The organism is Kitasatospora aureofaciens, assembly GCF_001188955.3.
In the GTDB taxonomy this organism is placed as follows: domain Bacteria; phylum Actinomycetota; class Actinomycetes; order Streptomycetales; family Streptomycetaceae; genus Kitasatospora; species Kitasatospora aureofaciens.
The window spans coordinates 1-56,393 of the sequence record NZ_JPRF03000042.1 but is presented as its reverse complement, the minus strand read 5'-3'; the positions used below and the strand labels follow the sequence as shown (position 1 = coordinate 56,393).

The following is a 56,393-nucleotide window of genomic DNA, read 5'->3' as shown; positions in this document are numbered from 1 at the left end:
TCGATGAGGTCCGGGACCGCCTTCATCCAGTCGACCGCGCGGACGTTGCGGCGGGTGGCGTCGAGGGCGCGGCGCAGCGTCTCGGCGTACTGGACGGTGCGGTACCGGGCCTGTTCGGCGGCCAGTTGGGCATCGGCCAGGCGGCCGCGGCGGATCAGCACCTCCAGCTTGACCTCGGCGGCGATCTGGGCCGAGGTGACGTCGGTGTCGAGCGCGCCGACCAGGACGTTGACCGCCTCGTCGGTGGTGCGCAGGTAGACGCCGCCGTCGGGGCCGGGGACCTCCTCGATCAGCTTGAAGTCGTAGTCGCGGCGGACGTACTCGCCGTCCGGCCCGAAGGTGCCGTAGACCGCGCGGAAGCCGCGGTCCACGCTGCCGACGTTGATCAGCGACTCCAGCACCCAGCGGGCGACCCGCTCGTGCTCGAGGGCGTGCCGGTGCGGGGCCTGGGCGGCGACCCTGGGCAGCATCCGGGCGAGCACCGTCTCGCGGTCGGCCCCGGTGTCGAAGTCCATGTTCAGGGTGACCAGGTCGATCGCGGCGAGGCCGACCTCGGCCATCGCGTAGCCGCCGTACTCGCCGGCCAGGTTGACCTTGCGGTTGTCCAGGTCGTGCAGCGGGGCGGTGCAGGCCAGCGCCTTGAGCCGGCGGGCGAGGCCCTCGTCGGCGGCGGGGCCGGGCGCGGGCCGCGGTGCGGGCACGGCGGCGCCGGCGGCCGGCCGGCGGCCGGTCTCGGTGGGCGGGTCAGCGATGGCGGTCACGGTGGACAAGATTAGAGGTTCGCACCGACATCGACCGAAACGGACCTTGCGGGTGGAGCGAGCCGCAGGCCGGGGGGCGTGTCCGGTGCGGATTCGGAACGCGGTTTCGACGGGATTCCGCCATTCCCGAACCGGTATTCGACAAAACCGTGAGGGCCGCGGGACGGTTCGGTGATGATCGACGCATGATCACCCGACTGGCCGCAGCGTCCCTCGGCGCCGCCCTGTCCATGACCCTCCTCACCACCGGCGCCGCGGTGGCCGCGCCGGCCGGCACGCCGTCGACCTCCGCCCAGCACGTGACCGTGTCGCAGAGCGGGAACTACCCCGGCGGCTTCTTCACCTCCGGCAACATGGCCGCGAGCTGGGTCTCCTCCGGCACCTCGGACCTCACCGGCCCGACCCACTTCACCGTCGACCTGCCGCCCGGCGTCACCACCGACGGCGCGATGTTCTACTCCACGCCGTACGACTACACCTTCACCGAGACCCTCTCCCCCGACGGCCGCCACCTGGAGGCCGTGCTCACCGGCACCCGGGTCGTCGGGAAGAGCGAGTTCATGAAGCTGAGCCTGCGCACCACTCCCGGGGTGCCGGTCGCGGGCGTGATCACGGTGACGGCCGCCAACCCGAACGACACCGACCCGACCGGGCACGTCTCCCGCTACGACCTCGGCAGCGGCAGCCAACTGCCCGCGACCGTCCAGGCCGCCCCGGCCGTCACCGGCCTGGGCACCACCACCGGCCCGGGCGCGGGCGGCACCCCGGTGACCGTCAGCGGCAGCAACCTGGCCCACGGCATGGTGCTGGTCGGCGGCGTCCCGGCGGCGGGCACCTGCACCGACACCGCCTGCACGGTGACCACGCCGGGCGGCTCGGGCAGCGCCCCGGTCAGCGTGGTGACCCCGGGCGGCACGGCCACCGCGCCGGCCGGCTTCGACTACACCGGCGCCGCACCGCCGGCGCCGCCCGCGCCGGTGGTCAGCAGCCTGACCACCACCAGCGGGCCGGTGACCGGCGGGACCGGCGTGTACGTCCAGGGCGCCAACCTGACGTACGGCTCGATCGCCTTCGGCGGGGTTCCGGCCGCGCACGTCTCCTGCGGGCCGTCCTTCTGTTCGGCCACCGCTCCGGCGGGTGCCGCGCCCGGCCTGGTTGACGTGACGGTCACCACGGCGGGCGGCACCAGCGCGCCGGTGACGTACACGTACACGGCGTAACACCTGCGCCCTCGGTGCCCGGGTGCCGCTCCGGCGCCCGGGCACCGGTGCGTCCGGGGGCGGTGCGTCCGCCATGGCACCGGTGGCGTCCGGGGTCGCCCAGGGGTGCGTTGAACATGTTCAAAAGCTGGGTCTAGAGTCGGTTCCGCGCAGGTGGGACAAGGCTCCGCCTGCACCTCGGCGTGCCCCCGCCAGGAGGCCGCTCGACATGGAGGTGTGCGAGATGGACGGCGACCCTGCGGTCATCCTGCGGCGGGTCCGGCGGTGGCTCCGGTTCTTCCTGGTCTGCCTGGTGCTGAGCGGCCTGACCGCCTTCCCCCTGGAGACCGAGACCGGCTGGCTGGTCGACTTCGCCTCCGGCCCGGCGGCGCCGCTGGCCGACCACTTCCCGGCCGCGCTCGCCTGGTTCGAACGGGTGCACACCGGCATCGTCGAGACCAACGACCGCTTCCCGTTCCTGGCGTACGGCACCGACTGGCTGGCCTTCGCCCACCTGGTGATCGGCGCCGCCTTCTGGGGGCCGCTCAAGGATCCGGTCCGCAACATCTGGGTGATCCGCTGGGCGGTGCTCGCCTGCGGCGCGGTGATCCCGCTGGCACTGGTCTGCGGACCGCTGCGGGGAATCCCGCTGGCATGGCGATTCATCGACATGTCGTTCGGTGTCTTCGGCGTCATCCCTCTGCTGATCGTGCTGCGGGCGCTGCGTCCGCTGGAACGTTCCTTCCAGCAACGCACGGCCACGCACTGAGTCGAGGGCCCTCGGCGCCGCCCCGGGGCGCGTGCACAATGGCCGCGCGCCGGAGGGCGCTGCGGGCGTCCGGGTCACGGTCACCGGGCTCCATCCCCAGGCCCTACCATCTGGCTCAACAGCTGCTGGGAGGCGGACGGGCGTGGCCGATGCGGTGATCGATCTCAATGCGGACCTCGGCGAGGGGTTCGGACGCTGGAGCCTGACCGACGACGAGGCGCTGCTGTCCGTCGTGACCAGCGCCAACGTCGCCTGCGGCTACCACGCCGGGGACCCGTCGACGATGCGCCGGGTCTGCGCGCTCGCGGCCGAACGCGGCGTCCGGATCGGCGCCCAGGTCTCCTACCACGACCTGGCCGGCTTCGGGCGCCGCGCGATGGACGTCCCGCCGGAGGAACTGGCCGACGAGATCGCCTACCAGATCGGCGCCCTCCAGGTCTTCGCCCGCGCCGCCGGCTCCCGGGTGTCCTACGTCAAACCGCACGGCGCCCTCTACAACCGGGTGGTCGGCGACTCCGAGCAGGCCGAGGCCGTGGTGGCCGGGGTGCTCCGCGCCGGAGCGGTCTGCGACGGGCCGCTGCCCGTCCTCGGACTGCCCGGCTCCCGGCTGCTCACGGTCGCCGAGGGGGTCGGGCTGCCGGTCGTCACCGAAGCCTTCGCCGACCGCGCCTACACCTGGGCCGGCACCCTCGTCCCGCGCCGCGAACCCGATGCGGTGGTGCACGACCCCGAATCGGTGATCACCCGCGCGGTCGGCATCGCCCGGGACAGCACGGTGGAGGCCGTCGGCGGCGAGCCCATCGCCGTCGAGGCCCGCTCGCTGTGCGTCCACGGCGACACCCCGGGCGCCGCCCAGCTCGCCTGGCGGATCCGCGGCGCCCTCGCCTCGGCGGGGGTCCGGGTCGAGGCGTTCACCTGACGGCGGACGGGCGGAGCCGGGGGCACCGATGCGGGGTACCCGGCGAGCCTCCGTGGCGGTCCCGTTCAGCCTAGGGCGGCGTTCGGCCCAGTACGGCGTCCGGCCCAGTACGGGCCGGTGCGGGTTCAGCCGACGCCCAGCGCCTTCGCGGCCGCGGCCGCGAAGGCGTCCGGGTTGTCGAGCATGATGTTGTGGCCGCAGTCCGGCACCTCCACCACCCGCACCCCCGCAGCGCGCAGTTCGTCGGCGCCCGCCGGCTCCTCGGCCTCCGGGTGGAGGAAGGTGCGCGGGAGGTCGAGCCCGAGCAGCAGCTCGCGCATGGTCGGTTCGCTCCCCCGCGCGAGGTGCACGGCGCTGCGGTACAGGCCCTCGGGCCCGGCCAGTCGCATGGTGGACCACCAGAACGCTCCGACCCGGTCGGCGACTTCCGCCCGTCCGCCGGCCAGGAACTCCGCCTCGGTGTAGCTCGCGATCCCGCTGCTGCCGATCCGCCGGCGGCCGGACTCGATCGGGTCCAGGTTGGCGTCCACCAGGAGCAGTCGCGACACCAGCCCGGGGTGCCGGTGCGCCAGGACGATCGCGATCGCTCCGCCCATGCTGTGGCCGACCACCTCGACCTGGCGCAGCCCGGCGGCCGCGACCGCCGCCGCGACCGCGTCGGCGTGCGCCTCCAGGGTGTAGGAGAAGTCGGTGGGCCGGTCACTGATCCCGAAGCCGAGCAGGTCCAGCAGCAGTGAGCGGCGCCCGGTGAGCAGCGGGTGGGCGACGGCCGCCGCGAAGTAGACCGGCGAGCTGGCGCCGAGCCCGTGCAGGTAGAGCCGCGCGGGCCCGGCGCCGGGCAGCTCGACCCAGCGGATCCGGTCGCCGTTCGCGGTGACGGGGGCTTCGCGCATGCGCACACACTCCTGTGTCGGTCGGTAGCTGCGGAGACCATACATCGAAGCCGAGGTATCGCGTAAGCGATATACCTGCGCTCCGAGACACGGATCTGAGAGAGTGGGCCCCATGCTGAAGCTCGCCATCCTCGGGTTCCTGTACGACCGGCCGCTGCACGGCTACGAGCTGCGCCGCCACCTCGCCGCGCTCACCGGCCACGTCCGCCCGATCAGCGACGGCTCGCTCTACCCGGCGATCAAGCGCCTGGAGGCCGACGGCCTGCTGGTCCGCGAGACCGAGCCCGGCAGCGCCGCCGCGCCCCGGCACACCCTGCACCTGACCGGGGCCGGCCGCACCGCGCTGCTCGACCGGCTGCGCGCACCCGAGCCGCTCGACATCAGCGACGGGAACCGCTGGACCGCCCTGGTCTCCTTCCTGCGCCACCTCGACGACCCGGCCGCCCAGGCCGCCGTGCTGCGCCGCCGGATCGCCTTTCTGTCCGAACCGGCCAGCTTCTTCTACGAGGGCGACCGCCCGCGCGCCGCAGAGGAGTTCACCGACCCGTTCCGGCGCGGCCTGCTGCTGACCGCCCGGGCCACCACCGAGGCCGAACTCTCCTGGCTGCGCGCCGCCGTCGACGAACTGTCGAGCTGACAGGCCGACAAGGCGAATCGCCCGCGTTGACCGAAAGCCGCCGAACCGCCCTTCCCTCCCCGTCCCACCCGTGTTCCGATGGCACCCATGGGCAACGACACGCATCTGCGCAACAAGCGACGCGAAGGCTACGACGGCACGGGCGCCGGCGCGATCACCCCGGACGGCTGCGCGGTCGAGGTGTGGACCCGCCTCCCGGTGGGCGACGCCCCGGACGTGATCGAGGCCGCGGTGCCGCCCGGCGCCCGGATCCTCGAACTGGGCTGCGGCGTCGGCCGGATGACCCACCCGCTGGTCGAACGCGGCTTCGCCGTCACGGCCGTGGACGAGTCCGCCGAGATGCTGGCCCGGGTGCGCGAGGGCGTCCGCACGGTGCGCAGCCCGATCGAGCGGCTGGACCTCGGCGAGCGGTTCGACGTCGTCGTGCTGGCCTCCTTCCTGGTGCACGCCGGCGATCCGGCCGTCCGCCAGGGCCTGTTGGAGACCTGCCGCCGCCACGTCGCCGAGGACGGCTGCGTGCTGGTGCAGCGCGAGGGCGAGGACTGGCACCGCAACGTGCCGCGGGAGAGCCGGATCGCCGGAACGGACGGGGTGGCCCGGATCGTCTCGGCGACACCGGTCGGTTCCGGGGTGAACTCCGTCCACGCCGAGTACGTCTTCCCGGACGGCACCTGGACGCAGACCTTCCTGTCCCGTCCGCTCAGCACGGAGGCCTTCGAGCAGGCCCTGGCGGACGCCGGCCTGCGGGTCGAGACGTACCTGACGGAGGACCGCACCTGGGTCCGGGCACGGCCCGCGGGCTAGTCCGAACCCGGCCAGGTGCGCAAAGTCCGGTCAAGGGGTGAACGAAGAATTGTCACTTTCACCCCGCGCCATCGGCCGCTCCGGGCCCGTGCGCGGCCCGGGCCGCGCGGGTCACGGTCGTCCGCATGCCGCTCCGGCCCGCGAGGACCCACCGTGCCGCAACCAGCGCCCCGCCCGCCCGATCCCACCGGCGCAAGTAGAACGGCGTTCCACGACGGCGCCCGAAAAACCAGTGGCCGGGACACCCTCGTGGTGTCCCGGCCACTGAACGTTGAGCCTCGGCCCGAAGCGGAGCCGCCAGGGCAGGCCCTCAGCGCCCGAACTCCCGGGCGGCGGTCAACCGGCCGCGTACGGCGGCGTGGACCTCGGCCTCCTCGGCCGGGTCGGCGGCGAGCCTTCGCAGCCGCTCCAGCACACGCGCGTCGCCCGTGGTGGCGACGTGGCGCGCGGCGAGCTCGCGCGTGGACTCCTCGCAGTCCCAGAGGCACTCGACGGCGGGCCCCTCGGGGAAGTGCACATCGGTCACGGCGAGCGCCCGGGCGGCGCGACCGCGCAGTTCGGAGGAGGCGGCCTCCCCGTAGATGTGGCGCAGGACCGGGACGGCGTCGGCGGCGGCCAGCCGCCCCGCACCGTCGACCAGCGATCCCAGGCCGGTACCGCTGACCCCGCGCACGGAGATCCAGCGGCGCAGTCCGGCGACCACCAGCGGCGCGTCGGCCGGTTCCCCGGCATCGGCGAGCAGGCGGACGGCCGTCTCCCCGAGCGCGCTGTCGGCTCCCCCGCTGGCCGGGTCGGCCCAGCGGCGGGCCTGGGCCAGCACCTCGGGACCGCGCATCCGCCCCAACAGCTCCAGAGCTGCCCGGACGATCCGGTCGTCCACGTCAGCTGCGGCGGCCTCGATCAGTTCGAGGGCGGCCGGATCGCGCTGGTCGACCAGGTAGCGCAGGGCGGCCCGCCGGGCGCCGGGCAGGCCGTCCCTGGCGGCCTCCAGCAGGACGGGACGGTCCTCGGGCCGGACGACGGCGGTCAGACAGCGGGCGGCCGCGGCGGCGCGGCGGTCCACGGCATCGGGGCCGGACGGGTCCTCGTCGACGCGCACCGGCTCGGGACGGCCCAGGAAGGCGTCGGCGCCGAGGTTGCCCAGGTGCCCCTGGTCGGCCCAGGCCAGGACGTCCGCGGTGGACCAGCCCGGGGTGACCCCGCTGCGGTTGATCTGGCGCTGCCAGAGGTCGAAGGGTGACTGCTCGCTGGCCGCGGCCACTCTGGGGTGGTAGGCCGCCCAGAGCCGCCAGGGCCTGGGCTCGTAGGCGTTGCGGATGAACTCGCGCAGCTCGGCGTCGCCCTCGGGGCCCGGCGGGAAGCGGTCCAGCACGGCGGTGCCGAGCAGCAGCAGGCCCCGGTCGTCGTCGCGCAGGGCGAGTTCGTCCAGGGCCCAGGCCCAGTTGGCGCCGGTGGCGGCGTACTCGCGCAGCATCAGCAGCGCGTCGCGCCGGCCGTACGCGGCGAGGTGGCCCAGGACGGAGAGGGCGAGGCCGGTGCGGCTCTCGTCGTCGCTGACGAGGTCCTCGGCGGAGTGGAGGTGGTCCTCGATCCCGTCGAGGGAGGCCTCCAGCTCCATGTAGAGGCGGGCGTAGTAGAGGGAGCGGCTCTCGACCTGCCAGTCGGCCCGCGGATCCCTGGTGACGCACTCCTCCAGCGCGGCGATGGCCTCGGCACGGTCGGCGGCCAGCGCGTGGAGCTGCCCGTCACCACGGCCTCGCTGAAGGAGGCCTAGGAGGCTGGCACTAGGTGCTATCACTGGCTCGAACATGAGGTCAGCATCCGTTGCGGCGGTCGTAGTGGCAACGGGATTTCCGTCGCCGGGGGTCTCTGGTCGGTACTGCGGTGGGCGCCCGGGCGCCGGAATCACCGAAGGTTACCGCCTCGGACCCCCTTCCGCACACAGGGCGACGAGGGCCGCTGCCACAGTGGCATATGCCAGGGGAATTTTGCCTGCGTTCTGTCCAAATCGCCCACACCGGCGTGGACGCTGTGCGACAGTCTTCTCACCACCCGACGACCCGCACGGGAGCCGCACCCAGCGATGGATCCGTCATGAACATGCCCTTTTGTGCCGCCCGCCCACCGGACACCGCCACGGTGGACGGCGCCCCGGCGGGCGATCCGGACGGCAAAGCCGAGGACGACTCCGACGGCAGGTCGGACAGCGGAACGGAGGGCGGAGTGGACGGCACGACGCAGGGGCCCTCCGGCCCCTCCCTCGACAGCGACGGCCACCCCGGCCCCCGCGACCGCAAGCCGGTCATCGGCTCGGCGGAGTGGGACCTGCTGACCGACGGCGTCCGCTGGAACGCGGAGACCTACCTCCTCCTCGGCTGCGATCCGGGCCACGGCCCGCTCAGCCTCGACCGGCTGCCCGACCGCCTCCCCGAGGCGGACCGGCCGCTGCTGCGCCGGATGATGACCGACGCCCTGGTGCACGGCCGTCCGGCCGCCGGCACCCTGCGGATCCGCCGCCCCGGCGGACGGCACCACAGCGTCGAGTGCGCGGGCGAACCCGTGCTCGGCGCGGACGGCACCGTCACCGCGCTGCGCATGCTGCTCCGGCCGGCCCCGGCCGCCTGAGCCGACGACCGATCCCGGCCCACACCCCGGCCCGAAGCCCCGCTCGGTGCCCGACCGGCATCCCGCCGGCCGCCCGTCTCACGACGGCCGCGGCCGGTTCTTGGCATCCGCCGCCCGCAGCTCCCGGCCGAGCTCCGCCCGCAGCTCGTCCACCACCGGCAGCCCCCGGTACCGCGCGGTCAGCCGGTACATCTCGCGCAGCCGGTCCCAGGTCCGGTGCGAGGAGTTCTGGCCGATCAGGTTCATCACCATCTTGGCCTGGAACGCCGCCGCGTCCGGCTCCCCGGTGATCCACTGCACCGAGGCCAGGGTGATCCGGTCGAACAGCGCCGAGCGCAGCTGCCCGGTGCCCTCCCGCAGGGCGATCACCCGCTCCGCGTGCCGCCGGGCCCGGGGGGCGGCCGCCTCGTCGTGCTCGGCCAGGGTGCGCAGCACCAGCCCCTGCATGCCGCGCAGTTCGGCCTCGTCGAAGACCTGCATCCAGGACGGCGCCGGCTCCGGCGACTCCTCGGCGAACAGGTCCTCCGCCTCGCCGAGCAGCCGGTAGGTGTCCTGGGAGTGCCCGATCGATGCGTGCGCCCAGGCCTCGACGGTGTTGAACATCGCACGGGTCCTGGGCAGCAGCAGACCGCCGCCCGCCTTGGCCGCCGACATCAGGTCGATCGCGTCGTCGGCCCGGCCCAGGTGGACCATCTGCCGGGCGGCCCGGGAGATCGCCTCACCGGCCCGCGGCCGGTCGCCGGCCTCCTTGGCCGCCTCGGCCGCGATCATGAAGTACCGCTGGGCGGTGGGCTCCAGACCCACGTCGTGCGACATCCAGCCCGCCAGCACCGCCAGATTGGCCGCGACCAGCCACAACCGCTGCTCCACCGCCGGTGCGTGGCGGTGGGTCAACAGGCCGCCGACCTCGTTCAGTTGACCGACCACCGCCTTGCGCTGGAGCCCGCCGCCCCGAGCGGCGTCCCAGGCCCGGAACACCTGCACCGAGCGCTCCAGCGACTCCACCTCGTCGAGCCCGACCGGGCCAGCGTCGTACACGTCCACCACCGGGCGCGGGCCGCCCCCGGTTACCACCTGGCGGGGCCCGGGCACGGAGGCCGCGTAGGCCACCGCGTCCCCGCCCAGCCAGCCCTTCAGCGAGTCGGCGATGACCGCCCCGGTCGTGAGCGCGGCTCCGGCGCCCACCAATCCACGTCGGTTCAGCATGAGGTCCATTCCCGTGAACTCGGTGAGGACCGCGGCTGTTCGATCCGGCGACCACGGCGCTGCTGCGGAGGGCTCCGCTCCGGACCTGGTGGGCCGGTGTCGTTCCAGACCGAGGTCCTCAGTGGTGACGACACGGCCGAGCCGCTCCGTGAACACGGCTGCCAGCACCCTCGGCACCGGATCGCGCGGGATCTCCCCCTGCTCGATCCACCGTCGTACCCTCGACGTGTCGGTGGACAGCTGCTGCTGCCCCAGCGCGGCACCCCGACGGTTGACCAGCCGTGCCAACTCGCCCTTGGACCATCCGGTCAGGACGAACAGATCGGCGAGTCGGGTGTTGGGTTCCCTGCTCAATGAAGCCCCCAGGTTCCTCGGCACCTCGAGGCTAGAGGCTCCGGCAAGTGCCAGGCGAGCATTCGCCACCGTTCGCCAGGGCCCGCCAGACTACTAAGCCAGTGCCTGACGGGTGTGTTGTAGGGGTGCGCCACCTCGGCCCTCGGGTCGGGCGGCGTCCCACCAGGGCCGGGGCAGTCCCCCGACCGTGGCACGGGGCGCTCCCGGTCCTCACCCGAGGGGGTGGCGCGGCCGGGTGGCGCGGGGGCGCCGGGCACGGCCACGGCAGTCCGGCCGACCGCATTCCCCAGGGTGCGGACGGCCGGAGCACTGCCGAACAGGGGTTCCCGACCCCGCGTCCGTGCCCGGCGCCCGCGCTCCACCCACCGACCGCAGCAGGGCCGCCGCCGTGCCAGGAAGCACCCGGCGACGGCCCTCCCCGCCCCGCGGGGCACACCCGCCGACGGACCGGAAGGGACCACCCTCAGCCCATGTACTCCTCAGCGACGACCCCCACGCCGACCGCGACCCGCACCACGCTGCGCCCCCCCACCGCAGCCACCGGCCGTCCGGGGCCCAAGCAGGTGCCCCCGGCGAGCCGTCCGGTCGCTCCGCGCGGCACCGAGGGCCGGTCCACGGACGCCCGGGTCCCGGCCGGCCGTACGGCGCTGGGGCTGCGCACCCCCGAGACCGCTCCGCCGGTCGGCCACCGCCTCCCGCTGGCCCGTCAGGCCGACGGCCAGGTGCTGCGCGCCCGGCGGCCCGGCCAGCCGCTCGGGCCGGAGCGGATCGATCCGTCCGCTCTGCAGACCCCGGCGGTGCGGGCCGCGCTGGGCAGTGTCGCGCGGATATGTCCCGCGTTCACCCCGCGCCAGGTCCTGCGCGAGGGCAGCCGCCACATCCTGGTGGCGGGCACCATCGGGCGGGCTCCGGTGGTCGCCAAGTGCCTGGCGCCGCAGGCGGTGCGGAGTGAGTACTTCGAGCAGCTGGTGGCCGACTTCCACCACGAGGTCGCGGTCTACCGGGCGTTCGTCCGGCACCGCCCGCCGGTGCGGCTGCCCCGGCTGGTCGCGGCCGATCACGACCGGTGCGTGCTCGTCATGGAGCGCGTTCCCGGGCGGCCGGCCGCCCGGGAACGCCACCCGGTCAGCGCGCCCACCCCGGGCGAGGTGCGGGCGCTGCTCGGCGCCGTCCGGACGCTGAACCTCTGGCGGCCGCCGAGCGACGTCTTCCAGCCGCGCCTGGACTACCAGTTGGAGATCGCCCGCTACCACTCGGTGGGCCAGCTCACCGACCGGGACGCGGGCGACCTGCGCGGCCTGCTGCACGGCCTCGGCCACACCCCGCTGCAGCTGTGCCACGGCGACGCCCTGCTCAGCAACATGCTGCTGGCGCCGTCCGGCCCGGTGCTGGTCGACTGGGAGCAGGCCGGCTGGTACCTGCCGGGCTACGACCTGGCGCTTCTGTGGAGCGTGCTCTCCGGCGACACCGCAGCCCGCCGCCAGATCAGCCAACTCGCACAGAACGGCGGCACGCTGGCCCGGGACGCGTTCCTGGTGAACCTGGTGCTGGTGCTGATGCGGGAGATCCGGCTGTACGACGTGCCGGGCGCCGGCGAGGAGCAGCGGATCATGATCCGCCGGCTCTACGACGACGCCGCGCTGGCCCGCCGCGCGGTCCGGGCCGCGGTCGGCACCCGCTGAGCCGCCGGGGTCCGGCGCTCGGTTCGGTCGGGCCCGACCCGAGCGCCGGGCCCGACCGAACCGCCGGGCCTGACGGAACCGCCGGGCCTGGGGGGCGTTGAGCCACTGGGCCGCTACGGCCGGGCGCCGCGTTCCAGGGCCGCCCGGCCGGCGGCGTCCAGGACGGCCTCCTCGGGTGCCAGGTGCACCCGGCTGCTGAGCACGTCCCGCAGGTAGCGCTCCAGCGGGTGACGCCGACTCAGTCCCGGGTTTCCGGTGAGCGCGACGGCCTGCTGGACGGCCGCGGTGGCGGCACGGGTGGCCAGCAGTTGGGCGGGGCCGGTCCGGGCCACCGCGTCCGGCTCGCCCCGGTCCACCCGGGGGGCCAGGCCGTGGAGCAGTTCCTCCGCCCCGATTAGCTGGGCCTCGATCTCGCCGAGCGCGCAGCGGTAGCGCGGCAGGGTGCCGAGCGGTTCGGTCAGATTGGCCGGAGTGCGCTGGTTCAGGAACCGGACCAGCCATGCCCCGGCGGCCCGGGCGACCCCGATCGCCACCGCGGCGAGTGCCAGGTCCTGCCACGCGCGGGCGAGTTCGGCTTCCGCGACGTCCTCCCGACCGGGTGTACGTAGACCGAGCGCGAGTTCGACCGGGACCCGCACCCCGTCGAGCACGACGTCGTGGCTGGCGCTGGCCCGCAGGCCGAGCTGGTCCCAGGTGGGGTCGATCTCCAGGCCCTCGCTCTCGCCGCGGACCAGGAACGTTCCGACCCTGGGCTCGGGTTCGTCGGTCCGCGCCGTGACGGCCATCCAGGCCAGCGCCTCCGCGCCGGTGCAGTACGTCTTCCGGCCGGTCAGCAGCCAGCCGTCGCCGTCCCGCCGGGCCAGCGTCGCGGGCAGCGCGTCCGGTCGGCCGCCGGGCTCCATCCGCAGCGTGTTGACCAGCGCGGGCCCGCGCCGGGACTCGGTGAGCAGCCGCCGGTAGCCGGCCGCCGGCCAGGTCGCGCGGCGGGCCTGCTCGGCGTGCTGGAGCAGGGTGAAGGCGGTGACCACGGCCACCGAGGCGTCCCCGCGGCCGAGTTGGGTGAGCACCCGGACGGTGTCGGCGAGCGTGCCGCCCGGACCGCCGTACCGCGGGGACACGGTCAGGGTGAGCAGTCCCGCCTCGTGGACGGCCTCGATGCCCTGGTACGGGAAGGTGGCGTCGCGGTCGTGCTCCTCGGCGCGGGCGGCGAGCAGGTCGACCACCCGGGGCAGGCCGGACAGGGCGGCCTCGACCGCGGAGCGGTCGGGTGCGGACGCGGATCCGGGTGCGGACGCGGCTGCGGTGGGTCCGGTGGGTGCAGCGGGCCTGGCGGAGGCCTTGGGGCGCGCGGGCGGCGCGGACGCTGCCGGGGGCGCGGACCGGGCGGGCGGCTCGGCGGGCGCGGGCGGCTCGGGGTGGCCGGAATCCGACGGTTCGGTTCGAGGACGATCGTTCGGTGAACGATCGTTGGCGGCGAGGGTCGTCATGGGGCTGGTGCCTCCGGGCGGCAGCGTGGCTCAGCGAGTGCGGGCGGCACGCCGTACGGGCGCGCGGAACCGGCCGGCGGCCCCGACGGCCGGCACCCGACCCGTCCCCGGGATGTTTCGGCGCCGACCCGGTCCGGTCGGCCGCCCGCCGCCACGGGGGCCGAATCCCCCGTCAGCGACCCGGACAGACCGCGCTGGCGGTCCGGCGCAGGTCCAAATGCCTGCGGCGGGTCAACAGCGGGAGACGACACGGCATGTCCGCGACTGTACGAACCGGTGATCGATACCGTCAAGCAGCGTCCGAGCCCCGGGCGGGCCCGGTCAGCCCTGCTGGAACATGTCGGCCGGAAGCGGCTTCAGCAGCTGGTACAGGTCGTCCGAAATCGGTCGGTCCCAGGACGCGATGGTGACCAGCACGCCGTCGCTGCGGCCGAACTGGGCGCAGAACACGCGCTCCTCGCTGACCTTGACCTTCTTCACGATCAGCAGGTCGTCCCCGAGCATGACCGGGAAGTCCTCGGCCGAGACGAACTCGACCGGCTCGTCGTTCTCCAGCGCCGCGAGCAGCTGCCGCACCTCGAAGGGCACCTCGTCGCCGGTCTCCCGGGCGGGCGAGCCCTCGGGAAGGTTGCCGATGAACATCGCCGGGCCTCTGCCGCCGAACAGGTCGTAGCGCAGGAAGATGCCCTGGCAGGAGCCGTCCGGGCCGGTCATCATGGCCGCACCGAAGTCGCCGGGCCAGTCGCCCGGGTCCATCGCGAGCACGTCGAAGTCCGGGCCGGCGGGCTGTCCGGAGCGACGGCGGAGAAAAGACATGGGAACATCGTACGTGTCCGGCACACCGTACTCGCGAGGCGGGTGGGACCCCGACGGGGGACGGGCGGGAGGTCGACGCTCAGAGACCAATGTTGACTCTGAGCAACCGTCCGGGCTACGTTCGGTTCAGCACGACAGCCGTTCTGGGTTTCACCCTCCGGGGGGACGGCATGTCGCAACGCGGCCCTACACGCGTATCCCTCACTGTGCACTTGTCGTGCCGAACTGCCGAGCCCAGCTTCGTCATCGTCATCGCGCACAGCGCAAACACACAAGCCAACAGTTCCACTGCAGTTCCGTGCAACAAGAGCCAGATCCGCGGGGCCCCGGCCCGTCGCTCCCGTGGATCTGCTCGGGACGCCGCCGCGTGGGGGCGTGCGGGTCCCGAGCAAGAGGTGCCGTGGTCCGAGTCGCTCTCGGCTTCGGCGCCAGCCTCCCGGCGACTGCCGGCCCCTCGTGGGCCGGGACCGGCCGACGCACCCCGGTGCGCAGGGGATGACTGGGAGGTATGGCCTGGCATTGCTGCCGGGCCGCACAGCAGGCGCCGTGTCTGGCCGCGTGGGGGCGGTGGGCACGGCGTCTGCCTGTGCTCATACTCTGAGCTGCGTTTGTCTAACAGTCAACAGAAATTCTGACGGAGCACGCTCAATAGATCATCAGTTGTGATGTTCGGTACCGGAAACAAGCGTCCGCGCCCGCTGCGGAACCACCGGGGGGCGACCGGGGCCACCCCGGGACCACCCGCGGAGCGGCCCCGGGCCGCCGCACGTGTTCCTGGCAGCTCGGACCGCCCCGCGGAACGAGGCCCGCTCAGGTGAGGTCGAACTCGCCGTCCCGGGCGCCGAGCACGAAGGCTCGCCACTCGGCCGGGGTGAAGACCAGGACCGGCCCGTCCTCCTGACGGCCGTCCCGCATCCCGATGTACCCGTCCACGAACGCGATCTGGACGTCCCCGACCCCCTGGCTGCTGCACAGCCACTCGGCCCCGGTGAAGTCCACCTTCGGCTTGCCGTTCGGCGCGAGCTCCGGCTCCACCCCGGCCGCACCGGCGTTCACACCGGTGTCCGTACTGCTGTTCACTGCCACTGATCGATCTCCTCCCGACGGCGTTCCACGATCAGCCTAGCCACACCGCGCGGCCCCGGTCAGCGGGTTGACGAGGTCTCCGCCGGGGCCAGGAGGAGGGCCGGCGGAGAAGGGCCGGCGGAGGAAGGCCGGCGGAGGAGGCGGCGGAGGAGCGGTCGGGACGCGGTGGGGCGTGTCCCGACCGGCGAGGGCCCCGGGCAGCTGCCAGAGTGCTCCCCAGGACGACGCGTACGGACCCGCCCGCCGGGCAGGGGTCGGTCGGCGGTGTCGTACGGGCCCCGAGCCGTCGTCGCGCCGTCGTCGGGCGCCCTCGGGCGTCCTCCCGGCGTCCCGGGCCGCCCCGGGCCGTCCGGTACTCCGACGGTTCCCCGAAGGTCCGCCCACGACCCGCCCACGACCCGCCCAGGACCCCCTCCTGACCCGTTCACCACCCGCCCACGACCCCGCCCTAGGGAGCAGCCGATGAGCCGCCGGGACGGCACCCGCACCCGCGCCGACGTCATCCCCATCTCCGACGCCCCCTCGGCCCACCCGCCGGCGCCCCGCACCCCGCCCTCGCCCACCCCGCTGCCCCGGCCCACCCCGGCCCGGACCGCCTTGCACGGCCGGGTCGGGATCGTCCTGGTCTCGCACAGCCAGGAACTGGCCACCGCCGTACGCTCCCTGGCGCTCACTCTGACCGGATCCGACTCCCCCGCGCCGGTCGCCGCGACGGGCGGCGACCCGGCCGACGGACCGGGCATCAGCGCGGTGCTGGTGGCCGCCGCCACCCGGCGGGTCGACCAGGGCCACGGCGTGGTGGTGCTCGCCGACCTCGGCGGCGCGGTCACCACCGTACGGACCCTGCTGTCCGACGCCGACGAGCACGGCCTGCCGTTCCCGGTCCGCTTCGCGAACGCGCCGTTCGTGGAGGGCGCGGTGGCCGCCACCGCGACCGCCACCGCGGGCGGGGACCTGGCAGCCGTGGTGGACGCGGCAGAAGAGGCCTACCGGCAGCAGAAGGGCTGAAACCGGCGCGCCCTACGGGCGCTCCTCGCCCGCCCAGGTGAAGACCGCCGGGCCGCTGCACTCCAGCGCGTGGCGCAGCCGCTCGTGCTCGAAGTCGAGCATCGGCGGCAGCTCGTCCAGCGCGAACCAGCCCACCTCCAACGACTCGTCGTCGTTCACCCGGGCCTCGCCGCCGACGGCCCGGCAGCGGAAGGTCAGCACCAGGTACTGCGTCACGTCGCCGTTCGGGTAGGTGACCGGCCGGGTGACCGTGGTCGAGGCGAGCAGCTCGGGCACGACCACCACACCGGTCTCCTCAAGGCACTCGCGCACCACGCCGTCGGCCGGCTGTTCGCCGGGGTCGAGTATTCCGCCGACCGAGGCCCACCTCCCGTCGTCGACCCGGCGGGCGAGCAGCACCCGCTCCCGGTCGTCCACGACGACGGCGCAGACGGCGCTCAGCCAGAGCGGGCGGTTGCCCACGAGGGAGCGGAGTTCGAGGAGGAAGGGGGGAATCGCCATGCGCCGCAGCCTACCGAGCCGTCGGCGGCTCCCCGCGGGAACGTATTCACGGAATAGAGGGGGGATGAAGTCGTTGTCCGGAAATGGTGAAAGACGGCAGGTGGGATTGTCGGATGAGATTAAATTCGGTCGTTCTGACCAATTTCGCTCGATCTGTTGATCAATCGCACCGGGACGGCCATCGGAGTGACCGGCGAATTTGTCGGGACGCCGTCAAAATGTGGCACCCCGGCGGCGGAGCACCCCGAAGACGATCCGGCCGAGCAGCAGCACCCCCGCCGCCAGGCAGCCGGCCACCGCCATCGCCCAGGCCGGACCGTCACCGTCCGGAACGATCACGGCCACGACGATGCCCAGCGCGAGGCAGGCCACACCCGCCACGGCCAGCGGAATCCGGTGGGTGACCAGGGCTCCACCGCTGCACGCGCGGGCCCACCGGGTCGCACCGTGCAGATGGAAAGGATCACGGTCCGCATCTGCCATGAGCCCAAGGTACCCCGCGCGGGCCGGCCCGGCAGCCCGCGGGGAGTGATCGTCCGCGCGCTCTGCGCGATCACCGATCAGGGGCTTCATCCGGCCGCGGACGGTGTGCATGCTCCACAATCAGTCCACGAAAAATCCTCGGCCCCCCGGTACAACCATCCGTCCGGTGCAGCGGTCTCAATGGCATCGAGTGATCCAGGAGCCGTTCACGGGACGGGTGAGAACCCCCCACCGAGAACCGGAATACCCAGGGAGCGGAGCCGCCGCCTCCTGGAGCCGGAGGCCGGGCTCCGTCCTCCGGCGGTACCGCCACGCCGCTCGGCGACCAAGGGGGAACCGTTGCCGCAGACCCAATCCACCCCATCGACCTCCCCGGCCCGCGCCAGGCCCGTGCCCGGCGTCCGGGCACTGCCACCATCCACCGGCTGCGCGTCCGACCACCACGGCGCCGGCCGACCCCGACCGGCCGTCGAGGCGAAGCGCTTCGAGAGCACGCGACTCGATGCCAAGCGCCTCGACGCCAAACGCCTCGATGCGACGCTCCTAGACCCGAGGCAGCTCGACCCGAGACACCTCGGAACGAGGCCTGCCAACGCGGGGAACGTCGACGTCGGGTACGTCGGCGCCGGGCCCGTCGACGCGGGGAACGTCGACGCCGGAAACGTCAACGCCAGGAGCATCGACGCGATGCGGACCGGCACGGAACAGCAGGACGCACGGGGCGAATGGCTGCGGTTCGCCCCCGTACAGCCGCTGTTCCGGGCCCGGGCCGCCCAGCGCCTCGCCGTCCTCGCCTACCACGGGGTCACCGACCACCGCTCCTTCGGCGCCCAGCTCGACCGACTGCGGCGACTCGCCACCCCGGTCTCGCTGGAAGCCGTCCTCCAGGCCGTCACCGAGCGGCGGCCGCTGCCGCCGCGCAGCGTCCTGGTCACCTTCGACGACGCCGACCGGAGCGTCCTCACCCACGCCCTGCCCGCCCTCGACGCGCGGGGCATCCCCGCCACCGCCTTCGTCATCTCCGAACTCATCGGCACCGAGCGACCCTTCTGGTGGCACGAGGCCGACTTCCTCGCCCGCCACGGCGGCCGCGCCCGCTCACTCGACTGCGGCCACCCCTCCCAACTGCTCCCCCGGCTCAAGGCCATGCCCGACCCGGACCGGCGCCGGAGCCTGCACGAACTGCGGGTCAGCGCCGACCGCCGGCCACCCCGTCAGGAACAGCTCACCCCCGCCGACCTGCTCGCCCTGCGGGACGGCGGCGTCGCCATCGGCAACCACACCCAGGGGCATCCCTGCCTCGGCCGCTGCGACGACGCCACCGTGCGCACGGAGATCACCGGCGCCCACGAAGCCCTCACCCACTGGCTCGGCGAACCCCCGATCGCCTTCGCCTACCCCGACGGCGGCCACGACCCCCGCGCCGAAACCGTTCTGCAGGAACTCGGCTACCGCCTCGGCTTCCTCTCCGACCACCGCCTCGGCCCCCGACTCCCCACCCACCCCCTCCAGATCAGCCGCCTCCAGGTCGACTCCACCACCAGCACCCGCCGCTTCGACACCATCCTTTCGGGCCTCGAACCCGCCTACCGCCGCTGGCGCCGCCAAGGAGTCGCCTGACGACCGACGGCGCTGTGTGCGGATCACTCCCCCACAGCGCCGTCCCCTTCAGGCCATTTCCGTCCCCTGAGCGGCCCTGCCCCGCAGACACGCCGCGTGCCCCCACGGCATCGCCCGGGCGCCCGTTCCAGCCACCTCGAACGGCGAGGACCGCTGCCCGGCCTGATCGACCTCCCACGCCGCAGGAACCACAGGCGTTCCTCAGCAGGCCCCGCCCCCTTTAGGGCTCACGCCGCTCCTGGGTACCACCCGAACCACACGAGAAGTCGGGCCGGCCGACTTCCTGCGCATACGGTCTGCCGACCCCCTCAGCAGGCGTCGTGCCCACGGACCAGGTGGGAGCCCTGCCGCCCACGCGCTGCATGGTCCAGGTATCGCCCGGGCCGCGTGAGAAGTCGGGCGGATCGACTTCCTGCGCATCACGCGGTGCCATGGCCCGGGGCGGGTGGCCTCGGGCGCCCGTGCCGTCTGCACGAGAAGTCGGCCTGGTCGACTTCTGCGCGGAGCTGACGCCGAGGCCGCGGATCCGGCGGGCTGCTGGCATCCCGATGTTCGTGCCGGCCGGGGGCGCGCTGCGGCGCTGGGTCTCAGCCTGCTCGGGTGCGCGAGAAGTCGGCCTGGTCGACTTCTCGTGTGGGGCCAGGGCGGGTGGGTTAGGCGGTGACGGGGGCGAGGGTGAGGCCCTGGGGGTAGAGGGTGGCCGTGGGGGGGAGGGTGGCGGGGAGGCCGGCGTGGAGGACGGTGAGGGTGCCGGTTCCGGTGCGGGTGGGGTCGGCGACGCGGCGGAGGGCCTGGGCGGCGACAGCGTCGGCGGAACCGAGGAGTGCGAGGGCCGGGGAGGCGGTGGGGGCGACGGCGGCGCGGATGCGGTCGGCGACGAGTTCGTAGTGGGTGCAGCCGAGGACGATCACGTCGGTGCCGTGCGGGGTGCGGGCGGCCGCGTCGGCGATGGCCGCGGCGGTGGCGTCCTCGTCGCCGTGCTCGACGGCGTCCGCGAGGCCGGGGCAGGCGACCTCGGTGACGTCGGCGGTACCGCCGAAGTCGCGGATCAGCCCGCGCTGGTAGTCGCTGCCGGTGGTGGCCGGGGTGGCCCAGATGGCGACGCGGCCGCCGAGTGCGGCGGCGGGCTTGATGGCCGGGACGGTGCCGATGACCGGCAGGCCGGGCTCCAGTTCGGCGCGCAGGGTGGCGAGCGCGTGGACCGAGGCCGTGTTGCAGGCGACCACCAGGGCATCGGGTTCGAGGGCGGCCGCGGCCCGGCAGCAGCCGAGGGCCAGTTCGGTGACCTCTTCGGGCGTGAGCGGCCCCCACGGCATCGAGGCCGGATTGGAAGAGAGCACCAGATCGACGTCCGGGCGCAGCTTCCGAAGGGCGTCGGCGGCGGCCAGCAGGCCGATTCCGGAGTCCATCAGTGCGATCTTCACGAGGCAAGACTTTAGTCGATCCACCCGTCCCGGCCGGTTCTGCGGCAGACTGCCGGGGTGACCGTCCTGCTGTGGATCGCCGCGTTCTCCCTGCTGGTCTGGCTCTGGCTGGCGTGCTGCCACGGTCTGTTCTGGCGCACCGACGTGCGGCTGCCGCCGCGTCGTCCGCCGGTGCGGTGGCCGCGGGTGGTGGTCGTGGTGCCGGCCCGGGACGAGGCGGCGGTGCTGCCGGTGAGCCTGCCGACGCTGCTGGCGCAGAAGTACCCGGGGCGGGCGCGGGTGATCCTGGTGGACGACCACAGTGCGGACGGCACCGGGGCGCTGGCCGCGGAGCTGCGGACGATGGACGGGCTGGAGCTGACCGTCACCAGCCCTCCCCCTCTGCCGCCGGGCTGGACGGGCAAGCTGTGGGCGCTGCGGCACGGGGTGGAGCTGGCCGGTACGGACGCCGAGTACCTGCTGCTGACGGACGCGGACATCGCGCACGGCCCGGATTCGCTGGCCGAGCTGGTGGCCGCCGCCGAGGGCAACGGGCTGGACCTGGTGTCGCAGATGGCCCGGCTGCGGGTGGAGACCGGTTGGGAGCGGCTGATCGTTCCGGCGTTCGTCTACTTCTTCGCCCAGCTGTACCCGTTCCGCCGGAGCAACCGCCCCGGCTCCCGGACGGCGGCCGCGGCGGGTGGCTGCTCGCTGGTGCGGCGGGAGGCCCTGGAGCGTGCGGGCGGGGTGGCCGCGATCCGGGGGGCGGTGATCGACGACGTGTCGCTGGCCCGGGCGGTGAAGTCCTCGGGCGGGCGTACCTGGTTGGGGCTCGCCGGGGAGGTGGACAGCGTCCGTCCGTACCCGCGGCTGGAGCAGTTGTGGCGGATGGTGTCGCGCAGTGCGTACGCCCAGTTGCGGCACTCGCCGTTGCTGCTGCTCGGGACGGTGCTGGGGCTGGCACTGGTGTACCTGGTGCCGCCGGTGGCGACGGTGGCCGGGCTGGTGGCGGGGGCGCCGCCGGTGGCGGTGGCGGGCGGGGCGGCCTGGGCGCTGATGGCGGGCACCTACCTGCCGATGGTCCGGTACTACGGGCAGCCGGTCGCGGCCGTGCTGCTGCTGCCGTTCACGGCTTCGCTGTACCTGCTGATGACGGTGGACTCGGCGGTGCAGCACTGGCGCGGCCGGGGCGCGGCCTGGAAGGGGCGGACGTACTCCGGGGCCTAAAGGGGCACCAGCGGGCACGGGCGGGCACCAGCGGGCACGGACGGCGGCGGGCGGGCACCAGCAGCGGGCACCAGCGGGCACTGGAAAACGGCGGGCGCGCCGGGCCGGTCGGCTCCATACTGCTCGAATGGACCGTCAGCGGATCTCCCGGCTCGCCCATGCCCACCACCCGATCGCGGCGCCGTTGTCGGACGGCTCGGTGGCCCGCCTGCTGGACCGCGCGCTGGCCGGGCAGGAGGCCGGCCGGGCACTGGACCTCGGCTGCGGCGAGGGTGCCTGGCTGCTGCGGGCGTTGGCCGCGCGGCCGGCTTGGCGGGCGGTGGGGGTGGACCTGGACGCGGCGGCGCTGACCCGGGCCCGGGAGACGGCGACCGCCCTCGGCGTGGAGCGCCGGATCGGCCTGCACCACCGGGACGCCCGGGATTTCACCGCTCCGGAGCCCTTCGACCTGGTGCTGTGCGTGGGCGCCACCCATGCCTTCGACGGGCTGCTGCCCACGCTCGCTGCGGCCCGTGAACTCCTCGCCCCCGGCGGGAGGTTGCTGGTCGGTGAGGGGTACTGGGAGCGTGAGCCGTCCCGGGCCGCGCTGGACGGGCTGGGCGCCGCCCCGGAGGACTTCGCGGACCTGGCGACCACCACCGACCGGGTGCTCGCGGACGGCTGGACACCGGTGTACGGGCACGTCAGCACGGCACGGGAGTGGGACGACTACGAGTTCTCCTGGACGGGTTCGCTGGCCGGGTGGGCACTCGACCACCCGGACCACCCGGATGCGGCGGCCGCCCGCGAGGCCGCGGACCGCCACCGCGCCGACTGGCTGCACGGCTACCGGGCGACGCTCGGTTTCGTCACCTACCTGCTGCGCCGCGACTGAACTCTCCGACTCCAGGTGCTACTTCTGCGTCCGCGCGAGGAAGTCGTCGATCAGCGGCGCGATTTCGGGCAGCTTCTCCTCCAGCGCGAAGTGCCCGGTGTCGAAGACGTGCAGTTCCGCCCCGGGCAGGTCGCGCAGGTAGGCGCGGGCGCCGGCCTCGGTGAAGAACGGGTCGTTGCGGCCCCAGAGCACCAGCGTGGGCGGCTGGTTGGCACGCAGCCAGTCCTGCCAGGCCGGGTAGAGCTCGAGGTTGGAGAAGTAGTCGAGGGCCAGTTCGACCTGGATGTCCTTGCGGCCGGGCAGGTCGAGGTAGTGCTGGTCGAGGGTCCAGCCGTCGGGGGCGACCAGGCTGGGGTCGCCGGTGCCGCCCTCGTACTGGCTGCGGGTGACGTCCAGGGTGAGGATCGACCGGGCGGCCTCCTCGGCGCCGGGGACGCCGCGCCGGTGGGCGATGAACTCCCTCGCCTGCTCGGAGAGTCCCTCCTCGTAGGCGTTGCCGTTCTGGACCACCAGGCCGGTGATCCACTCCGGTCGGCGGGTGGCCAGGCGCAGGCCGACGGGCGCACCAAAGTCGAAGACGTACAGCGCGAAGCGGTCCAGACCGAGGGCGAGGCAGAAGCGCTCGGTCACGTCGGCGAGGGTGTCGAAGCGGTACCGGAAGGCGTCGGGCGCGGGGCTGTCGCTGTTGCCGAAGCCGGGGTAGTCGGGGGCTATCAGCCGGTAGCGGGTGCCGAGGGCGTCGAGCAGGCGGGCGTACTGGTGCGAGGCGGAGGGGAAGCCGTGCAGCAGCAGGAGGACGGGGGCGTCGGTCGGGCCGGTTTCGCGGTAGAAGACGCGCAGGCCGTCGAGGTCGACGTGGCGGTGGTGGACGTGTGGAATCGTCAGCTCACTCATACTAACCATTAAACAGCATATGAATGGTTAGGCAAGAGCCTTCGAGCAAGCTGATCGACCGCCACAACCACGTGGGGGCTCAGCCCTTCTGCAGCTGCTCCCGCTGCACCAGGTAGTCCAGCACCTCGGGCATGCCCTCGACGCCGCCGGCCTTGGTCGGCGACGTGCGGTACTCGCCCTGGACGACCACCGTCGGCAGCTCGTTGATGCCGTAGCGGACGAACTGGGCGGCCGCGTCGTCCACCGACTGCCCGACCTCGGCGGAGCGGTAGGCGGCGCCGAAGCGCACCGCGTCGACGCCTTGGCGCACCGCCCAGTCGGTGGCGGCGGCCTCGGTGTTGAGGTCGGCGTGCTCGGTGTGGATCGAGCGGAAGGCGCTGGTCTGCAGCCGCTCGACCAGGCCCAGGCGCTCCAGCGTGTAGTACAGGCGCGCGTGGGCCCGCTGCACGCCCTCGTCCGGGCTGCCCTGCCAGATCGCCGGCACCCGGCGCAGCACGACGTCGGCGCGGTGCTTCTCGGCCCAGGCCCGCAGGGGCTGCTCGAGCGCCTGGGAGTGACTGCAGTCGTACCAGAAGAACTCGACGGCCTCGGTGCGGGCGTTCTCACGCACCGGCTGCGGATGGTCGAGCCTGACGAACTGGGCACCCTCGGAGGGGGGTTGATGGGAGACCGCACCGGCCTGAACGGGGGACACGGCAATCCCGGCGGCGACGGCGAGCAGGACGGTGGACCGCAGCAGCGACTTCGATTTCACACCGCGCAGTCTGCTGGTGACGACCAGTTACCGACGAGTCGGGGCCGAACGTCGAGCTCGGGTTCACCCGGACGGCGCAAGGACCCGCACCGGATCCTGCCGTAGCCCCAACCGAGACCCCCGTCGCGCCCCGTCGGAGATCCCGCCTGAACGCCCGAGGCAGTCGGAACGCCCGAGGCGGCGCACGTCGGAACGCCCTGGGCGGCGCACGTCGGGCAGAACCCGTCGGTGCACGTGAGCCGCGACGCCCGTCAGCTCGCGGGGTCGGCCGTCCACACCTCGGCGACCAGCCGCTGCCAGTCGTCCACCACCGCACCCAGCTCGAAGTGCTCCAGCGCGTGCGCCCGGGCGGCCGCGCCGAGGCCCGCGCGGTTGCAGGCCAGCACCTTGGCCAGGGCTTCGGCCAGGGCGAGCGGGTCGCCCGGGGCGACCAGCGCTCCGGTGGCGCCGTCCCGGACCACCTCGCGCACCCAGCCGACGTCCGTGGCCACGGCCGGCACCCCGGCCAGGGCCGCCTCGATCAGCGCGCCGGGCACGCCCTCGCTGTCGCTGGTGAGCAGCAGCGCGTCGGCCGCCCGGTAGAGCGGCGCCGGGTCGGGCAGCGGGCCGAGGAAGTGGGCGCGGGCGGCGGCCGGGTGGCGGGCCAGTGCCTCGAGCAGCGGGCCCTCCCCGGCCACGGCCATCCGGACGTCGGGCAGCCGGTCGAGCACGTCGAGGGCGAGGTCGAGCCGCTTCTCGGGGGATATCGCGCCGATCCAGGCGACCAGCAGGACGTCCGCCGGCAGGCCCAGGGCGTGCCGGGCGGCGCGCCGGTCGTCCCGGCCGTCGGCGGGCGGATAGCTCTCGGCGGCCCGGGAGTTGGGGATCACCCGGACCTTGCCCTCGGGCAGCTCGAACTGCTCCTCCAGCACTTCGCGCGCCTCGTCGGTGAGCGTGGTGACGGCGGCGGCGCGGTGCATCAGGGCGCCGCCGCGCAGTCTGCGCAGCCGGTTGGCGGTCCAGTAGCGGGGGTGGCCGACGGAGACGTAGACGAAGGGGGTCCGGGTACCGGCCAGGGCGAGGGCGCAGGCGGCCAGGGTGTCGGAGCCGTGGGCGAGCACGACGTCGGCGGCGCGGGCGGCGGAGCGCAGTGCCCGCAGGGTCGTGGGGCGCAGGCGGCCGGGGCCGAGGACGGCGGCGGCGCGCAGCCGGGCGGTGTCGGGACACCCCTCACCGCAGGTCCCGGGTACGGCCGTCCCCGCGGTGCACACCTCCGACACGACCGCACCCGGCCGCGCGGGTGGCACGGCCGGGTGGGGGGCGAGGGCGCACAGCGCGGAGGCCTGGCCCCGGCGGCGCAGTTCCCGGTGGAGGTCACGGGCGAAGTTCTGGGCGCCGCCCCGGCGTTCGTCGCTGATCAGGTGCAGGACACGCGGGCGGGCTCCGGCCGAATCGGCCGCCGTAGGGTCGGGCATGGACCGACCTTGGCACAGCGCTCGGCCCGGTACAGCCCCTTCGCGCAACCTGGCGGTGGCCCGCACGCCCGCGCCCGTACACCCGGTGTGCGCTGAAGACCCGCCGTCGTGCGCCGGTTGCGACCGCTGTGCGCCCCTTCTCGCCCCTGCCGCTCCGCGGTGCCGCCCTCCGCTCCCCCGCACGCCGCGTCAGGTACCGGCTCACACCATCGAGTGGGGAGCGAGCCGCACGGCGCCGATGGACCGGTACGCGGAGGGCCCGGTCGCCACCCGGGTTCACCGGGCACGGGCCGGGCGGGGGAACGGCCCCCACCGTCGGGTGGTTACGCGGATCGGGTGAACGCGGGTTGGACCTGGGCCCCGGCCGCTCGGCAGGATGTCCGGCCGGAGCAACCCTCGCGCTGCCCCCTCTCCCCCTCTCCCGTTCGGATTTGGAGTCACCCGGTGTTCAAGGGATTCCGCAGCTTCCTGCTGCGCGGAAACGTGGTGGACCTCGCGGTCGGCATCGTGATCGGCGCCGCCTTCACCGCCGTCGTCACCGGGTTCGTCAGCGCCTTCCTGACCCCGCTGGTCGGGGTCGCCACCGGTGCGGTCGGCGACTTCACCCAGAAGACCTTCGAGGTGGGCGGCACCAAGTTCCCGTACGGCCTCTTCGTCAATGCCGTGATCGGGTTCGTGCTGGTCAGCGCGGTCATCTACTTCGCCGTGGTGGTACCGGTCGGCAAGCTGCAGGACCGCTTCGAGAAGTCCAAGCCCGCGCCGGCCGCCAAGGTGGACTGCCCGGAGTGCCTGAGCTCGATCCCGGCCGCCGCGACCCGCTGCTCGTTCTGCACCACCGAGGTCGCCGCCCGGCCCGCTCTGCCCGCCCAGGCGCAGGCGCTGCAGTCGCACTGACGCCCCGCCGGTGGGCTGCGGAGTTCTCCCGCGCAGCGCGTCCGGGTCGCCCGCTCCGGGCGCTGACGGGAACTTTATCCCCGAAACATTCACGAGCCCCCGTCGCACCCTCGGCGGGGGCTCGAATGCGCCGGGCGCACGCCCCGTCCGCAAAAGTTTCTCCATGGGGGCCGGGCGTCCGCCGGCCGGTCACCGCAAGGCCTTCCGACCGCTGCGTCCGGGTGCTGTTCGATCACTGACGGGGTGCCAGGGTTGTCCGGAACTGAGCGCCGGAATGTCCGTTCTTACTACTTTCGAAACCTTTGTGCGAGCGAAGACTGTGTAAACACTCGAACTGCTCCCCCTCCCGCTCTCCTCAGCAGGCGCATTGTGGGCTTACCGTATGCCCCATGACCTCGCCCCGCTCCTACGACGGAGTCGGCTACCCCTCTCCGTCCTTCTCCTCCGGCACGCCGATCTACGACAGCCTCGTGGCTGAGCGCGGCGTCCCCCAGATCGCACCCATCAACGTGCCGGCCGCCCTGCCGCCGGCCCTGTCCTCCGGTTACGGATCCGGCCTCGGCCAGTCCTACGAGAACCGGTACGGCAACGGGTACGAGAGTGCCGGCAGCAACCTCCCCGCGCTGCCGCCCGCCCGCCTCGCCCTGGGCCCCGGCCCGAGCAGCGGCCCCTCCGCCGGCCCGGCCACGGCGTACATCCCCGCGCAGTCCGCGCCGGCGTACGCCTCCGCCCCGCAGCCGACCGTCCCCGCTTACGGCGCCCCCCAGCCGTACCAGCGGCCGCAGCCCGCCGCCCCCGCCTTCGCCCAGACCGCGAGCGGCGGCTACCAGCCGACCGGCGGCCAGAGCTTCGGCGGCCAGAACACCTTCATCGGCCAGGGCGGCCAGCAGACCTTCGGCGCCCAGCCGACCGGCGGACCGGCCGGTTTCGGCCAGGGCCAGCCGGGCGGCCTCCCGCAGGGCGGTCCGCAGAGCTTCGGCGGCCAGCAGTCCTTCGGCGGCCCGAACCCGGCCGGTCCCGGCTTCCAGGGCCAGGGCGGCGACCAGGGCTTCGGCGGCGCCCAACTGCGCCCGGCCATGGCGCCGGTCGCGCCGGTCCGCCCGATGCAGCCGCAGCGCCCGGGCCCGTACGGCGAGCCCGGGGGCTTCCAGCAGGGCGGCTACCAGCAGCAGGGCCAGGGCTACTGAGCACTGCCACCGAGGGGCCGACCCCACCGGCCCGCACCCGCACCACCTGAGCACCACCCGGCGCCCCCTGAACGCCGGGCGAACGGAGAAACGGGTCATCCACGGACCGCCCGGAACGCCCCCCACGGCGTTCCGGGCGGTCCGTGCGCGTACGGGGCGGGCCCTGCGCGTACCAGGCGGGCCTGCGCATGCCGGGCGGTCCCCTGCGCACACGGGTCCGGGAGGCGCCCGACCCCTGCGGGCCGGGAGCGGGCCGGGCACCTCCGGGTGCCGTGCGTCCGGACGCAGCGCTGCTGGCAGGATGGGGGAATGCACCTCACCGGACTCCACGTCTACCCCGTCAAATCGATGTACCGCCTGAGCCCCGACAGCTCCGCGGTCCACCCCTGGGGTCTGGCCGGAGACCGCCGCTGGATGCTCGCCGACCCCACCGGACGCTTCGTCAGCCAGCGCGAGAACGCCGCCCTCGGACAGATCCGGGTCCGCCCGCTGCCCGACGGCGCACTTGCGCTGACCGCTCCAGACGGTTCCCGGATCGAGGTCGCCGCCCCCGCCGTCACCACCGGGGACCCGGTCGCCGAGGTCGAGGTCTGGGGCACCCGCTTCCGCGCCGTCGAGGCCGCCAAGGAGGCGCACCTGTGGATCGGCGAACACCTCGGCGACTACCGCCTGGTGCACCTGGACGACCCGCGCGCCAGGCCCGTCGACCCCGAGTACGGCGAGCCCGGCGACACCGTCTCGATGGCCGACGGCTTCCCGCTGCTGCTCACCACCACCGCCTCGCTGGAGCGGCTCAACGAGCTGATCGCCGCCGAGCACCCGGACGCCCACGAGACGCTGCCGATGGAGCGCTTCCGCCCCAACGTGGTGGTCGGCGGCTCCGAGCCCTGGGCCGAGGACGGCTGGCGCCGGATCCGGATCGGCGCGCTCACCTTCAAGGTGGTCAAGCCCTGCGGCCGCTGCGTGGTCACCACCACCGACCAGGAGAGCGGCGAGCGCCGCGGCCCCGAGCCGCTGCGCACCCTGGCCCGGCACCACAAGCTGATGCGCAGGGCCGCGTTCGGGCAGAACCTGATCCCCGAGCGGCCGGCCGGCGTCGAGGGCGACGTCCTGGGCACGCTGCTCGTCGGCGACGACGTCGAGGTACTGGAGGACGGGGCTCACTGGCCGGCCGACGGACGCTGAGCCGCCGGCACGCCCTGGCCGCGGTTGCGCGTGCGGCCCGCCGGTACGGAACTCCGGCTGTGCGCGCTCGTTGAAACAAGTGGTCGGAACCTGTGGCCGCGGTGGGCGCCCCCGGTGTCCACGCGGCGGCGGGCCGCCGGACCGGCCGTCCGGGCGGCCCGGAACGGGCGGACCGACCACCCGCCGGGGCGCGCTACGGTGGGCGGACGGCCCGCGCACCCCCGCGCCCACGGCCCGTTGATCGCCGGCACGACGAAGGTGGGGACGACAGACCGTCATGGCTGAGCACAGGGTCCGGGTCACCCAGGACAGCGCATCCCGCTGGCGTCGCCGCGCGGGCGAGTACGACACGCTCGCGGAGGCCCTGGCGGCCGCCGAGCCGGGCGACACCGTGACCGTCCGGCCGGGCACCTTCCGGGAGAACGTGCTGCTGGACAAGCCGGTGACGATCGTCCCGGCCCAGGGCCCGGGCACCGTCCGGATCGAACCGTCCTCCGGGGTCGCGATCACCGTCACCGCCGCCGCGACCGTGAAGGACCTGGTGGTCGAGGGCGGCGACAGCTCCTCCCCGGCCGTCCTGGTCACCGGGCCGGAGGCGACGCCCGCGTTCAGCGGCTGCCGGATCGACACGCGCTCCGCCACCGGGATCGAGATCGGCGGCGGCGCCCGGCCGACCCTGCGCGGCTGCGTGGTCGCCAACCCGGGCGGCCTCGGACTGCGGCTGCGCGGCGAGGGGACGGCCGCCGCCTTCGAGGACTGCGAGGTCACCGCGGCCGGCCAGGCCGGACTCGCCGTCCTCGGCGGGGCGACCGCCGCCCTGGACCGCTGCCGGGTGCACCACGCCTCCGGCGCCGGAGTGCTGCTCTCCGACCCGGGCAGCGCGGCCGAGCTCACCGGCTGCGAGATCTACGAGATCCGCGGCAGCGGCGTTCAGGCCGAGGCGCAGGCGGGTGGACGGCTGGTCGACTGCGACATCCACCGGGTCACCGGCAACGGCCTGACCCTGGACGGTGAGGCCGAACTCGTGCTCACCGGCTGCCGGGTGCACGACCTGCCGGAGAACGGCGCCGACCTGCGCGGACGCGCCAGGCTCACCCTCCTGCACAGCACCGTGCGGGACTTCGGGCGCGGGGCGCTGTCGGTCTGGGACCAGGGCACCGAGGCGGTCGCCCAGTCCTGCCAGCTCCACGGCTCCACCGGCGAGTACCCGGCGCTGTGGGTCAGCGACGGCGCCCGGCTCACCCTCACCGACTGCTCGCTGCACGACCTGCCGGACGCGCTGTTCGTCCTCGACCGGGACTCCGCCGCGGTCGCCCAAGGTTGCTCGTTCAGCCGGATCCGCAGCTCGGCGGTCTCGGTCAGCGGCGGGGCCACGGTCACGCTGGCCTCCTGCCGGGTGCAGGAGGCCGGAACCGGGCTCTGGTTCCGCGACCACGGCAGCGGAGGGTTGCTCACCGACTGCGAGATCTCCGACGTCGCCACCGGAGTCATCGTCACCAAGGGCGCCGACCCGGTGCTGCGCGAATGCACCGTACGGACGAGCACCGACGCCGGGGTGTACGTCTCGGCGCAGGGGCGCGGCACCTTCGAGGACTGCCGGGTCTCGCACGGCAAGGGCTTCGGCTTCCACATCATCGACGGGTGCCGCACCCAGCTCACCCGGTGCCGGGCGGAGCAGAACGAGCGAGCCGGGTTCGAGTTCTCCGAACCCGGGCCGGTCGCCGAGGGGTGCACCTCGGACGACGTGGCGCCGGCTGGGTCTGCGGGCGCCAAGGCCTCCGGACTGCCGGAACTGCCGGGCCCGAGGGGCGGCCAACCAGCCTCTTCAAGGCCGCCGTTGACGGCCCCTTCGATGTCCTCGGCAGCCTCCGCCGTCTCGACGGCTTCGGCTGCAACGGCTTCGACGCGTTCGGCGGGTTCGGCGGCGACCGCCGCGATCGCACCGATCCCGGACTGTCGGCCCGCCGACGAGGCACTCGCCGAGCTGGACTCGCTGGTCGGACTGGCCACGGTGAAGCAGGAGGTGCGCACCCTGATCGACCTGATCTCGGTCGGCCGGCGCCGCCGCCAGGCCGGGCTCAAGGCGCCCTCGCTGCGCCGGCACCTGGTCTTCACCGGCGCCCCTGGCACCGGCAAGACCACCGTCGCCCGGCTGTACGGCGAGATCCTGGCCTCGCTCGGGGTGCTCCAGCGCGGACACCTGGTCGAGGTGGCCCGGGTCGACCTGGTCGGCGAGCACATCGGCTCCACCGCGATCCGCACCGCCGCCGCCTTCGACCGGGCGCGCGGCGGGGTGCTGTTCATCGACGAGGCGTACGCGCTCGCACCCGAGGACGGCGCCCGGGACTTCGGGCGCGAGGCGATCGACACCCTGGTCAAGCTGATGGAGGACCATCGGGACGAGGTGGTCGTCATCGTGGCGGGCTACACCGCCGAGATGAAGCGCTTCCTTTCCGCCAACCCCGGTGTCTCGTCACGTTTCTCACGCACCATCACCTTTCCCGACTACACGGCGGACGAACTGCTGGAGATCGCCCGGGCGCAGTGCGCGGAGCACGAGTACGCGCTCTCCGAGGCGGCCGAGGATGCGCTGCTGGAGCACTTCGACCGGCTGGAGCGCGGCCCCAACTTCGGCAACGGGCGCACCGCGCGGCAGATCTTCGAGACCATGGTCGAGCGCCACGCGGTGCGGGTGGCGGGCCTGGCCGACCCGTCCACCGAGGAGCTGCAGCTGCTGGTCCCGGCGGACCTGCCGGTGGTGCCGCAGCCGTAGCGAGCTGGGGAACTCCCCGACGGCCGCGGACCGTTGGGCGCACATGAGCATGCTGTTGACGGGCGCGGCGGGCGGCTTGCTGTTACCGGCCGGACTGGTGGTGCTGTTCTTCCTCGGCGCGGTGGTGCGACGGTTCCGCAACCGGCCGGCGGTGGGCGGGCCGGGCACCCCGGCGGGGGGCCGGGGTGCGGGGGCGACCGCGACGGAGGAGTTGCACGCGCTGCTCTACCCGAGCAAGCGGGTGCAGCTGGAGCAGCGGCGGATCGAGCTGGTGCTGCGGGACGACGAGCACGACGGTGCGCCGAAGCGCACGGGGATCGACCTCGCGGGTGGGCGGGCGGTGATCCGGCGGGGCGGAGGGGAGACGGGTGACAGGCGACAGGGTCAGCCCGTCCAGGCGCCTCCCGTTAGGAAGGACTCCATCGCGGCCCGGTACGGCGCGATGTCGATCCGCTCACCGGCCAGCCAGGCGTCCGAGTAGTACTTGTCCAGGTAGCGGTCCCCCGGGTCACAGATCAGGGTGACCACGCTGCCCGTCCGCCCGGCCGTCCGCATCTCCGCGACGATCCGCAGCGCGCTCCACAGCCCCGTCCCGGTGGAGGCCCCGGCCTTCTTGCCGAGCACCTGCTCCAGCACCCGCACGGCGGCGATCGAAGCGGCATCCGGAACCTTCATCATCCGGTCGACCGCCCCCGGCACGAAGCTCGGCTCCATCCGGGGCCGCCCGATGCCCTCGATCCGGGAGCCACTCCCGCAGGCCGCGTCCGGGTCGTGGTTGACCCAGCCGTCGAAGAAGCAGGAGTTCTCCGGGTCCGCCACGCAGATCCGGGTGTCGTACTGCATGTAGTGCACGTACCGGGCGATGGTCGCGGAGGTGCCGCCCGTCCCCGCGGTGGCGACGATCCAGGTCGGCTCGGGGTGGGGCTCCAGGCGCAGCTGGGCGAAGACCGACTCGGCGATGTTGTTGTTGCCGCGCCAGTCGGTGGCGCGCTCGGCGTAGGTGAACTGGTCCATGTAGTGCCCGCCGGTCTCCTCGGCGAGCTTCGCGGAGGCTTCGTACACCTCGTCCGAGCGCTCGACCAGGTGGCACTCGCCGCCGTGGAACTGGATCAGGTCGATCTTGGCCTGGCTGGTGCTCTTGGCCATGACCGCGATGAACGGCACCCCGATCAGCTGGGCGAAGTACGCCTCGGAGACGGCGGTGGAGCCGCTGGAGGCCTCGATCACCGGCTTGCCTGGGCGGATCCAGCCGTTGCAGAGCCCGTACAGGAACAGCGAGCGGGCGAGGCGGTGCTTGAGCGAGCCGGTCGGATGGGTGGACTCGTCCTTGAGGTAGAGGTCGATCCCCCACTCGGCCGGCAGCGGGAAGCGCAGCAGGTGGGTGTCGGCGGAGCGGTTGGCGTCGGCCTGGACCTTGCGCACCGCTTCCTTGAGCCAGGCGCGGTAGTTCGGGTCCGAGCGGTCGACGTCGACGGTCGGCTCGATTTCGAGGCTCACACCGGACTGGGTGCTCATGGTCACTACTCCCTCGTTGCGGCCCCCCGCTGCTCACTACGAGTGTACGAGTGTCACGATAAGTGACCGTTTTCGGAGACCCAGCTTCCGCTTATCCCCTTCGGGTTCGGTGGCCGTGCTGCCGGCGCCACGGTGCCACCCAACGCCACCCAACGCCACCCACTGCCACCCACTGCCACCCGGCGCTAGACCGGCACCGACTGCGGGTCCGCCAGGTACGGGCCCCAGCCGAGCTCGGCCGCGCCCGCGAGTGCACCGTGCGCCAGCTCCGCGCCGACGATCGGCACCCGACCACTGCGTCCCCACAGGCTGCGCTCGGCGACCACGGCGCGCAGCCGGTCGGGGGCGGCCTCCAGGAGGTCCAGGTGCAGTCCGCTGAGCACCACCCGGTCCGGATTGAGGATGTTGGCGACCCCGGCCAGTCCGAGCCCGAGCCGGTCGATCACGTGCTCCACCGCCGCCCGCGCCCGCTCGTCGGTCGAGGCCGCCCAGCACAGCTCGCGCGCCTGGTCGATCAGCGGGCGCCCCGGCTCCGGGGTGAGGCCGGCGGCGGCGAACAACGCGTCGGGGTCGGTCTCGGAGTTGAGGCAGCCCCGGTTGCCGCACACGCAGGGACGACCCTGCGGGTCGACGGTGAGGTGGCCGACCTCCAGGGCGAGCCCGGCGCTGCCGGTGTGCAGGTGGCCGTCGATCACCAGGGCGCCGCCGACGCCGCGATGGCCGGAGGTGACGAAGAGCAGGTGGCGGGCTCCGCGTCCGGCGCCGTGCCGGTACTCGGCGAGCGCGGCGAGGTTGGCGTCGTTGGCGATGGCGGTGGGCAGCGGGTGCACCGCCATCGGCCCGTGGTCGGCGCGGCCGACCTCGACGTCGTACAGGTCGGCGACCGGGGTGCCGCTCGGCCAGGCGAAGTGGAGCGCGGCGAGCGCGGTGCCGTCCGGTTCGGTGACCGGGTTGGGCAGTGCGAGCGCGGCCGCCAGGCAGCGGCGGCTGGTCGAGCGGGCCAGTTCGGCGCCGGCCTGGGCGACGGCGCGCAGCATCCGGACCGGATCGGTGGCGGCGGGCAACGGCAGGTGGACCGGCGGGTCGAGGAGTCCGCCGAGGCCCGCGAGGGTGACGCTCAGGCCGTCGGCGTGGATCTGACCGGCGACCACGACCGGGCCCTCGGGGTCAATTGCCAGCCGGTGCGAGGGACGGCCGCGACCGCCGCCGGCCGGGCGCGAGTCGACGGTGATCAGGCCGAGCGCCTCCAGCTCGGCCGTGACCGCGCCGGCGGTGGCCCGGGTGACGTCCAGCGCGCGGGTGAGCGCGGAACGGGTGGGCGTCTGGCCGGTGTGGATCAACGAGAGCGCCGGGCCGAGCAGCGTCCGACCGCGGTCGGGAGCCGCGCGGCGGTGGGCGTCGCGCTGCACGTCGGGGTCGGTCCCGGAGCGGGGCCGCGGGCTTGAGGGTGAGAGCTGCACGCCCCTATTGTTACTTTGTGCCGGTTCGAAACAAAATCCGTTCCCACCGCCACACCGACGAATCCTCCTCCCAGTCTCGCAGCACAACTCTGGCGCCCGACAGGCCCTGGGGCGCCGCACGGCTCGCACTCACCGCCTTCTTCGCCGTCGACGGCTTCCTGTTCGCCGCCTGGGTCGTCCGCATCCCCGACATCCGGAGCCAGGTCAGCGCCTCACACAGCGCGCTCGGGCTCGCCCTGCTCTGCCTCTCCATCGGCGCCGTGCTCACCATGCCGGTGGTCGGGCGGCTCTGTCTCCGGTACGGCTCGAGGCCGGTCACCGTCGGCTCGCTCGCCCTGCTCGGTCTCGCCGTACCGCTGCCGGCGCACGCCCACTCGGTGCTGTCGCTCGGCGCCGTGCTGCTGCTGTTCGGCGCCGGGTACGGCGGGGCCAACGTCGCCATGAACAGCGCCGCCGTCGACCTGGTGGCGCAGCTGCGGCGGCCCGTCATGCCCAGCTTCCACGCCGGGTACAGCCTGGGCGGCCTGGTCGGCGCCGGGTTCGGCGGACTGCTCGCCGACCGGCTGACCACCGCTTGGGCGCTCGCGCTCGGCGGGCTGCTTGGGCTGGCCGTCACCGTCGGCGCGGGCATCGTGCTGCTGCGCAGCCCGGCGGCGCCGATGGTCGCACCGGAGCGCGGCGGTGACGGGTCCGCCGCCGGGTCCGCCGCCGACGCCGGCGGCGGGTCCGACCGCGGGTCCGGTGAGGGTGGCGTGGCCATGGGCCCTGCCGAGAACTCCACGGTCCGCCCGACCGGGGCACCCGTCCGGTTGCTGGTGCTGATGCTCGGGTTCACGGCGCTGTGCACGGCGTACGGCGAGGGCGCGATCGCCGACTGGACCACCCTCCACCTCACCGACGACGTGCACGCGAGCGCCGGGACGGCCGCCGCCGGGTACGCCGCGTACGCCTTCGCCATGACCAGTGGGCGGGTGGGCGGCACCTGGCTGTCCATACGGCTCGGCCAGAACCGGCTGATGCTGCTCGGCGGGCTGACCGCGGCGGCCGGCATGCTGGTCGCCGCTCTGGCCCCGGCCGTGCCGCTGGCCATCGGGGGATTCATCCTGGTCGGCCTGGGGCTGGCCAACCTGTTCCCGCTCGCGATCGCCCGCGCCGGCGCGGCGGGCGGACCCCAGGGCGTCGCGCTGGCCTCGACGCTCGGGTACGGGGGGATGCTCATCGGGCCGGTGGTGATCGGCTTCCTCGCCGACGCGGCCGGACTGCCGCTGGCCCTCACGACGGTCGCGGTCGCGGCCACGACGGCGGCGCTGCTGCCGTTCGCGGTCGGGCGGCGCGGCTGACAGATGACAGATGACAGCGAACGGATAACGGATGACAGATTTCATCATCTGTCATCCGTTCGCTGTCATCTGTTTCCCGGCCTGCGCCTGCTTCGCCCCTTCCCCGCCCCGCCCCTCACGGATCCGCCGCACAAATGGCAGGATGCGACTCCATGACCACCACCGGACGCATCCAGGTACTGCGGGCGAGCGAGCGCCCGGCCACCCCGTGGCTCAACGGGGGCGGGGTGACCAGGGAAGTGGCCGGGTTCCCCGCCGGGGCCGGCCTGAACGACTTCGACTGGCGGGTGAGCCTCGCCGACGTGGCCTCGGCCGGGCCCTTCTCGCCGTTCCCCGGGATCGACCGGGTGATCACCCTGATCGAGGGCGCGGGCATGGCGCTCACCGTGGACGGCGTCGAGCGGTCCGTCGACGCCCCGTTCCGCCCGTTCACCTTCCCGGGCGACGCCGCCACCGACTGCCGACTGCTGGGCGGTCCGGTGGTGGACTTCAACGTGATGACCCGACGCGGCCGGGTCGAGGCCGCCGTGGACCTGGTCACCGAGCCCGGCACCGTCCAGGTCCCGTCCGCCGCCACCGTGCTGCTGGTCTGCCTCGCAGGTTCGGCCACCGTCGACGACGGCGAACTGACCTGCTACGACGCCGCCTTGCTCAACGCACCCGGCACGCACCAGCTCCGGCCCCACGGTGTCACGGCCGTCATCACCTTCCGCGCCGCCACCGCCACCTCCGCCCACGCCCACGCCCGCGCCGCCGGCACGAGCTGAGCAACGCACTGCCCGTGCCCCCGGAGCGACCGGGGGCACGGGCAGCGGCGCCTGCCGCACAGACGGCGAGCGATCCGTCAGCCGCAGAACACCGGCGTGGCGTGCGCCGGGTCCAGGGCGTTGGTCACCAGGTGCAGCGCCGTCGGCGAGAAGGCGATCGCCACGTGCTCGGCCAGCGTGACCGGGCAGTGGTCCTGCAGTACCTCGTTGTCCACGTCCGGCCCGTTCAGGAACTGTGTCCGCCAGGGGGTGACGACCTCGTCGTACACGGTCGAGATCACCGTGTAGTGCACGCCCGGCACGGTGTCCGGCCGCGAGGCCATGGTGGTGTTGAAGTCGGAGCCCACCGCCTGGTCACGACAGGCCTGGCAGACGGTGTAGATCAGGTCGGCCACCCCGGGGAAGTACGGCGCCAGCTTGGTGATCCCGTCGAGGGTGGTGCCGTGGTTGGACGGCGCCAGGCCGATCAGCTTGTCCACCTTCGAGGCCCCGCCGAGGAACTTCAGGTAGTAGTTCGGCAGCATGCCGCCCTGCGAGTGCCCGACGATGTCGACCTTGGCCGCGCCGGTCGCGGTCCTCACCAGATCGATGAAGTGGGCGAGTTGGGCCGCAGAGGCGGGTACCGCCCCGAGGCCGCCGATCGGCAGCAGCAGTCCGCTGCCGGTGGAGGTGATGCCGGGGACGGTGCCGTAGTCGAGGGCGAAGACGCAGTAGCCCAGGCCCTTCAGCAACGGGGACAGCGCCAGCCAGTTCTCGTAGCGGTTGGCGAAGGTGCCGTGCACCAGCACCACGGGGTCGGGGTGCGCGGCGGACGGTCGGCAGCTCCAGTCGTTGGCACCGGGCGGCGAGGCCACCGTGTCACCGTCGGGCGGGAGTTCGGCCGCGGCGGCGAGTACGGCCGCACCGAAGGCCCCTCCGAGCCGACGGCGCAACGGAGTTGCGGAGAAGCAGAGAAGTGGGGTCCTCAACTGTTGCCTCCACGGCGGAAGTTTGTTACCAACAGGTAACCCGAGTGGCTCAATGATGCGGTCGCCCCTCCGGCCCGGCCCTTGGGCGTTCCCCAGACCTGGACGGTGTTCTCTGTGACCGGTCACAACGCACCCCACTGCTCCCCTACGGCCCGCCCCGCCGCAGCGCCCACGACCCGCCCCGCCGCCCCCTCCTCCGACTCCCCCGCCGACTCCTCCTCCACGGTCACCGACCACCCGACGGTCACCGACCACCCCACCCGGTGGCACGTCCCGGTGATCGGCGGACTCCCCGCCGACCAGCGACTCATCGGCGGCGCCCGCGAGTTGGCCACGCGCCTGGTCGCCGCTCTGCTGGACCGCGTGCCGGTCTACCGCCGCCTCCCTCGTGAACAGCTCACCGGTGAGCTCACCCGGGATGCCGAACGCCGCATCCGCGCCCTCGCCCACGCCGTCCGCACCGGGCTCCCCGCCCCCGCGGAGGAGTTCACCGACGTACGGGAGGCCGCTGCCCGCCGCGCCGAGGAGGGCCTGCCGCTGGACGCCGTCCTGCTCGCCCACCACCTCGGGCTGGAGGTCTGCTGGGAGTTCCTCACCCGGGACGCCCACGCCGGTGACGCCGCCGACCTGTTGCTGCTCAACCGCCTGCTGCTCGACCAGCTGCGCCGGGCCGCGATCGCCGCCGGTGCCGGCTACCTCGACGGGCAGCGCTCGGCCGGCGACCGCCGTTCCACCGCCCGGCAGTCCCTGCTCACCGCGCTGCTCGCCGGAACCCCCACCGAGGAGGCCGCCGCCCGGGCCGGAACGGAACTTCCGGCCGGCTACGCCCTGCTCTGCCTGTCCCTCGCCGACCATCCGGACGAGTACTCGCCCGGCATCGACCCGGGCATCGCGGCCCGCCGCAAGCTCCGCCGCTTCGGAGCCGAACTCGACCACCGCACCCGGCAGTCGGCGCTCACCGCGCTCACTCCGTCCGGCGGGTTGGTGCTCGTCCCGCTCGACACCGCGCCGGATCCGACCACCGATCCGACCGACGGGAGAGTCGCGGACGAGCTGTGGCCCCAACTCTCCGCAGCACTCGCCGCCGCGGCCCGCGCCGCCGGTGTCCCCGTGCTGGCCGGAGCGGCCGCCGCGGTACCGGCCAAGGTGCCCGGCGCCGCCGCGCTCGCGTACGAAGTCCTGGATGTGGCGAGGGCGTTCGGCCTGCCGCCCGGGCTGCACCGGTTGGACGACGTACTGCTGGAGTACCAGTTGACCCGGCCCAGCCGGGCCCGCTCCCGGCTCGCCGCACTGCTCGAACCGCTCGCAGACGGCGGGGAGTTGCTCACCACCCTGCGCACCCACCTGGCCGGCGGCCTCAACCGCCGCCGCACCGCCGGCGCCCTGCACCTGCACCCGAACACCGTCGACTACCGGCTGCGCCGGATCGCCGTCCTCACCGGTCTGGACCCGGCCCGCCCGGCCGACGTGCTGCGGATCACCGCCGCCATCGCCGCACGGACCGCCGAGCAGTCGGGCTCGGCCCGGCGGCCGACCGAACCGCCTTCCCCCGCAGGCCAGTTATGAAAAAATGACGTCGCCCGCACCACCGGATACCGAAGGCGGCGCGGGCAGCGGTGACGCGCCGGTGCTCAGCAGTTCAGGTTGGAGTGGGCCCCCACCCAGCTGTCCAGCGTGGACCAGGTCTGCGGCCCGACCACGCCGTCCTGTCCGATGCCGGCACAGCGCTGGAAGGTCCACACGGCCGAGTCGGTCGCCGGACCCCAGACACCGTCCACGTCCAGCTTCGGGCTCCCGAACGAGTACGGGACGTGGTTCAGTTCGCACTGGAGCTGCTTCACCGCGCTACCGGTGGCGGTGGAACGCAGCGTGGGCTCGGAGCCGGTGTAGCCGCAGTACTGCGAGGCCTGTGCCGAGGCGGTGGGCGCGGTCGCGAGCCCGGCCGCCAGCACGAGACCGGCGGTGACGAGCCCGCCGACGAGACGGTTGCGCATGGAGGTCCCCCGCTCGATGGATCGTTCGTCCGAAGTCATGGTGATCTTCGAACGAACGGCACCCTAGCCGACGAACCATCAGGATTCAGGAGGACCAATCTAAAAGCTCGACAAAGCGATCCTCAGGCCTGCTGCTCGCCCGGCAACCGGAGGTCCCATTCGACCAGGGCGCGCAGTTGCTCCGCGGTCACCCCGTCCGGCACCGGCCGGGGCGGTTCGTGGCGCAGCGGCGGCTGCCAGCCCTCCTCCTCGCTCCAGCGGCGGACCACCTTGGCCGGGGCGCCTGCGACCACGCTGTGGTCGGGCACCTCGCCCCGCACCACCGCGCCCGCCGCGACCACCACGTTGCGCCCGATCCGCGCCCCCGGCATGATCACGGCACCGGTGCCGATCCAGCTGCCCGCGCCGATCTCCACCGGCTCGTTGCGCGGCCACTGCTTGCCGATCGGCAGCTCGGTGTCGCGGTACTCGTGCGCCTGGTCGCTGACGTACACGCCGGGGCCGGTCCAGACGTCGTCGCCGATGACGATCGACTGGTGGCCCACGATGTGGCTGTCCCGGCCGATCACGCACCCGCCACCGATCCGCACGATCGGCTCCGGCCCGAGGTCGAGCCCGGGCAGGAACCCCGCGCTGATGGTGACCCGCTCGCCGATGATCGAGAACGGTCCGATGGTGATCCACTGCTCGTTGAACACCGCCCCGAGCGGGAAGGCGAGGGTCGTGCCGTCGCCCAGCTCGCCGAACCGGTACGGTCCCGGGTTCCGGTTGGTCACCGCGCCGGTCCGTTGCATCCAGCGCCAGCCCCGGTGGACGAGGCGTCCGGCGGCCCGGCGGCCACCGGTCCGGACGGTGGAGAGGAGGGAACGGGTTATCGGCATGCGCTCACGTTACCGGCCCGTAGGGTCCGCCCGTCCGTCGGGAGGCCGACATCACACCCGTTCACACCCGTCCCGGCAGTCAGCCCCACCCGCCACCGCAGACCGCCCTACCGGCCTCCGCGCACCCGCTCCCACCGGCCACCCACCACCCGCCGCCGTGCACCCCGCGCCCGCCCCGCCCCCGGTCCCGGTCCCGGCCGTCCGGAATCCGCCACCGCTGTCGGACCCAGGTGAAAGACTCCGCCGCATGGAGATCTCCGAGCACATCGACGCGCTGCGCCGCGAGGGCGTTCTGCTGGCCGACGCCGCCGCCCGCACCGACCTCGCCGCCCCCGTCCCGACCTGCCCGGACTGGCGGCTGAGCGACCTGGTGCGGCACGTCGGCCAGGTCCACCGCTGGGCCGCCGCCTACCCGTCGCAGGGGCTGGACGCCGTGCTGGACGAGGCCGGCGCCCAGGCCGTCATCGGCCCGGACCCCTCGGACGCCGCGCTGCTCGACTGGTTCCGCGAAGGCCACGCGGCGCTGGTGACGACGCTGTCGGAGGCCCCGGCCGACCTCGAGTGCTGGAGCTTCCTGCCCGCACCCAGCCCGCTGGCCTTCTGGGCCCGCCGCCAGGCCCACGAGACCGCCGTCCACCGCTTCGACGCCGACGCGGCGGCCGGCTCCCCGGGCCCGGCCGTGGACCCCGCGTTCGCTCTGGACGGCATCGACGAACTGCTGCGCGGCTTCATGGCCCGCGGCCGGGCGAAGGTGCACTGCGACGGCCCCCGCACCGTCCGGATCCGGGCCACCGACGGCCCGGGCTCCTGGCGCCTGACCGTCTCCCGCGAGCCGCTCGCCGTCACCACCGAGGAGAGCCCCGAGCCGGCCGACCTGACCATCACCGGCCCGGCCCACGAGCTCTACCTGCTGCTCTGGAACCGGCTGACGGTCGAACAGGCCGAGCGGCAGGCGCAGACCGGGCCGGTCGAACTCAGCGGCGACCGGGGCCTGCTCGACCTCTGGCGGGACGGCGCGGCCATCCGCTGACCCCACGTCGACCTGCCCGGTCGTCGGCCGGGCAGGTCATCGGCCGGGCAGGTCATCGGCCGGGCAGGCAGTCATGGGCCGGGCGGGTCGGCCACGGGACACCGGCCACAAACGACCAGCCTCACGTCACGCCTCAAGCCTCAAGCCACCCGCCGCCCCTACGGCTCAGCGAACCCAGGCCGCCGGCCGCTTCTCCAGGAAAGCCCGCATCCCCTCCTGCGCCTCCGCCGAACCGAACAGCAGCGCGGACAGCTGCACCAGCTCGTCCGCGTCCCGCTGGAAGGACCGCACCACCTCGGCGTTGGCCAGGCGCTTCGACTCCGCCAGCCCCTGCGGTGAGCCCTGGCGCAACGCGTCCAGCAGGCCCTTCAGCACCACGCCGGTGTCCTCGGTGGACCCGGCGGCCTGGGTGATCAGCCCGATCCGGGCCGCCTCGGCGGCGTCGAAGACCTCGCCGGTGAGGTAGTAGCGGGAGGCGGCACGCGGCTCCAGCTTGGGGCGCAGCGGCAGCGAGATGACGGCGGGCGCGAGGCCGAGGCGGACCTCGGTGAAGGCGAAGGTCGCGGCCGGTCCGGCGACGGCGAGGTCTGCCGCGCCGATCAGACCGAGGCCGCCGGCCCGGGCGTGCCCGTCGACCACGGCGATCACCGGCTTGGTGCAGTCCACGATCGCCTTCTGCAGCTCGACCAGGCCGCGCGGGCCCACGGTCGGGTCCGCGCCGGTCGCCTCGGAGAGATCCGCGCCCGCGCAGAACACCTTGCCGGTGTGGGTGAGCACCACCGCGCGGACGTCCTGGTTCGCCGCGGCCACCGCCAGTCCGGCGTGCAGTTCGGACATCAGGCGGGAGGAGAGCGCGTTGCGGTTGTGCGGCGAGTCGAGGGTGAGCGTGGTGACGGCGTCGGCGGTGGTGACGCGGACGAGGGGCTCTGCGCTGGTCATCGGCGTGGGCCTGCCTTCCGGCTGAGGGTGGGTCGGACTGCGGGCACGGTCCGGGGTGCCCGGACCGCGCCCGCACGACTCTGGCACGCCCACCCGCCCCTCGGCCAGAGCCGGCCGCTGCCCGGCGGAGCGCAGCGGCCGCCGGAGGGACGGAAAACCGCTGGTCGCGGCCGTCCGCCGCCGGGCAGCATGGGCGCCATGACCACCGAAGCCCCGGTCCTGCTGCTCGCCCCGCGCATCAACGAGACCGGTCTCCAGTTGCGCACCGCCGCCGGGCTGCGCGGCCTGCGGGCTCGCACCGCCGCCTCCTGGCGCGCACCGCGCGAACTGCTCGGCGCGCCGGTCCACGTGTACGGCGGGCCGCTGTTCGCCGACGCGGTCGGCCGGGAGCTCGGGCTCGCCCTGCTGGAGCCCGCCGAGGACTGGCTGGCCAGGCTGCCGCGCGCGCTGACCGGCCGCCGGGTGTCCGCGACGACGCTGGCCGAGGCCCGTGCGCTGCGCGGCCCGGCCTTCGTGAAGCCCCCGGCGGACAAGCTGTTCGCCGCCCGGGTCTACCTCGACGGCGGCGCGCTGCCCGGTCCCGAGCTGCTGGACGGCGACACGCCGGTGCTGGTGAGCGAGGTGGTGCGGTTCCGCGCGGAGTACCGGCTGTTCGTCCTGGACGGCATGGTGCGGGCCGGTTCGCGCTACGCGGTGGACGGCGACCTGTCCGTGGCACCGCTCGGGCGGGACGGCTCCCAGGTACTGGCCTTCGCCCGTGATGTGCTGGCCGCCTCGGCCGCGCAAGCGCCGCTGCCGAGCGCGGTGGTGGTGGACGTCGGGCCGACGGACCACGGGTGGGCGGTGGTGGAGGCCAACGCCGCCTGGGCCAGCGGGGGTTACGCCGCCGGGCCGGAGGACGTCCTGGACGTGGTGCTGCGCTCCTCCGGTCCGGCCACCCAACTGGCCGGCACCGACGTGCCGTTCCTGCGCGAGCTGCCCGAAGTGGTGCGCTGACGGCGCCGGTTGGGTGCGCCGGGTCGATCGGCCGGCGTCATCGCTTGCGGCACCGGCGGGCGATGCCGCACGATCGTGCGCCATGACCACCAAGCACCTCACCCACATCACCGAGCCGCCCGGCGTCGCCCCCGGGACCGGCTACACCCAAGTCGTCACCGGCAGCGGTCGACTGGTCCAGGTCTCCGGGCAGGTCGCCTTCGACGAGCACCGGAACCTGGTCGGCGCGGGTGACCCGAAGGCGCAGGCCCGCCAGGTCTTCGAGAACCTGCGCCGCTGCCTCGCCGCCGCCGGGGCCGACTTCTCGGACGTCGTCAAGTTCACCTTCTTCATGACCGACATCGCCCACCTGCCGGCGATCCGGGAGGCCCGCGACGAGTACCTGGGCGACCTTCCGCTCCCGGCGGCCTCCGCGGTGCAGGTCGCCGCGCTGTTCCGGCCGGATGTACTGATCGAGATCGAGGCGATGGCGATCGTCCGGGCGTAGCCGCCGGCCAGGCACAGGGTCGCGGCGCGTCACGGGGCCGCGGCGGGTCAGGCGGTCCGCATCCCGGGCGTCACGCCGCCGGCAGCCGTGCGTCCCGCCGTCCGGCCCACCGGACGGCGGGCCCATCGCCAGGCCAGCCGCCGCGAGCACCGCGCCCAGGACGGCCCAGCCGGCCGGCCCGTAGCCGATCACCGCGGTGCTGACCAGCGCCGGACCGGCCATCAGCGCGGCGGCCGTACCCGCGTTGAACACTCCCTGGTAGGCGCCGTGGCCGCGCTCGCCCGCGAGGTCGTAGCTCAGTGCCCAGCCGCCCGCCTGGCCCATCACCTCGGCGAGCGACTGCAGCGCGATCCCCGCCAGCACCACAACCGCGGCGAGGATCCCGGGCAGTCCGTGCGCCAGGGCGAGGACCAGGCAGGAGGCGGCGAGCAGCAGCCCGGCACGACGGCACGCCCGGGCGGCGGCCGTCCGCTCCTCGGTGCCGCGGGTGGCCCGCACCTGGAGGGCGATCACCATCAGGGTGTTGACGACCAGGCTGCCCGCGACGGTGATCCGCGGCGCGGCGGTCTGCTGGACGATCCACAGCGGCACGCCGACCTCCAGGACGGCGAACTGCAGGCCGAGCACCGAGCACAGCGCGGTCACGGCCAGGAAGGGGCCGTCGCGCAGCGCCGGATTGCCCCGGCCCTGCTTGACACCCTTGTCGACGGGATCCGAAGGGTTCGCGGCGCCGGACCTGGCCGCGGCGCCGGAGCCGCCCTCGGTGCCGGACACGCCAGGCGTACCGGTCCGGTCCCGGGACTCGGCCGCCACCGAGGCCGCTGCCGGCGCCGCCACCACCGGCAGCCGGTGGAGCAGGAACGCGACGGCCACGTAGGAGACGGCGTCGGCCAGGATCGCCGACAGGTAGACCGCCCGGGTGTCGAGTTGGAGCGCGATCGCGCCGAGTCCCGTCCCCAGGCAGATGCCGATGTTGGTCACCACCCGCAGGTGGGCCCGGCCGGCCACCCGGCGGTCGGCGGGCAGCACCTCGGCGTAGAGCGCGTTCCGGGCCGCGGACGATCCCCGGTCGACGGCGGAGACGGCGCAGGCCAGGAGCACGAAGGCCGGATAGCTGTGCACGAACACGTACCCCGCGGTGCCGACCGCCTCCGCCGAGACCAGCGCCACCAGGACCCTGCGGGCACCCCAGCGGTCGGCAGCCCGACCGGCCGGCACGCTGGCGACGACCCCGCAGAGGCCGGCGGCGGTCATCCCGAACCCCAGCTGGGCGGCGCTCAGGCCGAGCACCCGGGTGAAGAACAGCACCGCGACGGACAACGAGAGGCCGTTGCCGACCGTGTTGACCAGGGTGATCCCGGCGAGCCGACGGACCGTCGGATCGGGGTGCAAGCGACGCCGGAGGGCCTCGGGCAGGCGGCCGGACCGGCCGGGTTCGGGCATGGCGAAGGACGGGGCGGAGGACTCCGCCGGTGAGGTGGTCATGCCGTCGATTCCACCGCCGTCCGGGGTGGAGCAGGTACTCCTTTAGGCTCTGACTAAATCTCTGCGGGTCGGCAGCTGGTAGCCGGACCTCGCGTCGGCGTCGGACGTCGGCATCGGAAGGAGAACGCCCGTGCACCGCTTCACGCTCCGCCTGGCCGACCTCGCCAGCACCTGGTTCGCCTACTCGCCGATCCTGGAGGCCACGCTCAGCCTGCGGATGTGGAGCCACCCCGGCGTGTACCGGCTGCAGAGCCGGGCCTTCGAGCAGCTCCGGCCCTCGTTCGAGCGCCTGGACTCCCGGCTGCTGTTGTCACTGGTCGCCGACAACCGCTGGGTCCCCGACTTCCTGACGCCCCGCCCGTCCGCCCCCGCGCCCGAGTTCCGCACCGAGCTGGCCACCGTCCGCGGACTGCCGCCGGAGCTGCTACGCAGCGAACTGGAGCAGACCTTCCGGCCGAACGGGCAGCCGCTTCCCGCCCTGCTCGAAGCCGGACTGGCGGACCCGGAGCGGCTGTTGGCGCGGATCTGCGACGCGCTGGAGGAATACTGGGAGGCCTGTCTGGCGCCCACCTGGTGGCCCCAGGCCCGCGCGGTGCTGGAGGCTGACCTGGTGTACCGGGCGCGGGTGCTCGCCCAGCACGGCGCGGCGGCACTGTTCACGGACCTGGACCACCGGCTGCAGTGGACGGACGGCGTGCTGTCGATCAACCGGCACTGGACGGACGGGGACGTGGAGACCGCCGTGGACGGGCGCGGGCTCGTGCTCTGCCCGACCTTCTTCGTCCGGGGCGCGATCACCATGATCGACAGCAGCCGCGCGCCGCAGATCAGCTACCCCGCGCGCGGGCAGGCGGGCATGGCCGGCCAGGGATCACCGGTGCCGCCGCAGGCCCTGGAGGCGCTGGTCGGCGCCCCGAAGGCCCGACTGCTCTCGCTGCTCGCCGAACCGGCCTCCACCACCGAGCTCGCCTACCGCCTCGGCGTCACCCCGGGTGCGGTCAGCCAGCACCTCTCCGTCCTGGCGGCCACCGGCCTGGTCACCCGAGCCCGGCACGGGCGCTCGGTGCTGTACCGGCGCAGCGTGCTCGGGGACGAGCTGACGGGTGGCAGGTGACAGCGAACAGATTTCTACGGCGCGGCCCCGGCCGGTTCGCGGAGGGGGCCGGCACCCGCGGGTACGACAACCTCATCACGGGCGTCTCCGGACCGACCGTCTACCACGACGCCAAGTCCGTTGCCACGTAAGGCCGCACGGGCGCCAACGGCCAGTGGTGGACCTTCGACGCCCCCTGGTCGATCGCCCGGAAGACGGCCTCCCCCAAGTCGAAGGACCTGCTGGGCGCGATGGTCCGGGAGATGTCCGGTGACACCCCGTCCGGCACCCTGATGAGCTCGCTCGACACCGGGCTCAACCAGCGGGCCCCGTAAGGCGGACGGGGCCGACGCTCCTCCCCCACCGGAGCAGCGCCGGCCCCACCCACGCGTGCCGACCGGGAACAGCTACCGCGCCGCCATCGCCATCAGCTTGCGCGCCGCCCGGTTCTGCCGCAGCAACTGCGCGAAGGTCGTGTGCCCCTGGGTGGTCCGGGCGAACGCCCGCCACGCCGCCGGCACCAGGCAGACCGCCGCGTGGAACAGGTACGGCCGCCGCTCGAAGGCGCCCAGCAGCTGCTTGCCCGCGCGCATCTCCACGCCCAGCCCGGCCTTGACCGCGAACGCGTAGTTCAGCGCCTCGCGCCGCACCGACGCCGCGTCGCCCGCCTCCGCGACCCGCACCGCCCACTCGCCGGCCAGCCGGCCCGAACGCAGCGCGTACGAGATGCCCTCGCGGGTCCACGGCTCCAGCAGCCCGGCCGCGTCCCCGGCGACCAGGACCCGGCCGCGGGAGAGCGGCGAGTCCTCCGCCCGGCAACGGGTCAGGTGCCCGGACTCGACCCGCGGGGCGAAGCCGGACAGGCCCAGCCGCCGGATGTAGTCGGCGAGGTACTGCTTGGTCCGCTCGCCGTCGCCGCGCGCCGAGATGACGCCCACGGTCAGGCTGCTGGTCTCGGTCTTCGGGAACACCCAGCCGTAACTGCCGGGCAGCGGGCCCCAGTCGAGGTGGATCCGGCCCGACCAGTCGGCGGCGACCTGCGGCGGCACCGGGATCTCGGCCTCCAGGCCGAGGTCGATCTGGTCGAAGGTGACGCCCACGTGCCGGGCGATCCGGCTGGCGCTGCCGTCCGCGCCGACCACCGCACGGGCCTCGAAGCTGCGCCCGTCGGCCGCCGTCACCAGCGCCGTCCGGTGCTCGCCTCCGCGCTGCTCGACCCCGGTGACGGTCACCCCGGTGACCAGCACCGCCCCGGCCTGCTTGGCCGCCTGCACCAGGCGCAGGTCGAACTCGTCCCGGTTGACCAGCCCGAACAGCATCCGCCTGGCCCGGCGCGTCCGGGTGTACCGGCCGTCGTAGGCGAAGGTGACGGCGGACACCCGGTCCTGCAGGGGTAGTTCGAAGTTCGGCGGCAGGCTGTCCCGGGAGGGGCCGATGATGCCGCCGCCGCAGGTCTTGTAGCGGGGGTGCTCGGCCTTGTCGAGCAGCAGCACCCGGCGGCCCTGCGCGGCGGCGGCGTACGCGGCCGAGGCTCCGGCCGGTCCGGCGCCGACCACCACGACGTCCCAGACGCCGTCGGGCGGCAGCGGCGCCTCGTCGAGCGGGCTGTTGAGCGGGCTACGGGAATCGGGGCTTCCGGAGTCTGTCACGTCGAGCAATCCTATGCGTCCGGCCACCGGCCCGGACGCCGCACCGCCCGCCGATCCCGATGGTCCCCGGAAGCCCTCGAACGCCTCCGCCTATGATCGGCGGTACCCCAACCGATCTGCTCCGCCCGAACCACCCCCGGGCGGACCGCCCCCTCGGAGCACCGATGTCACAGCCCCTGGCCGACGCCGTCCGGTCCCTGATGGACCGTGCCCGCACCGACCTCGCCGAGCTGGTCGCCTTCCCATCGGTCGCCGACCCGCGCCAGTTCCCGGTCGAGGAGTGCCAGAAGGCCGCCCAGTGGGTCGCCGACGCCTTCGCCGCCGAGGGCCTGGGCAACATCCAGCTGCTGGACACCCCGGACGGCACCCAGTCCGTTTACGGCGAGCTGCCCGGCCCGGACGGCGCCCCGACCGTCCTGCTCTACTCGCACTACGACGTCCAGCCCCCGCTCGACGAGAACGCCTGGCTGAGCCCCGCCTTCGAACTGACCGAGCGTGACGGCCGCTGGTACGGGCGCGGCGCCGCCGACTGCAAGGGCAACATCCTGATGCACCTGACCGCCCTGCGGGCGCTGCGCCAGGTGTACGGGGACGGCTACCCGGTCGGCCTGAAGATCATCGTGGAGGGCTCGGAGGAGCAGGGCACCGGCGGCCTGGAGCGCTACGCCGAGGCCCACCCCGAGCTGCTCGCCGCCGACGTCATCGTGATCGGGGACACCGGCAACTTCGCCCCTGGCCTGCCCACCGTGACCACCTCGCTGCGCGGCATGACGGTGGTCGAGGCCTCGGTCACCACCCTGGCCGGCAACCTGCACTCCGGTGCCTTCGGCGGCGCCGCCCCGGACGCTCTGCAGTCCCTGGTCCGGATGCTCGCCTCGCTGCACGACGAGAACGGCGACGTCGCGGTCGCCGGGCTGGCCGCCGACCAGACCTGGGAGGGCGTGCAGTACCCGGAGGAGCAGTTCCGCACCGACGCCAGGGTGGTCGACGGCGTCGAGCTGACCGGCACCGGCACGGTCGCCGACCGCCTCTGGGCCCGCCCGTCCGTCACCGTCCTCGGCATCGACGCCCCGCCGGTGATCGGCGCCACCTCCTCGGTGCAGGCCGCCGCCAAGGCGCTGATCAGCCTGCGCGTCCCGCCGGGCATGAGCTCGGACGCCGCCCAGGACGCCCTGGTCGCCCACCTGGAGGCGCAGGTCCCGCTCGGCGCCCGGCTGACGATCCAGCGCCAGGGCAACGGCGCCCCGTTCCGCGCCGACACCGACGGCCCGGCCTACGAGGCGATGGGCGAGGCGATGGCCGAGGCCTTCGGAACCCCGATGGTCACGGCCGGCGAGGGCGGCTCGATCCCGCTCTGCAACACCCTGCGCTCGCTCTACCCGCAGGCCGAGATCGTGCTGATCGGCGTCGAGGAGCCGACCACCCAGATCCACGCCGTCAACGAGAGCGTCGACCCGCAGGAGCTGGAGCGGATGGCCCTCACCGAGGCCCTGTTCCTCCGCCGCTACGCCGAACTGCGCTCCAGCTGACGCGAGTTCGCACCGGTTCCGGGCCGCCCGCCACGCCACCGGCGGGCGGCCGCGACCACCGCCGCGTAGCCGACCGCGCCCGCAGCAGCCCGTGCCACCCCGCCACCAGCGCACCGGCGATCGCCACGTCCAGCGTCGGCACCGCCCACCAGGCGTGCGTCAGACCTCCGCGCCCGTACACCCCGGGCAGCAGGGATTCGGCGAAGAACGGCACGTCGGGCGCCATCGACCCGGCCACCAGCGCCGAGGCCACCAACGGCCCGCGCTCCCCGGCGGCGCGCAACAGGGGCAGGACGGCGGCGGGGTGGCTCAACGTGAACGGCATGCCTCCATCCTGACGCCCCCACCGCCCGCCCGACCAACCAGGGCCCCGCCCTCCCCGCCCGGTGGCCCGCCCGGCCGGGCCCTTCCTCCACCGGGCCCGCCCTCCCGCCGGATCGGCCCGCTCCGCCGGGCCCGCGCTCCCCGCCGCGTCGGCCGTCCGCTCCGCGCCTACACGGCGTCCGCCGTACTGGCCAGGCCGAGCGCCACCCGGCACCCCGCCTCCAGATACCGCAGCTCCCCGCTGCGCCGGGCGTCCAGCGCCGCCGCGAGACGCCGGTAGCGGCTCGGCGGCAGCAGGTCGGCCGCCTCGTCCAGCGTGACGAACCGGCAGCCGCGCAGCTCCTCCTGCTGCAGCAACAGGTTCTGCCGGCCCGCGGCGTCCAGCAGCCCGCCGTCGTACATCAGCCGCAGGCCGCCGCGGCGCGGGCCGGTGCGCGGCTCCCAGTCGACGGCGAGCAGGCGCAGCACCGAGGGGTCGAGCCGCAGCCCCAGCTCCTCGGCGGTCTCGCGCAGGGCGGCGTCGGTGGGGGCCTCGCCGCGTTCGACCACGCCGCCGGGGAAGTCCCAGTCGGGCTTGTAGACCGGGTCGACGAGCAGTACCCGGTCCTGCTCGTCGAAGAACAGCACGGCCGAGGCCACGGTGTCCCCGGTCGGGTCGGGGGCCTGGACGATCGGGCAGCGCGCGTCGCCGACCCGGACCAGCTCGGCTATCCGGTGCGCGGTCTCGCGCGGGGTGAGCGCGCTGGTGTCGAGCATCCGGGCGTCGCCGACCAGCCAGCGGCGGGCGGCCCGGTAGCGGGGCAGGTGTTCGAAGCACCAGGTACGGACCCGCTCGGAGGCCTCCGGGTCACCGGGGCACTCCTCGCGGCGCGCTATCCGGTCAAGAAGGATCGTTTCTTCTGGATCCAGGACGAAGTGGTGCACCGCGATCCCGTGCGCGGCCAGGTCGCCGAATATCTCGTCCCGGTAGTCCTCTCTCAGCAGCGTCATGGGCACCACCAGCGGGCCGCCGACCTCGCCGATCAGCGCGGCCGCCGTCTCGGGCACGAGCCGGCGCCAGGCCGCGAGGTCCTGGAAGTCGGACACCGTGGCCAGCCGGTCGGCCGGGAGCATCCGGCGCAGCCCGAAGCCCACCAGCTCGGGATCGAAGAGCACGCTCCCCGGCAGCAGTTCCACCAGCTCGCGGCAGGCGCTCGTCTTGCCCGCCCCGAATGTGCCATTGACCCAGACGATCACAACGTCCCCTGCCCTCGACTCGCCCCGATGCCGTTCGCACCGGGCAGCGCCCCCGTCGGCCGAACCAGCGCCACCCGTGGTGGTACCCGCGCGATGCCGCTCCCCAAAACTGCTCGCCGCGCCCGCCCGCGCGCCCCGGCCCACCCCTTGACAGGGGCATGTGCCCAGGCCACGGGCCCGGTACGGACATGTACGGACCGGCCGACAACAAAGCCGCACGCCGCGGCCACCCCCTGCGCACGGGAAGTCGGACCGGCCGACTTCCCGTGCGCGCCCCTCCCGTACGCCGCTCGCGCCGCCCTTGCGCCGCCCGCGCCCCTCCCAGCCACGACCCGGCCGCCCTCAGTCCACTCTCCCGCCCCCGACGCCGGCCCTCCCCGCCCTCCGCCTGCCTCGGCGCGTACCCCTTGCGCCGCCCCCGCCCCGGCACGTACAGAGGAACGATGAAGCTGCTCCCCGCCGGCCGGGTCATCGTCATCGGCTCGGTCAACACCGACCGGATCCTCCGCTGCCCCGTGCTCCCGGCGCCGGGCGAGACCGTCCTCGCCGCCGACGCCACGCTGGGGTTCGGCGGCAAGGGCGGCAGCCAGGCGGTGGCGGCGGCCCGGATGGGAGCCGCGACCCACCTGGTCGCCAAGGTCGGGCGCGACGCCGACGGGGAGGCGGCGCTCGCCGATCTGCGCGGCGCGCAGATCGAGACGGGCGCCGTGCACACCCACCCCGACGCGCCCACCGGTCAGGCGATCGTCATGGTCGAACCCGGAGGGGAGAACAGCATCGTGGTCGTCCCCGGCGCCAACGCCCGGCTGACCCCGGAGGAGGTCACGGCCGCCCTGGCCCGGCTCCACCTGCTCCCGGTCGATGTCGTGCTCACCAGCAACGAGGTCCCCGCGGAGTGCATCCGCGCCACCGCCGCTGCCCTGCCCGCCGCGGGCCCGAACGGGGGCACCCGCTGGCTGCACAACACCGCCCCGGCCGGCGACCTGCCCGGTCCCGGCCCCACCGGCCGCCGCCCCTTGGTGGTGGCCAACGCCGTCGAGGCCCGCCAGCTCACCGGCGCCGCCACCGCCACCGAGGCCGCCCGTGCCCTGGCCCGGCTGGCCGAGGGGGCGGTGGTCACCCTCGGCGGCGAGGGGGCCGTGGTCGTCACCGGGGAGGGACTCACCCGGCTGCCCGCACCCGCCGTCCAGGTGGTCGACACCACCGGCGCCGGCGACGTGTTCTGCGGCGCACTCGCCGCCCGGCTCGCCCGCGGCGCGGCCCTCGCCGAGGCGGCGGCCACGGCCGTGGCCGCCGGGGCCTTCGCCGTCACCGCGCTCGGCGCCCGCGGCGCGCTTCCCCGCCCGGCGGACCTCTGATCCACCGGCTGCTGACCGACCGATTGCCGACCTGCCGGCTGCTGACCGACCGCCGGCCGACCCGCGTCGGGCCGCAACGGTCCGCAGGCGTGCGGGGCACCCGGCCCGCCGGCTCGGGCGCCCCGCATCGGATGTGCTACGGCCGTCCCATGAACGCCGGGTAGTACCCCTTGCTGATCGACGAGATCCGGATCCGCGTCCCGGGCCGCGCGGCCTCCACGTACTGGTTGTTGCCGAGGTAGATCGCCACGTGCTGGATGCCCCGGGCGGTCCCGTTCGGCGACCAGAACAGCAGGTCACCGCGGCGCAGCTGGCTCGCCTTGATCGGCGTGGTGGCCGCGTACTGGTCGTTGGCGACCCGCGGCAGGGCGATGCCGCCGCGCCGGAAGGACTGCTGCACCAGGCCCGAGCAGTCGTACCCGTCGGGCCCGTTGCCCGCGGTCCGGAACGGCTTGCCCAGCTGGGCGAGCGCGTACTGCACCGCCGCCTCGACGTTGCGGTCCGCCGCCACCGAGCCGCTGGAGGCGCCGCCCGAGGAACCGGACGAGGAGGAGCCGCCCGAGGAGCCGCCGGTCCGCTGCAGGTAGACGTCGTAGTGGGAGGTCCAGCGCCACTCCCCCTTGGTGTTCTTGAACCAGTACCGCGAGCCGTCCCAGCCCGGCTTGATCCCGCCGTTCGAGGACTTCGACGACGACGTGGACGACGCCGCGGACGAGGACTTGGACGTGGACTTCGAGGAGGACTCCGCGCCGCCGGTCCGCGCCAGGTACACGCTGTAGTGGCTGGTCCAGCGCCACTGCCCCTGGCTGTCCTTGAACCAGTACCGCGAGCCGTCCCACCCGGCGTGCGCCGGCGCCCGCTCGGCCGCGGCGGGGCTCACACCGGTGCCGAGGCCGATGGCCCCCACGCCGACCGCGATCATGGCCGCCATGCCGATCCCCCGGCGGATCCGCCCGTCCCGCGCGGGACGGGCGGCGTTGGCGGAACGGGCCTCGGTGGCGGGGGCGTGCTGCCCGGTCGGTTCGTCGGCGACATCCGGCGCGCCGGTGTTGACGGTGGTCATCCTGCTGACTTCCTTCACTGCTGCGAACGCCTGCGGCGTACGGCCGCCGAACGGGCGGCTGCGGAAACTGCTGCGGACACGCGGTACGCCCCGGCACGGCCGGTTCGTACGGCTCGGCAGATCCCGTCCGACATGCCGGGGCCTCCGGCCGTGCGACCGGAAGCCGCGGCATGTCGCCCAGGGATTCAGTTCTGCCTGCGTGTCACGTTATGCACGCGTCCGCTCACTGCGCGCAGTGGAGTGCGCCAAAGGAAGGTTTCCGGGTGGGGGAGCCGACGGCGCATCAGGATGAACACCCGTCACCGCGGGACGTCCCGACGCCCCCTCATCAGCGGCCCTCGGCCTCCGCCAGCAGCTGCTTCTTCAGCACCTTCCCCAGGGCGTTCCTGGGCAGTTCGGGCACGAGCACGACTCGGCGCGGCCGCTTGTGCACCGAGAGCCGCTCCGCCACGAAGGCCGTCAGCTGTTCCTCCGTCACAACGCCGTCGGGGATGACGTACGCGACGATCACCTGTCCGAGGTCCTCGTCCGGCGCGCCGACCACCGCCGCGTCGGCGACCGCCGGGTGGTCGCGCAGCGCGGCCTCCACCTCGCCCGCGCCGATCCGGTAGCCGCCGCTCTTGATCAGGTCCACCGACGCGCGCCCGACGATCCGGTGGAAGCCGTCCGCCCCGATCACCGCGACGTCACCGGTGCGGAACCAGCCGTCGGCCGTCCAGGCCTCGGCGTCGGCATCCGGCCGGTTGAGGTAGCCGCTGAACAGCGTGGGGCCGCAGACCTGCAACTCACCGACGCTCTCCCCGTCGTACGGCACCGGCTCGCCGTCCTCGCCGACCAACCGGGTGCGCACCCCCTCCAGCGGCAATCCGACGCTGCCGGGCCGCCGTTCACCGTCCGCCCTGGTGCTGACGGTGATCAGCGACTCGGTCATCCCGTAGCGCTCGATAGGGGCGTGCCCGGTGAGCGCCGCCAGCTTCTCGAACACCGGTACCGGCAGCGGCGCACTGCCGGAGACCAGCAGCCGGGCCGAGGACAACCGCCCGGCCGCCTCCTGATCCGCCGCCAGCCGGGACCAGACGGTGGGCACGCCGAAGTACAGGCTGCCGCCCGCCGCCGCGTACCCCGCCGGGGTGGGCCGGCCGGTGTGCACCAGCCGGCTGCCGGTGCGCAGGGCGCCGAGCACACCGAGCAGCAGTCCGTGCACGTGGAACAGCGGCAGACCGTGGACGAGGGTGTCCTCGGCGGTCCACTGCCAGGCGGCGGCGAGGGCGTCCAGGTCGGCGGCGATCGCCGCGCGCCGGATCACCGCACCCTTGGGCGCGCCGGTGGTGCCCGAGGTGTAGAGCACGAAGCCCGTCGCGTCGGGGGCCGGCTCGGCGAACGTGGTCGACGAGCGCTCGGCGGGGTCGACGGGCAGGGCCGTCACCGACGCCCCGTCAGGCGCGGCCTCTCCGGCTGCGTGCGCCAGCAGCGCCGCGCCCGAGTCGCGCAGGATGTGCTCGCGCTCCTTGGGGCCCGAGTCGGGCGGCAGCGGCACCACCGGGACGCCCGCCAGCAGGCCGCCGACCACGGCGGTGACCGTCTCCAGGGTGGGCCGGGCGAGCACGGCGAGCGCGGGAGCCCCGGCCACCCGGTCGGCGACCGCGGTCGCCGCGCCCAGCAGCGCCTCCCGGGAGAGCGCCCGGCCGTCGATCCGCAGCGCGTCCGCCGCGTCGCCGTGGTCGCCCTGAAGTGCCGTCAGCAGTGCCATGCTTCCGTCCTCGCCCTCGTCCTCGTCCTGATCGCGCGGCGGGCTCCCGCGCCCGGCCGCCGTCGGGCCGACTCTACGGGCCGGCGCGGCGCCCCCCTCCGGCACGGGGGCGGAAACGGCGGAGGGCGTGGCACCGAGCACCCGGTGCCACGCCCTCCGGTCCACGGGACCGCTCGGATCAGCCCTTGCGGGCCTTCACCTCGGTGGTGAGCTGCGGCAGCACCTGGAAGAGGTCGCCGACCACGCCGTAGTCGACCAGCTCGAAGATCGGGGCCTCGGCGTCCTTGTTCACGGCCACGATGGTCTTCGAGGTCTGCATGCCGGCCCGGTGCTGGATGGCGCCGGAGATGCCCGCCGCGATGTAGAGCTGCGGGGAGACCTGCTTGCCGGTCTGGCCGACCTGGTTGCTGTGCGGGTACCAGCCGGCGTCGACGGCGGCGCGCGAGGCGCCGACGGCCGCGCCCAGCGCGTCCGCGAGCTCCTCGACCACGCCGAAGCCCTCGGCGGCACCGACGCCGCGGCCGCCGGAGACCACGATGGCGGCCTCGGTCAGCTCGGGGCGGCCGGTCGAGACGCGCGGGGTGCGCGAGGTGACCTTGGCGGCGTTGCCGGTGAACTCCACCGACACGTTCTCGACGGCGCCGGCGGCCGGAGCGGCCTCCGGGGCGACGGCGTTCGGCTTGACGGTGATGACCGGCGCGCCCTTGGTGACCTTGGACTTCACCTGGAAGGACGCGGCGAACACCGACTGGGTGGCGACCGGGCCGCCGTCGCCGGCCTCCAGGTCGACGGCGTCGGTGATGATGCCGGAGCCGATCCGCAGCGCGACGCGCGCGGCGACCTCCTTGCCCTCACCGGAGGACGTCACCAGCACGGCGGCCGGGGACACCGTCTTGGCGATCTGGGCCAGGGCGTCCACCTTGGGGACGACCAGCTGGTCGGCGAACTCGGCGCCGTCCGCGACGTACACCTTGGCGGCGCCGAACTCGGCGGCCTTGGCGGCGATGTCGGCGGCCGCGGCACCGGCGCCCAGG

51 protein-coding genes and 1 pseudogene (1 of these 52 running past the window's edge) are annotated in these 56,393 nt (G+C 74.2%); 25 read left to right on the top strand and 27 right to left on the bottom strand.

The features are described 5' to 3' along the window. On the bottom strand, positions 1–761 hold the beginning of the coding sequence (locus HS99_RS26225; RefSeq protein ID WP_370863301.1) for a hypothetical protein. Its footprint begins 784 nt before the window's first position; the window shows 761 of its 1,545 coding nt (coding positions 1–761); its start codon is at positions 759–761; its stop codon lies beyond the left edge, outside the window. 185 nt (positions 762–946) lie between these two features. Here HS99_RS26225 and HS99_RS26220 point away from each other — a divergent pair, with 185 nt between their 5' ends. From HS99_RS26220 to HS99_RS26210, 3 genes are all read left to right on the top strand, one after another. Further along, positions 947–1,981, top strand: coding sequence for an IPT/TIG domain-containing protein (locus HS99_RS26220; protein WP_050366420.1), 1,035 nt, complete (start codon positions 947–949; stop codon positions 1,979–1,981). Positions 1,982–2,204: 223 nt separating this feature from the next. After that, positions 2,205–2,729, top strand: a complete 525-nt coding sequence (locus tag HS99_RS26215) for a hypothetical protein (protein ID WP_030554140.1) — start codon at positions 2,205–2,207, stop codon at positions 2,727–2,729. Positions 2,730–2,871: 142 nt separating this feature from the next. After that, positions 2,872–3,648 (top strand): LamB/YcsF family protein, encoded by a 777-nt coding sequence (locus tag HS99_RS26210; protein WP_030288640.1) that lies wholly within the window; start codon positions 2,872–2,874, stop codon positions 3,646–3,648. Positions 3,649–3,773: 125 nt separating this feature from the next. Here HS99_RS26210 and HS99_RS26205 read toward each other — a convergent pair whose 3' ends face one another. Next, positions 3,774–4,541: an alpha/beta fold hydrolase gene (locus HS99_RS26205; protein ID WP_030288638.1), complete on the bottom strand. Its 768-nt coding sequence runs from the start codon at positions 4,539–4,541 to the stop codon at positions 3,774–3,776. A 112-nt stretch (positions 4,542–4,653) separates the two neighbouring features. On the opposite strand from HS99_RS26205, the gene HS99_RS26200 reads away from it, so the two are divergent. Both HS99_RS26200 and HS99_RS26195 read left to right on the top strand, forming a co-directional pair. After that, positions 4,654–5,178, top strand: coding sequence for a PadR family transcriptional regulator (locus HS99_RS26200; RefSeq protein ID WP_030288635.1), 525 nt, complete (start codon positions 4,654–4,656; stop codon positions 5,176–5,178). A gap of 87 nt (positions 5,179–5,265) precedes the next feature. Then, complete coding sequence (locus HS99_RS26195) at positions 5,266–5,982, top strand: class I SAM-dependent methyltransferase (RefSeq protein WP_030288632.1); 717 nt, start codon at positions 5,266–5,268, stop codon at positions 5,980–5,982. A gap of 310 nt (positions 5,983–6,292) precedes the next feature. On the opposite strand, the gene HS99_RS26190 is transcribed toward HS99_RS26195, so the two are convergent. Then, a complete protein-coding gene (locus HS99_RS26190) occupies positions 6,293–7,792 on the bottom strand; it encodes a HEAT repeat domain-containing protein (RefSeq protein ID WP_030288629.1) in 1,500 nt (499 codons plus the stop codon). 284 nt (positions 7,793–8,076) lie between these two features. On the opposite strand from HS99_RS26190, the gene HS99_RS26185 reads away from it, so the two are divergent. Next, positions 8,077–8,607, top strand: a complete 531-nt coding sequence (locus HS99_RS26185; RefSeq protein WP_046385792.1) for a PAS domain-containing protein — start codon at positions 8,077–8,079, stop codon at positions 8,605–8,607. 78 nt (positions 8,608–8,685) lie between these two features. Here the strand turns inward: HS99_RS26185 and HS99_RS26180 are convergent, their stop codons facing one another. Further along, entirely contained in the window at positions 8,686–10,167 is a 1,482-nt protein-coding gene (locus HS99_RS26180) for a DNA-binding protein NsdB (RefSeq protein WP_030288626.1), read from the bottom strand. A 470-nt stretch (positions 10,168–10,637) separates the two neighbouring features. Between HS99_RS26180 and HS99_RS26175 the strand changes: the two genes are divergently transcribed. Beyond that, a complete protein-coding gene (locus tag HS99_RS26175; RefSeq protein ID WP_050366421.1) occupies positions 10,638–11,849 on the top strand; it encodes an aminoglycoside phosphotransferase family protein in 1,212 nt (403 codons plus the stop codon). A gap of 113 nt (positions 11,850–11,962) precedes the next feature. Here the strand turns inward: HS99_RS26175 and HS99_RS26170 are convergent, their stop codons facing one another. From HS99_RS26170 to HS99_RS26160, 4 genes are all read right to left on the bottom strand, one after another. After that, positions 11,963–13,336: an acyl-CoA dehydrogenase family protein gene (locus tag HS99_RS26170; RefSeq protein ID WP_078958709.1), complete on the bottom strand. Its 1,374-nt coding sequence runs from the start codon at positions 13,334–13,336 to the stop codon at positions 11,963–11,965. Between the two features lie 172 nt (positions 13,337–13,508). After that, entirely contained in the window at positions 13,509–13,592 is an 84-nt protein-coding gene (locus tag HS99_RS48490; RefSeq protein ID WP_355211871.1) for a putative leader peptide, read from the bottom strand. Between the two features lie 65 nt (positions 13,593–13,657). Further along, complete coding sequence (locus HS99_RS26165; RefSeq protein WP_030288620.1) at positions 13,658–14,152, bottom strand: hypothetical protein; 495 nt, start codon at positions 14,150–14,152, stop codon at positions 13,658–13,660. A gap of 810 nt (positions 14,153–14,962) precedes the next feature. Next, positions 14,963–15,187 carry a DUF397 domain-containing protein gene (locus tag HS99_RS26160; protein ID WP_030288619.1) on the bottom strand — a complete coding sequence of 75 codons (225 nt, stop codon included), beginning with the start codon at positions 15,185–15,187 and terminating at the stop codon, positions 14,963–14,965. Positions 15,188–15,700: 513 nt separating this feature from the next. Between HS99_RS26160 and HS99_RS26155 the strand changes: the two genes are divergently transcribed. Next, positions 15,701–16,246 (top strand): PTS-dependent dihydroxyacetone kinase phosphotransferase subunit DhaM, encoded by a 546-nt coding sequence (locus HS99_RS26155; RefSeq protein ID WP_078657098.1) that lies wholly within the window; start codon positions 15,701–15,703, stop codon positions 16,244–16,246. 12 nt (positions 16,247–16,258) lie between these two features. On the opposite strand, the gene HS99_RS26150 is transcribed toward HS99_RS26155, so the two are convergent. Next, positions 16,259–16,747: an NUDIX hydrolase gene (locus HS99_RS26150; protein WP_030288617.1), complete on the bottom strand. Its 489-nt coding sequence runs from the start codon at positions 16,745–16,747 to the stop codon at positions 16,259–16,261. 213 nt (positions 16,748–16,960) lie between these two features. Next, positions 16,961–17,230, bottom strand: coding sequence for a hypothetical protein (locus HS99_RS26145; protein WP_141763810.1), 270 nt, complete (start codon positions 17,228–17,230; stop codon positions 16,961–16,963). A gap of 339 nt (positions 17,231–17,569) precedes the next feature. Here HS99_RS26145 and HS99_RS26140 point away from each other — a divergent pair, with 339 nt between their 5' ends. Then, a complete protein-coding gene (locus HS99_RS26140; RefSeq protein ID WP_223885904.1) occupies positions 17,570–18,850 on the top strand; it encodes a polysaccharide deacetylase family protein in 1,281 nt (426 codons plus the stop codon). Between the two features lie 653 nt (positions 18,851–19,503). Here HS99_RS26140 and HS99_RS26135 read toward each other — a convergent pair. Beyond that, complete coding sequence (locus tag HS99_RS26135; protein ID WP_030554119.1) at positions 19,504–20,274, bottom strand: glutamate racemase; 771 nt, start codon at positions 20,272–20,274, stop codon at positions 19,504–19,506. A gap of 57 nt (positions 20,275–20,331) precedes the next feature. Between HS99_RS26135 and HS99_RS26130 the strand changes: the two genes are divergently transcribed. Together HS99_RS26130 and HS99_RS26125 are read left to right on the top strand one after the other, a co-directional pair. Further along, positions 20,332–21,480: a glycosyltransferase gene (locus HS99_RS26130; protein ID WP_030288611.1), complete on the top strand. Its 1,149-nt coding sequence runs from the start codon at positions 20,332–20,334 to the stop codon at positions 21,478–21,480. Positions 21,481–21,607: 127 nt separating this feature from the next. Then, positions 21,608–22,354: an SAM-dependent methyltransferase gene (locus HS99_RS26125; RefSeq protein WP_030554117.1), complete on the top strand. Its 747-nt coding sequence runs from the start codon at positions 21,608–21,610 to the stop codon at positions 22,352–22,354. A gap of 18 nt (positions 22,355–22,372) precedes the next feature. On the opposite strand, the gene HS99_RS26120 is transcribed toward HS99_RS26125, so the two are convergent. From HS99_RS26120 to HS99_RS26110, 3 genes are all read right to left on the bottom strand, one after another. After that, positions 22,373–23,248 carry an alpha/beta fold hydrolase gene (locus HS99_RS26120; protein WP_030554115.1) on the bottom strand — a complete coding sequence of 292 codons (876 nt, stop codon included), beginning with the start codon at positions 23,246–23,248 and terminating at the stop codon, positions 22,373–22,375. A 79-nt stretch (positions 23,249–23,327) separates the two neighbouring features. Further along, entirely contained in the window at positions 23,328–24,002 is a 675-nt protein-coding gene (locus tag HS99_RS26115) for a thiol:disulfide interchange protein DsbA/DsbL (protein ID WP_030554113.1), read from the bottom strand. 251 nt (positions 24,003–24,253) lie between these two features. Beyond that, positions 24,254–25,456, bottom strand: a complete 1,203-nt coding sequence (locus HS99_RS26110; protein ID WP_030554111.1) for a glycosyltransferase family 4 protein — start codon at positions 25,454–25,456, stop codon at positions 24,254–24,256. A 444-nt stretch (positions 25,457–25,900) separates the two neighbouring features. On the opposite strand from HS99_RS26110, the gene mscL reads away from it, so the two are divergent. From mscL to HS99_RS44210, 5 genes are all read left to right on the top strand, one after another. Next, a complete protein-coding gene (gene mscL, locus HS99_RS26105; RefSeq protein ID WP_030288601.1) occupies positions 25,901–26,350 on the top strand; it encodes a large conductance mechanosensitive channel protein MscL in 450 nt (149 codons plus the stop codon). 389 nt (positions 26,351–26,739) lie between these two features. Then, the gene (locus HS99_RS48485) at positions 26,740–27,537 is read left to right on the top strand and encodes a DUF6643 family protein (RefSeq protein ID WP_050366424.1); all 798 of its coding nucleotides are present in this window, start codon (positions 26,740–26,742) and stop codon (positions 27,535–27,537) included. 309 nt (positions 27,538–27,846) lie between these two features. Next, complete coding sequence (locus tag HS99_RS26095; RefSeq protein WP_030554106.1) at positions 27,847–28,722, top strand: MOSC domain-containing protein; 876 nt, start codon at positions 27,847–27,849, stop codon at positions 28,720–28,722. 277 nt (positions 28,723–28,999) lie between these two features. Next, entirely contained in the window at positions 29,000–31,495 is a 2,496-nt protein-coding gene (locus HS99_RS26090; RefSeq protein ID WP_030554104.1) for a right-handed parallel beta-helix repeat-containing protein, read from the top strand. 43 nt (positions 31,496–31,538) lie between these two features. Then, positions 31,539–31,976, top strand: coding sequence for a DUF6191 domain-containing protein (locus HS99_RS44210; RefSeq protein WP_050366425.1), 438 nt, complete (start codon positions 31,539–31,541; stop codon positions 31,974–31,976). Here the strand turns inward: HS99_RS44210 and HS99_RS26085 are convergent. Then, complete coding sequence (locus tag HS99_RS26085) at positions 31,880–33,010, bottom strand: PLP-dependent cysteine synthase family protein (RefSeq protein ID WP_030554102.1); 1,131 nt, start codon at positions 33,008–33,010, stop codon at positions 31,880–31,882. The genes HS99_RS44210 and HS99_RS26085 overlap by 97 nt on opposite strands. Before the next feature lie 185 nt (positions 33,011–33,195). Further along, entirely contained in the window at positions 33,196–34,419 is a 1,224-nt protein-coding gene (locus HS99_RS26080; RefSeq protein ID WP_030288591.1) for an ROK family protein, read from the bottom strand. Positions 34,420–34,487: 68 nt separating this feature from the next. Here HS99_RS26080 and HS99_RS26075 point away from each other — a divergent pair, with 68 nt between their 5' ends. After that, complete coding sequence (locus HS99_RS26075) at positions 34,488–35,810, top strand: MFS transporter (protein WP_030554100.1); 1,323 nt, start codon at positions 34,488–34,490, stop codon at positions 35,808–35,810. 152 nt (positions 35,811–35,962) lie between these two features. Continuing rightward, positions 35,963–36,577 (top strand): HutD/Ves family protein, encoded by a 615-nt coding sequence (locus HS99_RS26070; RefSeq protein ID WP_046387316.1) that lies wholly within the window; start codon positions 35,963–35,965, stop codon positions 36,575–36,577. 77 nt (positions 36,578–36,654) lie between these two features. On the opposite strand, the gene HS99_RS46990 is transcribed toward HS99_RS26070, so the two are convergent. Next, on the bottom strand, positions 36,655–37,545 hold the full coding sequence (locus tag HS99_RS46990) for an esterase/lipase family protein (protein ID WP_232543261.1): 891 nt from the start codon (positions 37,543–37,545) through the stop codon (positions 36,655–36,657). 114 nt (positions 37,546–37,659) lie between these two features. Here HS99_RS46990 and HS99_RS46985 point away from each other — a divergent pair, with 114 nt between their 5' ends. Continuing rightward, positions 37,660–39,111 carry a PucR family transcriptional regulator gene (locus HS99_RS46985; RefSeq protein WP_050366426.1) on the top strand — a complete coding sequence of 484 codons (1,452 nt, stop codon included), beginning with the start codon at positions 37,660–37,662 and terminating at the stop codon, positions 39,109–39,111. Positions 39,112–39,176: 65 nt separating this feature from the next. Here HS99_RS46985 and HS99_RS26055 read toward each other — a convergent pair whose 3' ends face one another. Together HS99_RS26055 and HS99_RS26050 are read right to left on the bottom strand one after the other, a co-directional pair. Then, entirely contained in the window at positions 39,177–39,539 is a 363-nt protein-coding gene (locus HS99_RS26055; protein ID WP_030288581.1) for a peptidoglycan-binding domain-containing protein, read from the bottom strand. Between the two features lie 122 nt (positions 39,540–39,661). Continuing rightward, positions 39,662–40,420, bottom strand: coding sequence for an acyltransferase (locus tag HS99_RS26050; protein ID WP_030554096.1), 759 nt, complete (start codon positions 40,418–40,420; stop codon positions 39,662–39,664). A 247-nt stretch (positions 40,421–40,667) separates the two neighbouring features. Here HS99_RS26050 and HS99_RS26045 point away from each other — a divergent pair, with 247 nt between their 5' ends. Further along, on the top strand, positions 40,668–41,450 hold the full coding sequence (locus tag HS99_RS26045; protein ID WP_030554094.1) for a maleylpyruvate isomerase family mycothiol-dependent enzyme: 783 nt from the start codon (positions 40,668–40,670) through the stop codon (positions 41,448–41,450). A gap of 165 nt (positions 41,451–41,615) precedes the next feature. On the opposite strand, the gene HS99_RS26040 is transcribed toward HS99_RS26045, so the two are convergent. Then, positions 41,616–42,389, bottom strand: a complete 774-nt coding sequence (locus HS99_RS26040; protein ID WP_030288576.1) for an enoyl-CoA hydratase family protein — start codon at positions 42,387–42,389, stop codon at positions 41,616–41,618. A gap of 198 nt (positions 42,390–42,587) precedes the next feature. Between HS99_RS26040 and HS99_RS26035 the strand changes: the two genes are divergently transcribed. After that, positions 42,588–43,385, top strand: coding sequence for an ATP-grasp domain-containing protein (locus HS99_RS26035; RefSeq protein ID WP_030554092.1), 798 nt, complete (start codon positions 42,588–42,590; stop codon positions 43,383–43,385). Between the two features lie 82 nt (positions 43,386–43,467). Then, positions 43,468–43,872, top strand: coding sequence for a RidA family protein (locus HS99_RS45215; protein WP_030288572.1), 405 nt, complete (start codon positions 43,468–43,470; stop codon positions 43,870–43,872). Positions 43,873–44,094: 222 nt separating this feature from the next. Here HS99_RS45215 and HS99_RS46980 read toward each other — a convergent pair. Continuing rightward, positions 44,095–45,315: pseudogene (locus HS99_RS46980) on the bottom strand (MFS transporter); the annotation flags it as partial. 172 nt (positions 45,316–45,487) lie between these two features. Between HS99_RS46980 and HS99_RS26025 the strand changes: the two are divergent. Next, positions 45,488–46,471 (top strand): ArsR/SmtB family transcription factor, encoded by a 984-nt coding sequence (locus tag HS99_RS26025; RefSeq protein WP_030554087.1) that lies wholly within the window; start codon positions 45,488–45,490, stop codon positions 46,469–46,471. Between the two features lie 386 nt (positions 46,472–46,857). On the opposite strand, the gene HS99_RS26015 is transcribed toward HS99_RS26025, so the two are convergent. After that, positions 46,858–48,036, bottom strand: a complete 1,179-nt coding sequence (locus tag HS99_RS26015; protein WP_033354918.1) for a geranylgeranyl reductase family protein — start codon at positions 48,034–48,036, stop codon at positions 46,858–46,860. A gap of 227 nt (positions 48,037–48,263) precedes the next feature. Between HS99_RS26015 and HS99_RS26010 the strand changes: the two genes are divergently transcribed. Beyond that, positions 48,264–49,628 carry a dipeptidase gene (locus HS99_RS26010; RefSeq protein ID WP_030288567.1) on the top strand — a complete coding sequence of 455 codons (1,365 nt, stop codon included), beginning with the start codon at positions 48,264–48,266 and terminating at the stop codon, positions 49,626–49,628. Here HS99_RS26010 and HS99_RS47900 read toward each other — a convergent pair. Both HS99_RS47900 and HS99_RS26000 read right to left on the bottom strand, forming a co-directional pair. Next, positions 49,579–49,953 (bottom strand): DUF4184 family protein, encoded by a 375-nt coding sequence (locus HS99_RS47900; protein WP_063737926.1) that lies wholly within the window; start codon positions 49,951–49,953, stop codon positions 49,579–49,581. The genes HS99_RS26010 and HS99_RS47900 overlap by 50 nt on opposite strands. Before the next feature lie 167 nt (positions 49,954–50,120). Continuing rightward, positions 50,121–51,188, bottom strand: coding sequence for an NUDIX hydrolase (locus tag HS99_RS26000; protein ID WP_030288564.1), 1,068 nt, complete (start codon positions 51,186–51,188; stop codon positions 50,121–50,123). Between the two features lie 443 nt (positions 51,189–51,631). Here HS99_RS26000 and HS99_RS25995 point away from each other — a divergent pair, with 443 nt between their 5' ends. After that, positions 51,632–52,546 carry a PfkB family carbohydrate kinase gene (locus HS99_RS25995; RefSeq protein ID WP_030554081.1) on the top strand — a complete coding sequence of 305 codons (915 nt, stop codon included), beginning with the start codon at positions 51,632–51,634 and terminating at the stop codon, positions 52,544–52,546. 136 nt (positions 52,547–52,682) lie between these two features. On the opposite strand, the gene HS99_RS25990 is transcribed toward HS99_RS25995, so the two are convergent. From HS99_RS25990 to HS99_RS25980, 3 genes are all read right to left on the bottom strand, one after another. Then, positions 52,683–53,609, bottom strand: a complete 927-nt coding sequence (locus HS99_RS25990) for a C40 family peptidase (protein WP_030288559.1) — start codon at positions 53,607–53,609, stop codon at positions 52,683–52,685. A 328-nt stretch (positions 53,610–53,937) separates the two neighbouring features. After that, on the bottom strand, positions 53,938–55,359 hold the full coding sequence (locus HS99_RS25985; protein WP_030288556.1) for an acyl-CoA synthetase: 1,422 nt from the start codon (positions 55,357–55,359) through the stop codon (positions 53,938–53,940). 178 nt (positions 55,360–55,537) lie between these two features. After that, positions 55,538–56,393: electron transfer flavoprotein subunit alpha/FixB family protein (locus HS99_RS25980; RefSeq protein WP_063737925.1), on the bottom strand; the 856-nt coding region annotated here is incomplete at its 5' end.

Excerpts from the sequence above, each read along its gene's own strand:
- HS99_RS44210 (WP_050366425.1), top strand. The coding sequence starts at position 31,539 with ATGAGCATGCTGTTGACGGGCGCGGCGGGCGGCTTGCTGTTACCGGCC.
- HS99_RS25985 (WP_030288556.1), bottom strand. The coding sequence starts at position 55,359 with ATGGCACTGCTGACGGCACTTCAGGGCGACCACGGCGACGCGGCGGAC.
- HS99_RS26035 (WP_030554092.1), top strand. The coding sequence starts at position 42,588 with ATGACCACCGAAGCCCCGGTCCTGCTGCTCGCCCCGCGCATCAACGAG.
- HS99_RS25990 (WP_030288559.1), bottom strand. The coding sequence starts at position 53,609 with ATGACCACCGTCAACACCGGCGCGCCGGATGTCGCCGACGAACCGACC.
- HS99_RS26095 (WP_030554106.1), top strand. The coding sequence starts at position 27,847 with ATGCACCTCACCGGACTCCACGTCTACCCCGTCAAATCGATGTACCGC.
- HS99_RS26050 (WP_030554096.1), bottom strand. The coding sequence starts at position 40,420 with ATGCCGATAACCCGTTCCCTCCTCTCCACCGTCCGGACCGGTGGCCGC.
- HS99_RS26090 (WP_030554104.1), top strand. The coding sequence starts at position 29,000 with ATGGCTGAGCACAGGGTCCGGGTCACCCAGGACAGCGCATCCCGCTGG.
- HS99_RS26110 (WP_030554111.1), bottom strand. The coding sequence starts at position 25,456 with ATGCCCGACCCTACGGCGGCCGATTCGGCCGGAGCCCGCCCGCGTGTC.
- HS99_RS26205 (WP_030288638.1), bottom strand. The coding sequence starts at position 4,541 with ATGCGCGAAGCCCCCGTCACCGCGAACGGCGACCGGATCCGCTGGGTC.
- HS99_RS26010 (WP_030288567.1), top strand. The coding sequence starts at position 48,264 with ATGTCACAGCCCCTGGCCGACGCCGTCCGGTCCCTGATGGACCGTGCC.
- HS99_RS48490 (WP_355211871.1), bottom strand. The coding sequence starts at position 13,592 with ATGCCGTGTCGTCTCCCGCTGTTGACCCGCCGCAGGCATTTGGACCTG.
- HS99_RS26200 (WP_030288635.1), top strand. The coding sequence starts at position 4,654 with ATGCTGAAGCTCGCCATCCTCGGGTTCCTGTACGACCGGCCGCTGCAC.
- HS99_RS47900 (WP_063737926.1), bottom strand. The coding sequence starts at position 49,953 with ATGCCGTTCACGTTGAGCCACCCCGCCGCCGTCCTGCCCCTGTTGCGC.
- HS99_RS26220 (WP_050366420.1), top strand. The coding sequence starts at position 947 with ATGATCACCCGACTGGCCGCAGCGTCCCTCGGCGCCGCCCTGTCCATG.
- HS99_RS26150 (WP_030288617.1), bottom strand. The coding sequence starts at position 16,747 with ATGGCGATTCCCCCCTTCCTCCTCGAACTCCGCTCCCTCGTGGGCAAC.
- HS99_RS26155 (WP_078657098.1), top strand. The coding sequence starts at position 15,701 with ATGAGCCGCCGGGACGGCACCCGCACCCGCGCCGACGTCATCCCCATC.
- HS99_RS26175 (WP_050366421.1), top strand. The coding sequence starts at position 10,638 with ATGTACTCCTCAGCGACGACCCCCACGCCGACCGCGACCCGCACCACG.
- HS99_RS26185 (WP_046385792.1), top strand. The coding sequence starts at position 8,077 with ATGAACATGCCCTTTTGTGCCGCCCGCCCACCGGACACCGCCACGGTG.
- HS99_RS26125 (WP_030554117.1), top strand. The coding sequence starts at position 21,608 with ATGGACCGTCAGCGGATCTCCCGGCTCGCCCATGCCCACCACCCGATC.
- HS99_RS26055 (WP_030288581.1), bottom strand. The coding sequence starts at position 39,539 with ATGCGCAACCGTCTCGTCGGCGGGCTCGTCACCGCCGGTCTCGTGCTG.
- HS99_RS26070 (WP_046387316.1), top strand. The coding sequence starts at position 35,963 with ATGACCACCACCGGACGCATCCAGGTACTGCGGGCGAGCGAGCGCCCG.
- HS99_RS48485 (WP_050366424.1), top strand. The coding sequence starts at position 26,740 with ATGACCTCGCCCCGCTCCTACGACGGAGTCGGCTACCCCTCTCCGTCC.
- HS99_RS26195 (WP_030288632.1), top strand. The coding sequence starts at position 5,266 with ATGGGCAACGACACGCATCTGCGCAACAAGCGACGCGAAGGCTACGAC.
- HS99_RS26040 (WP_030288576.1), bottom strand. The coding sequence starts at position 42,389 with ATGACCAGCGCAGAGCCCCTCGTCCGCGTCACCACCGCCGACGCCGTC.
- HS99_RS25995 (WP_030554081.1), top strand. The coding sequence starts at position 51,632 with ATGAAGCTGCTCCCCGCCGGCCGGGTCATCGTCATCGGCTCGGTCAAC.
- HS99_RS26085 (WP_030554102.1), bottom strand. The coding sequence starts at position 33,010 with ATGAGCACCCAGTCCGGTGTGAGCCTCGAAATCGAGCCGACCGTCGAC.
- HS99_RS26170 (WP_078958709.1), bottom strand. The coding sequence starts at position 13,336 with ATGACGACCCTCGCCGCCAACGATCGTTCACCGAACGATCGTCCTCGA.
- HS99_RS26120 (WP_030554115.1), bottom strand. The coding sequence starts at position 23,248 with ATGAGTGAGCTGACGATTCCACACGTCCACCACCGCCACGTCGACCTC.
- HS99_RS26190 (WP_030288629.1), bottom strand. The coding sequence starts at position 7,792 with ATGTTCGAGCCAGTGATAGCACCTAGTGCCAGCCTCCTAGGCCTCCTT.
- HS99_RS26045 (WP_030554094.1), top strand. The coding sequence starts at position 40,668 with ATGGAGATCTCCGAGCACATCGACGCGCTGCGCCGCGAGGGCGTTCTG.
- HS99_RS45215 (WP_030288572.1), top strand. The coding sequence starts at position 43,468 with ATGACCACCAAGCACCTCACCCACATCACCGAGCCGCCCGGCGTCGCC.
- HS99_RS26165 (WP_030288620.1), bottom strand. The coding sequence starts at position 14,152 with ATGTCTTTTCTCCGCCGTCGCTCCGGACAGCCCGCCGGCCCGGACTTC.
- HS99_RS26145 (WP_141763810.1), bottom strand. The coding sequence starts at position 17,230 with ATGGCAGATGCGGACCGTGATCCTTTCCATCTGCACGGTGCGACCCGG.
- HS99_RS26215 (WP_030554140.1), top strand. The coding sequence starts at position 2,205 with ATGGACGGCGACCCTGCGGTCATCCTGCGGCGGGTCCGGCGGTGGCTC.